The following is a 56,941-nucleotide window of genomic DNA, read 5'->3' on the forward strand; positions in this document are numbered from 1 at the left end:
TGGTACTGCGACCGGGAGGTCGTGGGAGAGTAGGACGCCGCCGGACATTCACACTGTTAAGGGCCACCCCGATTTGGGGTGGCCCTTAACATTTCTACCGCCAGCTCACCGCCAGTTGCTGGCCCGAGCAGTCGCACATGGTGTCGGAGCTGGCCGGCGGACGGGCCCAGGGTGCTGCCGTACTCCGCGACCTGCCGCCGCCGTGGCCGTACTCCGCGACCTGCCGCCGCCGTGGCCGTACTCCGCGACCTGCCGCCGCCGTGTCTGTCACGGCCGGTGCGTCATGAACCGCCCCTCACGCAGCAGCTCGCTCAGGCGCGCCATCCCCGAGCGGCTCACTCGGCAACTGTCTGATGCCGAAGCCGGTGCTTGCCGAGTGGGCGGTATACCGGCTGAGCGCCAGTACATGCGCCGCCGGACCGACGGCGGCCACCCGGTTTTTGGCGGGGTGGTTCTTGGGGGTTAGGTGGGTTGGTGGGGTTGGAAGGCGTGGCGGTAGGTGGTGGGGGATAGGTGTAGGCGGCGGGTGAAGTGTTGGCGGAGGTTGATTGCTGTGCCGAAGCCGCAGTGGGTGGCGATTTCTTCGATCGAGAGGGTCGTGGTTTCCAGGAGTTCTTGGGCGTGGCGGACTCGGTGGTTGAGGAGCCATTGCAGCGGTGTTGTTCCGGTTTGCTCGCGGAAGCGACGGTTGAGGGTGCGCGGGCTCATGGCGGCTTGTCGGGCTATGTCGGAGAGCGTCAACGGTTCACCAAGGTGGTCGCGCAGCCAGCGCATGGTGGGCTCGAGGGAGCCGCTGTCGGCGGTGGGTTCGTGGTGCATGATGAACTGGGCCTGGTCGCCGGCGCGCTGGGGTGGGATCACGATGTGGCGGGCGGTCTCGGCTGCGACCGCTGCTCCGAAGTCGTTGCGCACCATGTGGACGCAGAGGTCGAGTCCGGTCGCCGCGCCTGCGGAGGTGAGCACATCGCCTTCGTCGACGAACAGTACGTTCGGGTCGACCTCGACACGGGGGAACCGCTTCGCGAAGTCCCTGGCGGAGGTCCAGTGCGTTGTCGCCCGTCGTCCGTCAAGCAGTCCGGCGGCGGCCAGAATGTAGGCGCCACAACAGATCGAAGCGACTCGCGCGCCACGACTGTGCGCCTCTCGAAGGACCTCGGTCACCTCGGCCGCCGGTGAGCGGTCCGTGCGGATACCCGGCACGATCACTGTGTCGGCAGTCAGGGCCTCGGCCAGGTCGTGGGGGGCAGTCATCCGGAACAGTTCCGCTCCGCTGCGGCCGCACACCACCATGTCGGGTCGCTGCCCGCACAAGACCACGTCGTACAGCGGAGTGCCGAACACTGCGCCCTCGGCCTTGTCGAGTGAGTGGGCCGTCCCGAATACCTGGCCCGGAATCGCGAGCTCGAGGCTCTTCACGTGATCGGCGACGACGACGGCAACACGATGCATGGCCAGAATCTATCGCAGGAGGGCATTCTTGCCGCTGTCGAGCAAGGTCGAGCCTCGCGACGATGATCTGCGTGCTCATTCTTGTCCAGCTCGTCGTCTACCCGATCGCGGTCCTGCTGTTGGCTCTGCTCGGCTGGCTTGCCGATCAGCTCTCAGGCCCGGCGATCCCGCGCCGTCGAGGTGGTGGCGGGTTGTAGGAGTTGTTTGCGATGGGGTGTGCAGGTCCACCAGGGGCGGGATGGTTCGCCGTTGGCCTGGTCTATTGCGGACATGATCGTGTCTAGGAGGCAGGGGTCGTGTCGGCGGGCGTCGATTCGGCAGATGGTGTCGTAGAGGTCGAGCGGGTCTTGGCCGGCCAACTGGTCGATGCGGGTGATTCCGGCGCGTTCGAAGTACGCGGCGACCGAGGTGCCGACGTTCATCAGGTCGGTGAGGTTCGAGGCCATGGGTCGATCCTGACCGGGGCGCGCGGACCTGTCTTGAAGGTTTCGGACGTCGTGGTTCGTAGGGTTCGGGTATGCAGCGTGCGGTGATGGTGTTGATCGTCGGATTGCCCGGAGCAGGGAAGACGACGCTGGCTCGGCAGTTGGAGGAGGAACGCGGGGCACTGAGGTTCACGCCGGACGAGTGGATGGATCCGCTGTTCGGGGTCAGCGAGGACGGCGGGCGGCGGTGGGTACTCGAGTCGCAGCTGTTCTGGAGTGTCGCTGCTCGCGCGCTGTCGTTGGGCGTCAACGTGATCCTGGACTACGGCTGCTGGTCCGAGACCGAGCGGGACATGTTCCGCAACCGCGCGCACGCACTCGGTGCGCTGGCGGAGATCGTCGTACTGAACCCGCCGTTCGAGGTCTTGTGGGAGCGGCTGGCAGCTCGGAACGCGGCGCTGCCGGAGGGGACGTTCCACATCACCCGCGAGGAGCTGGAGGACTACAACTCCAAGTTCCAGGCACCAGACGCCGCCGAGTTGGCGCGATGGGATCAGCAGGCTGTCGTGACCGGCGTACTGGCCGACTAGCTCTCAGGGGCGATGCCGACCAGCGCGGCGGCGGCGCAGATGTGGACCGGCGTGAGGTCGGCGGGAGCGACCGGAGCCTGCAGGAGAGTGCCACGTTCGAACGGGGTCAGCTCGATGTCGATGCCGTGGGCACCGGCTACCAGACCGCGGACGTACGTCAGCCAGCCCATCATCGGGATCCCGCGCCGGAACACCCCAGCCGCCGCGGCGAGCTCGGTGTCCGCGATGCTTGCCCACTCGGGTTCCCAGATCGACACGACCGCGCGCAGGACCTGGGCGAAGCGTTCGGACTGGACCAAGGCGTCCTCGTCGCTCCAGTGCAGGGTGAGCTGGTCGGAGACCGTGGTGAGCGTGCCGCCCATCGACAGGTCGAACAGCCAGGGCAGGTCACCGGTGCTCTGCAGGTGCAGGCGGGTGGTGCTCGAGCCGTTGGCGAGGACCTTGGTGGTGGCCTCGACCATCTCCTGGAGCGGGGTCGAGCCGTCGGCCTCGAGGACGTGGTAGCCCCAGCGCTCGTCCTGAGTCCAGTTGTGTACGTCGGGGAACGCGACAGCGACCGCGGTCAGCGTACGGCCGACCCGGAGAGCGCGGTGCTCGACGGACTCGTCACGGTGGGTCCACTGGGCGCGGAGGAGCCACGATGCCATTCACGCCCTCCGATCACGAGCCGACCGGACCTGCGCAGCAGACGGTACGCCGGTGGTCGGACGGTTGGCCAGAGTTCCGCCTACCCGCCGTAAGCAGTCGGTGCGGTTCTCTGGGGCTTCCACCGGTCCAGTCTGAAGCACCATCGGGTCCGGGGTAAGCACCGGGGTCCGGTTTTGGCAAATACATGACTGAAGTCATGGGTGCGTCGCCTGGGAGCGCTACCGCGGGGAGGCGCCTGTGCGATGTGGTCGCAGGTCTGCCGAGGGCTCGAGATGACGGGGAATACTGACGGACCTACCGCGGCAGGGGACCGCGGTAGGTCTGTCAATTGGTCAGGCGGCGGGGCGGTCGGCGAGGTGCCGACGGCGTAGGTGGGGGTGGTGGATCGCGGGCGGGTTGTAGGCCATGTCGAGGGTGCCGATGTCGGTGCCGGGTGGGGCGATCTTGTCGATCTGGTCGAGGACGTCGTCGGTGAGGGTGACGTCGACGCCGGCCAGGAGGTCGTCCAGTTGGTCCATGGTGCGCGGGCCGATGATGGCGGACGTGACGCCGGGGTGGGTGATCGCGAACGCCATCGCGAGGTGGGTGAGCGGCATCCCGGCGTCGTCGGCCAGTGAGATCAGTTCCTCGACGGCGTCCAGGCGGCGCTCGTCGGTCAGGTGCCGGAAGCCGAACTGCGACCGGTGGGTGCTGTTCTGATGATCCTTGCGGTAGCGGCCGGTGAGCAGACCACCCGCGAGCGGACTCCACACCAGCGTTCCCATGCCGAACTCCTCGACCACCGGCAGGACCTCGCGCTCGATGCCGCGATTCAGGATCGAGTACGGCGGCTGCTCGGTACGGAACCGGGTCAGGCCACGCCGCTCGGCGATCCAGTGCGACCGGACGAGGTCCGAGGCCGGCATCGAGGACGTACCGATCGCCCGAACCTTGCCCGCGCGTACCAGGTCGGTCAGCGCCGACAGCGTCTCCTCGAGATCGGTGTCGGGGTCCGGCTGGTGGATCTGGAACAGGTCGACGTAATCGGTGTCGAGCCGCCGTAACGAGTCGTCGAGCGCACGCATCAGCCACCGGCGGGACGCGCCCGAGCGGTTGGGGACGGCCGGCGTCGCCCCGCTGGGGTCGAAGTCGACCGGGAAGCGCGCCTTGGTCGCGAGTACGACGTCGTCGCGCCGGCCCTTGAGCGCCTTGCCGACGATCTCCTCCGACTCGCCGCGGGAGTACATGTCGGCGGTGTCGATGAAGTTGATCCCGGCCTCCAGGGCGCGGTGGATGATCCGGATCGAGTCGTCGTGGTCCGGGTTGCCGACGGCGCCGAACATCATCGCGCCGAGTGCGTACGGGCTGACCTTGATGCCGGTCCGTCCAAGAGTGCGGTATCGCATGAAGATTCTCCTCAGTTCGACTTGATCAGTTGCTCGCTCAGCTCCCACAGCCGGTGCGCCGAGTCAGGGTCGGGGGCGTGCGGTACGACGGTGGACTCGACGACCGGCTCGGCGCCGAAGGCAATGGATTTCGCGTACTCGTCCAGCGGTGAGATGTCGTTGTTCATCAGGTAGACGCCGCCGAGGCCGGCCAGCAGCGGGCTGGTCGCCGCGAACACGCTGGCGCTAGCGCCCTGCTGCGCGGTCTTCTTCTCCTGGGCCGGGTCGATGATCGGGCGACCGGAGTCGTCGATCAGTTCCATGGCGAGATTCATCGCTCGCTTCTGGTCCGCAGGCATCGAGCGACCCAAGTTCGTGGTCACGACGACGCTCGGGTGTACGGCGTACCCGCGGATCGACTCGTCGGCCCACCGGCGATCCAACTCGACGGCGAACAGCACGTTGGCCGTCTTGGACTGGCCGTACGCGAGCAGCGGGTCGTATCCGGTGTTGAACTGCGGGTCGTCCCAGCGGATGTCCGAGAGCCGGTGACCGCCGGACGTCACGTTGACCACGCGCGCGCCGACGGTGACTGCCGCGCCGGCGTTGCTGAGTGCGCGCGTGGTCTCCAGTCCGATTCCGGCGTGGCCGCCGGTGACGACGACGTTCGTGCCGGACAGGTCCATGCCGCGGAGGACTTCGTCAGCCGTGGAGGCGGCGGTGAACCCCGATCCGAGGGGATGGTGTTTCTGGGTCATGCCGCCAGTCTGCTGGGCTGAGCCCGGACTCTGAATAGTTGTCAGTTCGTATTTTTTGCGCGAGAGTACGGAGATGGCCACCGATCAGCTGTCCGAGGTGTTCGACCTCGTCGAGGTGCGCGGCCTCATGTCGGGCGGCTTCGCGATGCGCGGTCCCTGGGTGACCCGCGGCCTGTTCAGCGAGCCGTTCAAGTTCATCGCGGTGGTGTCGGGCCAGGCCCGGCTGAGCTCCGACGGCATCGAGCCGATCGAGCTCGAGCCGGGTGACGTCGCCCTGCTGAACAGCCGGTCCTGGCTGGAGCTCGAAGGCGGCACCGGCGACGGACCGCGCCGCGAGATCGAGCCCGAGCCGGGCTTTCCCTCGCCGGACCTGATCGGCGCCGACAGCGAGACCGACGACATCGTCATCGGCGGTCGCATCGAGCTCAACCCGGCCGGTCAGGCGTTGCTCTCGCAGGCGCTTCCACCGGTGGGACACGTGCGCGGATCAGCGTCGTCGGCGGCGAACCTGCGGGGGAGTCTGTACCGCCTGTACGACGAGGTGACGTCGAACCGACTGGGATCCGCGTTCGCGATCCGGCAACACAGCCAGTTGGTGCTGCTCGAGGTACTGCGCGCCTACATCGAGCAGGGCGACCTGCGGCCGGGAGGGCTCCGGGTGCTGACCGACGTACGGCTTCGGCCGGCGCTCAGCCTGATGCATGACGAGCCTGGGAAGTCCTGGGGGCTGGAGGAACTGGCACGTGCCGCCGCGATGTCGCGGACGTCGTTCGCCGAACGGTTCCGGACCGTGGCCGGCGTACCGCCGCTCACCTATCTCAACCGCTGGCGGATGCTGCTGGCTCAGCGTGCTTTGAAGGACGACGACGTTCGCGTCGGTTCGCTCGCGTCCGACTTGGGCTACGCGTCGGAGAGTGCGTTCAGCACGGCGTTCAAGCGTGAGGTCGGCGAGTCCCCGCTGCGTTACCGGCACCGCGTCCGCAACGAGGTGCCGGAAGACTCGCCCATCGAGTCAGCGCTCTAAGGGGTCAGCGTCGGCGCCGCCAACTCCAGGGTGGGCGTCGTCCCGCGGTAGGACTCCAGCCAACTTCGGAGCAGCTCGACGCGGGCGGCGTACTCCTCGTTGCCCTTGACGACCGGCGCCTGGTTGTACGGCATGGTGTCGGAGCTGCGCCGGAGCTTGACGTAAAGGCGGGACGACGAGAGTGCGTAGCGTTCCATGTCGTCCTGGAGCGCGCCGATCACCGTGATGTTGCGGTCGCGGCCGATCTGCTCGAACAGGGCGACGGCCTCGCGGCGGTGCTGGGAACCCAGGTTCCGGCCGAGCTCGTCGAGGATGAGCAGCAGCGGACGGTCCGAGCCGCCAGCGAGCGCCGCGGCGCACACCAGCTTGACCGCCTTCTCGTCCATCTGGGCGGTGTTGCCCTTCACGTTGAACGCGGAGAACGGGCCGCCTTCCGAACGCCGCCACTTCGGCGTGACCGTCCAGCGCCACGGCTTGTCCGGCTCGGCCGGCGGGTCGGGTTCGGGGAACTCGAGTTTCGCGCCGTACCCGCCGTACTGCTGGTCGAGCCGGTCGAACTCCTGTGACACCAGGCGAAGTCGCGCTTTGATGCCGTCGGCAAGGGAGGCGCGGTGCGCGCGGGCGGTGCTCTCGGCCTCGCCGAGTCCTTCGCGGGCGCGTTCGAGGGCTGCGTTGCGTTCGGCTCGCTGGCTGGCGATCTGCTGTTGCTGCAGGCTGTCGAATGTCTCGTGCTGCGCGAGGTGGCTGCTCAGCGTCCGGTGCAGCGCCGGGACCAGGCCGACGCGGACGCCGAGGGTGCCGTTCGTCCAGCCGTCCGGGCCGTTCAGGATCTCCCACAGCTCGGTCGGGATCTCCTCGCGCGATCGGGCGTTCGGGAAGCAGCGGCGGATGACGTCGTCGATCTGCGTGCAGGCCTGGTGGTTCCAGTCGGCCGTCGTACGGCGTTGTGCGTCGTCAGGCAGTCCGAGGATGAACTCCTCCGCCTCCGCCGGCGTGAAACCCCACGCGGTGGTGCGAGTCGCGAGGTCGAGTGACGTCTGCTCTTCGAGGAGCGTCAATCGGCGGGCGGTCAGGTCGTCGAGAAGGCGCTCGTGGTCGCGGCGGGTGGCCTCGAGGTTCTTGAGCCGTTCGTCGCGGACGAGTTGCTGGCCGGCTGCTGCCTCGGCGGACTCCTTCGCGGCCTGGAGTTGCGGCGCGAGCGAGTCGCGATCGGTCTCGTGCCGGTCGATCGACTCCCGCAGGGCGAGGATTTGCTCTTGCACCGACTCGGCCTCGGCGAGTGCGCGGGCGGCCGCCGTACGGCGCTCTGCCTGCTCGACTCGGGCACGCGCCTGTTCGAGGGCTGCGGATGCGACGGCACGGGCCTCGACCGCGGCTTCGAGGCGGCGGCGAGCAGCCTCGATCCGGACAGTGCGGCCGGTCAGCGGCTCGTCGAACTGGCCAACGGCCACCACGCCGGCGACGTCGTCGATGTTCTCCTTGGTCGCGCGCTCACCGATCGCCGCGAAGAACCCGTCCAGGTTGAACCGCTTGTCGGCCGACTTCGGTCCACGCTTGCCCTTGCCGGCGGCGCCGGGCCGATTTGCGAGCACCAGCAGGAATCCGGCGTACCCGGCGTCCGCCAGCGCCGCCGACGCGACTGCGGCGTCGCCGAAGTCGATGACGACGGCTTCCCGGTACGGCGCGAGCCGCGGCTCCCACTCGGCACGCTCGGCCGTCGACAGCTCGGTGATGTCGGTGAGCGCACCGCACTCGAGCCCTGCGTTCTCCAGCACCTGTTGCTGCGGCGCCGACACGGTCTGACCGCTCTCCGCCTCGCGCAGCTCGGCGGTCGCGAAGTCGACGGCGGACCGGGCCGCGTGGTCGCGCCCGATGTGCTCCTCGAGTACGGCGCGGGCCTCGTCCTGCTCCTCGCCGGCGGCAGCCAGATCGCGGCCGTCCGCCGAACGCCCCGCGTCCAGCAGCCGACGGTGCTCCTGACCGAGGCGCTCGAGCTGCTCACGCACCGAACGCTGGGCGAGGTCGAGCTCACGGTCCCGCGCGTCCAGCTTGTCCCGCTGCTGCCGGGTCAGCTGGACGTCCCGCAGCAGGACCTCCTCGTTGCCAAAGGCATCGATCTCGGCGTCGACCGCCTCCCGGCGGGCTTCCTGCTCGGCGACCCGTTCGTCGAGTACGGCGAGCTCCTGCAGGATCTCGCTGTTCCGGGCGTCGCCGTCGATCAGGTGCCGGGCGCATCTAGCCTGCCAGGACTCCTTCGCCGCGGCCAGCGCGTCCCGGGCCGCGGCCCGCTGCAGGATGCCGGCCTCGACCGCGGCCATCTCCTGCTCCCACCGTTGCAGGTCGGCGGTCGCCTGCTTGGTGGCTTCACGCTGGGTGTGTTCCGCGGAGCGGTGTGCCTGCTCCTGCTCGAGCTCGTGGTCGAGGCCGGTCAGGGTTGCGATCGCGTTGAAGATGCGCGCCGGGCCGAGCTCGTTCAGCGGCTCGGCCAGCAGGTTCGCGGTCGGGCTCGACCGGACCGACGTCGACAGGAACGAGACGCAGCGCACCTGACCGCCGTACAGGACGGTGGACAGCTTGTTCGCGTGGAAGTCGGTGCGGCCGTTCGAGTGCGGCAGGGCTGCCCAGAGCGCGTCGGCGCCGGCGGCCCGCTCGGCCTCGGTGGCGCCGTACGGGACGTGCAGGCCGTTCTTCCAGCGCAGGTCGATGTACGACGCCTTGCGGTTGATCCGGATCCACACGGTGATCGCGGCCGCCTCGATGTCGGCGAGGTCGGTGAGCTCGGGATCGGAGAAGACGCCGACGATGTAGCCGCGGTCGACGTTCGACCAGTTGCCCTCCTGACCGGCGGCCTCGGCGGTGAACAGCAGCTCGGCCGCGCCGGGCGCACCACTGGTCAGGCGCCACTGGTCGTCAGCGTGCAGCAAGCTGAGCGCCGCGATCCAGGACGACTTGCCGGCGCCGTTCGAGTCGGTCGGGCCTTGGCCGGCCACCGTCACGAGCCCTTGGCCGACCATCGGAATCGGGTGCGTCGACAGGCGCGACAGGTCGACGACCTGGACGCCGAGCAGCACCTTCGACCCGAGAATGTCGAACGGGCCGTCCTCCACCGGAGTGCTCATGCCATCCCTTCCCCGGTACGGCCGTCAGCCGCCTGCTCAGTCGATGTCGTGCTGCTCGTTGTGGTTACGTCGTCGGCCGGCTTTGTCCAGGTGCCGTTGCGGGCTCGGATGGCTTCGGCGATGGGGCTGGCTGGGGCCGCGGCCAGGATGAGTTGGTCCTGGAGGCGGCGGCGGGCTGCCGGTGTCAGGCGCTGGAGTTGCGGGCCGGGGATGTAGCTGGGGCCGCCGGAGTGGTCGCCTGACAGTTGGATCAGACCGGCTGCGCGGAGGCGTTGAAGGGCGAGGCGGCGTTCCTCGCTGCTGATCTTGGTGGTGCGCAGCTCGTCGACGGTGGTCGGGCGAGCCGACTTCCAGCTGTCGCCGGTCAGGATTCCTTCGCTGCGGGGGATCGCGACGGAGTGGATCAGCACGAGGACGAGCACCGCGCGGTCGACGACCGACAGCGGCTGCCAGCCTTGCGCGGTCAGCGTTGCCGCGATGTCGTCGGCGTAGCCGGACGTCCAGTGGGTGCCGTCGACGTGCACGAGTGTCCGGCCGATCAGCTTGAGCATTCGTGCGACATGTCGACGTAGCGTCACGTCGCGCAGACCGGCCAACTGCACCTCGGCCACCGGGTGTGCCGCGTACTGGACCGCACTGAAGGCTGCGAGCACCTCGTCACGCGCCCGATCGCTCAAGTCCTGCAGCAAGGGATCGAACAGCACATGCTGCTCACTCATCAGCCGCCTCCGGCTCAGCGGCGGGGAGTGGGTCGTGATCCGGCTCGGGGGTGGGTGCGCTGGTGAGGACTGCGGGCGGCGGGTCGGGGAGGTGGCGGCAGAGGTCTCGGAGTGTGGAGAGGTCGGTGGCAGTCCAGGTGACGGTGCGGGGACCCAGGCGGACCTCGGCGGACTTCTCGTTCCACAGGAGCCAGTGGGTGGCGTGGAGGCGGCGGAGGCTGCCGATGATGAGGGTGAGGTCGCTGGACTGTTCCGGGCGGCCGCGCATGCCGGCGTACACGGACCTGACTTGGGCGAGCGTGCCCACGGAGCCCGGCCAGGCGGGACCGCTGCGGTCAGTCCAGCAGCAGGCGACGCAGATGGACAGGACGCGAGCCGTCTCGTTCGGTTGCTCGACGGCGACCGGGGGAGTGCCCATCTCCTCCAGCACTGTGTGACCAGCACCCGAAGGCAGCGTCGGCACCAGCCACACCGTCGACCCGTCCTGCGACGTCGCGCGGGTCAGTCCCGCCACGGCAGGGGTGTCCGGCTCGACCTCCAGCGGACCCGCCGACTGCACCTTCGCCCACCACAACGCGTTGAGGAGCCGGCGCTCCACGGCCTCCGAAGACGGCGAACTCATCGCGTCACCCGCCGGAACACGCCTTCGGTCGCCCACGGCGTCCCCGCACTCGGGTCAATCCGCATGCCGTCCGACCACACCAGCTCGTAGTCGAGCTCGTCGTGCAGATGCGCTGCCGTCAGCTCAGCCAGCACACGCCGGGCCGTGATCCAGTCGCCGGCCGCGTCGACCACCTCGACGATGTCGACCGACGGGCGTCCGGCCAGCACGCGCTCGGCCTCGGCCCGCAGCTCCTCGCGATCCGTGGCCGCCGCCGACTCCGGCGCGACCGTGTCCTCGGTCGGCCGCGGCGGCGCCATCCGGGCGGAGCCCGTACGGCGTCCGGTCTCGACTGCCTCCACCATGGTCTGCGGCGAGAAGTCCGGCGCGGCCGCATCGAACAACAGGCCGTCGAGGACACTCGCCAGTACGTCGGGCTCGCTGGTGCGCGTGAACGTGAGCCACGTCTCGATAGGCAGCAGTCCGAGCGCACGCGTCGTACCGGCTCGCTCCACCAGGCGGCCTGCGGCGAGTTGTACGGCGTCGGCGTAGGCGGCCAGCGCCATCCGCAGCGACGTACAGGCGCGATGCAGGGCAGGCCATCGCTCCAGGACGATCCGGTGGACCTTCTCGGCCTGCTCGATCAGTCGCTCGTTGCCCCAGGCGAGCTGCGCGTTCTCCCGGAGCTGGGCGGTGGTGCTGGTCGACACCAGGATCGCGAGCTCGTTGCCGAGCAGGCGGAACACCTTCGTCAGCCGCTCGATCGAGGCCTGCCCGTCGTCCTCGGTCGCGCTGGGGTCGCTGACGCTGTGCGCCTCCAGGGTGAGTAGTTGGTGCAGCTCCGCCTGGCCGCCCTGCACCGACATCCGGCGCAGGAACATCAGCATCACGTACGGCGCGAACGCGGCGCGGTGCCGCAGCTCGTTCGGACGGTCGACGAGTTTGGTGATCGCGCCGTACTGCCTGAGGACGTCGAAGCGCCGCACGATCACGTCGTGCGGATAGGACCGGCAGGCGAGGGTGGCCTGTTCGACCGTGAGGCCGTCGCTGCCGGCTTCGGCGAACGCGTCGAGGATGGCCTGGTCGACGTCGAGGAGGTCGGGGTCGACGATCATCGCGCCGGCTTCGCGGGCGAGCACGGCGAAGACCTGACGGTAGACGCGCAGCACGGCCGCCTCGGCCTCGGCGTCCAGCAAGGTCGCGTCCATCGCTACTCCTCCCGTGTGTGCAGCCGCCTGCGCGAGCGAATCGGCAACAGGAGAAGGACTCTAACCACCCGCACCGACAGACCAAAACCGGGTTCTCCGGCACCTGTGGACAAAGACAAAGGAGAGGAGGTTGGGGTGCGCGCCGACAGACCAAAACCGGGTTCACCGGCACCTGTGGACAAAGACAGGGCAGAGGAGGTTGGGGTGCGCGCCGACAGACCAAAGCCGGGTTGGCCGGCGGCTGTGGACAACTTGGGCTGTGGAAAACCGGGTGACTGGCTGTGAGGGAGGTGCCTACCATCCGAGCGTGAAGAGAATTCTTGGCTGAGCGGTCCAGGTAGACCGCGCTCAGACCACGGCGCCTTCGGGCGTTCGCCACGCCGGTGCGGGCCCGCGACAGGGTCCCCGGCGCGCTTGCTGATTCTCTCCTCACGGAGCTGGCACATGACTGTGCACCGCATTGTCCCCAACCCGCGCTCCATCGGCGCGCAACACCCCAAAGTCCGCGACCTGCTCGCCGTACGCAAGGACGGCGTACCCGGCCGGATCATGATCGAGGGCGCCTGGGAACACGACCGACTACTCACCACCAACACCCCGATCGACGCCTTCTTCTGGTGCCCCGAGGCCGGTACGACGTACGCCGCCGAGCGGATCGCCGAACGCGCGGCCGAGGTCTACCGCATCTCGGAGAAGCTACTCACCCGGCTGGCACGCAAGACCCGGTCCGACGGCCTGATCTCGGTCGTCCGGCTGCCCACCTGGCGCCCGGACACGTTCCGGTTCACCGGCTCCTCGCTCGTCCTGGTCGCGGACGGAGTCGAGTACGCCGGCAACCTCGGCACCCTGATCCGTACCGTCGACGCGGCCAACGCCGACTGCCTCGTCCTCACCAGCCGCCGAGCGCGTCCGAGCCACCCCGCGGTGTACTCGGCCAGCCGCGGGACCATCCTGTCGACTCCGGTCCTCGAGTTCGACGAGATCGGCCAAGCGGCCGACTGGCTGCACGGCCACGGCTTCCGCATCCACCTGGCCGACCCGGCGGCGACCGGCAGCTACCGCGGTGGCGCGTACGACGGTCCGACCGCGTTCGTGGTCGGCTCGGAAGGCAGCGGTCTGTCGAAGGCGTGGCACGAGCAGGGCTGCGAGGCGGTCTCGATCCCGATGCTCGGCCAGGCGGACTCGCTGAACGTCGCGCTGTCGGCGGGCATCCTGCTGTTCGAAGCGCGGGCTCGGAAGGCCGGGTGGTGACCGGCCAGGCAGAATTGCACCCGCCCCGCTATCCGGAGACTGAGGAGTGAGACGTGCCGTTCGAGCCAGGTGAGGTCGTCGCGCCGGGAGATCCCCGCATCGTCCTGGAAGGCCAGTGGGGACACGAACCGGGGCTGGCGGTCACGGTCAACTCCGGCTCGCGGATCTCGTTCTCCTTCGCCGGCGAGCGGCTGCAGTTGCTCTTCGACACCGCCGGCCTCACCGTCGCGCCGCACCTGTGGATCACGGTCGACGACGGTGAGCCGGCGCTGCACGTGGTCGACGACCCGGTGATCGAGCTGTCCGCGCCGGACGGTCGGCACCAGGTCGAGATCGTGGTCAAGGACGTCAACGAGCACGTCAACCGGTGGAACCCGCCGTTCGAGTGCGCGGTCGTGTTCGCCGGGCTGGTGCTCGACGTTAACGCCCGGCTCCGGCTGAGCGGTCGCCCGGGCGGTCCGCGGCTGGAGTTCTACGGCGACTCGATCACGCAGGGCGTACTCGCGCTCAGCACCCATCCGGAGTCCGAGGGCGCCGACGGTACGGCGTCGTACGCCTATCTGACCGCGCGCGCGTTCGGTGCCACGTCGTACCAGGTCGGCTTCGGGCGGCAGGGCATCCTGCGGCCGGGTAACGGCGACGTGCCGCCGGGGATGGAGTCGTTCGGCTGGAACTTCGCGGGCTCGCCGTCCGAACGCGTGGAGCCGTCCGACGTGGTCGTGGTGAACCTCGGCGTCAACGACGAGACGTTGGAGCCGGAGCAGTACGCCGACTTCGTACGGCGGGTCCGTACGGCGTACCCGGAGACGACGATCGTGTCCGTGACCCCGTTCAACGGCAAGCACGCTGACGTGATCCAGGCCGCGGTCAAGTCGCTCGACGACCCCAACCTCGTCCTGGTGGACTCGACCGGCTGGATCACCGACGTCGACACGACCGACGGCATCCATCCCTCCGTCGCCGGCCACGCCAAGCTCGCCGACCACCTCATCACCGCGCTCGAGACGCACACTTCCCTGCGCCGCAGCTCCTGACGGGCCTTGCACGGAGGAACCGGCCCTCCGCACGATGGCGGGTATGGCGGAGAACAAGTTCGCGACCGTGGACGAGTACATCGCGTCGTTCCCCGGCGACGTCCAAGAGGTGCTCGAGGAGGTACGACGTACCATCCGCGGGGTCGTCCCGGACGCGGGGGAGAAGATCAGCTACCAGATGCCCACGGTCACGGTGGACGGCAAGGCGCTGATGTACTTCAGCGGCTGGAAGGAGCACATCGCCGTCTACCCGATCCCGCCGGTCGATGACGAGCTCGCCGCGCGGATCGAGCCGTACCGCTCGGGCAAAGGCACCCTGAAGTTCCCGCTGAAGCAGCCCATCCCGTACGACCTCATCGCTCGTCTGGCGCAGGCCTTTCTCACGGCGCGGGCATAGTCAGCTCCTGGGGGTCGGGGGAGGGTGGCCTGGTCAGCGTCCAGTCGCTGAACTGCTGGTCGAAGCGGTACCAAAGTCCGTCGGAGCCCAGGCGTAGTTGGATGCGCCCGGCGGTGATGCGGTTGCCTTCGACGGTGCCGCCCAACGCGTCGAGTCCCTCGGCGAGCGCCTCGGGGGCGACGTCGGTTGGTTCGTCGACGGTGGCGGCGAGGCCGCCGGGACCGCCCTCGCGCCAGGCGACCGCCCAGCTGGTGAGTTGCCGGGCGGATACGCCGGCTCGATGGGCAAGGTCGGCCAACTCGGGTGCACCGAGGAGGCCGGCCGCGCGGCGGGCGAGGTCCTGGTCGGAGGTCAGCTGAAGCCCGCCGTCACCGTCGCCCGAGGCGAACTCCCACGCGCGCCGGGCGGCGTCGGTCGCCAGGACCACCAGATCGCGCACCTCGACGCCGGACGAGCGCGGCGGATCCAACGCCTGCACAGCCGCCGGCACCCCGGCCGCCCCCATAGGCCGCGGGGCCACTGGAACCGCAGGCCGAAGCGTGTCGCCGAAGGCTGTCTTGGCGAGCAGGCCAGGTGGAGGGGCTTCGCGTACGAGGGTCGTCGAGGTAGTCGTGGAGCGGCGGGCGCGCAGGGACGACAGCAGGTCGGTTTTGGGGCGGCCACGCAGCAGAAGAAGGGCGAAGGGGTCGTCGTCGAGGGCGTCGGCAACCAGGTAGCAGACGGCGGCGGAGTGTTTGCACGGTACGGCGAAGTCGGGGCAGCTGCAGTTCGTATGGACCTCGCCCGCGCCGGGCAGGAGATCGAGACCGGCGGCGTGAACGTCGTCCACGACCTCGGGCGGCAGCTCGCCGTCCAGGAGCGCCGCGACCCGGCCGATCTGGGACGAGACCACGTCGAGCACGGCGTCCCACTCGGCAGTCGTGAAGGCGCGGATCCGCACGGTCACCTGGTACGGCGTGACCCGGCTGCCCTGCACCACGGCCTCGACCTCACCGGGCGAGACCGTCAGCTCGAGCACACTCCCGCGACGCGCGTACGACCGGCCACGGGACAGCCGGTTCGGATCCAGTCGAGCCCGGTGCTCCAGCGCCTCCAACCACGCCCGGCCCCACCACGTTGCCCCGAACGGCCGCCGGCTCCCCGGACCCTTGGCCGCGGGCAGCCCGGCATCTTCACCTTTCCGCCGCCACCCCTGCCACGGCACCCGCTCATTCATCGTCATCACCCACCACAGCAGGAGATTTCCCGACCGCAGAAGGGTTGTAGGCACTGGCGGACCCAGACTTCACCGGCCCGGTCGACAGCTCCACCAGCTCGGTCAGCTCGGCATCCGACAGCTCGCTCAACCACGCCTCACCCGATCCGACGACCGCGTCAGCGAGGTTGCGCTTGCTCGCGATCACGGTCGAGATGCGATCCTCCAGCGTGTTCTCGGTGACCAGGCGGTGGACCTGAACCGGACGATCTTGACCGATGCGGTAGGCACGGTCCGTGGCCTGATCCTCGACCGCCGGGTTCCACCATCGGTCGTAGTGGACTACGTGGGTGGCCTGGGTGAGCGTCAGGCCAACCCCACCGGCCTTCAGCGACAACAGGAAGACCTGAGCCTCGCCTGACTGGAACTCCGCCACTAGCTGCTCGCGCTTCCGGACCCCGATGCCGCCGTGCAGGAACAGCGACTTGATCTGCCGGGCCGCCAAATGTGCCTCGATCAGCCGGCACATCTCGACGTACTGGCTGAAGATCAGGACCGACTCGCCTTCGGCCAGGATCACGTCGAGCAGCTCGTCCAACGCGGCCAGCTTGCCCGAGCGGCGCTCCAGCGGACCCGGCTCGTGCAGGAACTGCGCGGGGTGGTTGCACACCTGCTTCAGCTGCGTGAGCAGGCTGAGCACCAGCCCGCGGCGCGCGATGCCCTCCGCGGACTCGATCTTCGCCAGCGTCTCCTTCGCAACAGCCTGGTACAGCGTGGCCTGCTCCACCGTCAGCGGTACGACGACGTCGTGCTCGGTCTTCTGCGGAAGCTCCGGTGCGATCCCGGGATCACTCTTCCGGCGTCGCAGCAGGAACGGCCGCGTCACCCGCGCGAGCCGAGCCGTCGCCTCCTCGTCGTGGTACCGCTCCACCGGTACGGCGACGTCCTGCCGGAACCGGTCGAGTGTCCCGAGCAACCCCGGCGCCGCCCAGTCCAGGATCGACCACAGCTCGGACAACCGGTTCTCCACCGGCGTCCCGGTCAGGGCGATCCTAGTTGCCGATGGCAACGTCCTCAACGCGCGTGCCGTCCGGGACAGCGGGTTCTTCGCGTGCTGGGCCTCGTCGGCGACCGCGAGCCCCCAGAACACTTCGCCGATCACGCGATGGTCCTGGCGCACCACGCCGTACGTGGTCAGCACGACCTCGTCCGGTGCGAGGTCGCTCAGGGTCCGGCCGGCGCCGTGATAGCGCCGGGTCGGGACGTCCGGGGCGAACCGGGCGAACTCCCGCTCCCACGTCCCGAGCAGCGTCGACGGGCAGACGACCAACGTGGGACCGCGGCCGAGCAGGGCCAGGTGCAACGCGATCACCTGGATCGTCTTGCCCAGGCCCATGTCGTCGGCGAGGCAGCCGCCGAGACCCAGGCCCGCGAGCTGAGCCATCCACGCGACGCCTCGCCGCTGGTAGTCACGCAAGGTCGCGTTCAGCCCGGACGGCTCCGCGAACGGCGCAGGCTCTTCCGCCGCCCGCAGCCGCGCGAGCATAGACGCGAGCGACCCGTTCGGATCGAAGGCGACGAGCTCGCCATCGACCTCGATCGTCCCGGTCAGCGCCGCGCCGAGCGCCTCCGCGCCCGTCAGCTTTCGCGTGCCGTCGCGCCGTAGCTTGCGGACCAGGTCGTGATCGACCCGCACCCACCGCCCGCGCATCCGGATCATCGGACGCTTCGCCTCGGCCAGCGCCGCGACCTCCTGCTCGGTCAGCTCCTGCCCGTCCAGCGTCGGCCGCCAGCGGAAGGCCACCAACTCGTTGAGGTTGAAGTCCGGCCCGGTCACCGCGCCCGGCGTCGGCGTCGCGACCGTGCCGCGCACAGCCAGCTCACCCGCGAACAACTCGGTCGGCCACAGCACCTCGATCCCGGCGCCCTCCAACGCCGTGCTGCCCTCGGCAAGCTCCTCGAGCGCTTCGTCGTCGACCTCGACCTCCGACGGAGCCGCGTCACGTAACGCGGCACCCAGCGGCGGCCAGACCCGAGCGCCACGTCGCAACGCGAGCAGCAGGTCGGTCTCCGCTCGCTCGCCGAGCGCGGACAGCACGGCGGCAGGCGCGTTCCACACGTCCTCGACATCCACCAGCAGGCTCGGATCCACTCCGCTCCGGAGCTGCAACACAGCCCGGAAGTCGCTGTCCTCCTCCGGCGGCTCGATCCGCAGCACCAACCGCGAACCGGCCTCCTCGGTCTGCGCAGTCTCCTCGAGCCAACCAGTCGGCCCAGTCGTCTCAATCGGATCCACCGAGGCGAAGGCAGCCGCACCGGGCCGCACAGCGACCGCAGCCGCCGGCGTCCGCACGAGCGTGTCCGCGATCGCATCCCAGAACGCCCGCACCAACTGCTCCGGATCGACCAACCGCACCGGCCGCGTCCCGTCGATCGGCAGCGCGTGCGCGTACGGCGGCATGGCAGCGCCGAGGTTCTTCAACCAGCCGCGGTCCAGCGGATCCAGGGGAGCCACGCGCCAAGCGCCGTACCCACTCGGGCTGCGATCCGGCACCAGCCGTCCGCGCGCGATCAGCCCCAGCCCAGCCAACGCGGCCGTCCGCCAGGCCTCCCAACTCGCCGAACCGTCGGAGCCGTCGCGCACCCGATCGAGCACCTGCGCGATGGTCAGCAACCGCGCCGGCACCGTCGTCCGCCGCACCTGCGATCCCTTCGGCAGCACGAGCGAGACCGTCCCGTCCGCGACCTCGCTGACCGCCGCGAGGTCGCCGTACAGCGCCAGCCGGCCCGCGCGTGGCGGGTCGGCTGGGACGAAGACGGCATCGAACATGCCCTGCACAGTACGCCGGCCCGCCGACAGATTCCCGCCCGTCACCGAGCGCCTGTGGACAACCCCGGATTTGACCTCAACTCAAGTTCAGGTTGCAGCCTCGGAGATCAACAGCAGAGGAGAAAACATGCGAGCCGCAATAGTCACCGAGTTCGGCAGCGCGGACGTCATCAAGACCCAGGACTGGCCGGACCCCGTACCGGGCGCGGGCGAAGCACTGATCGAGGTCGCGGTCGCCGACGTCATCTTCGTCGAGACCGCCATCCGCCAGGGTCACCACAGCCAGTACTTCGACGTGAAAACGCCTTACGTGCCGGGCAGTTCGCTCGCCGGCACCGTCCGTGCAGTCGGGCCGGACGTGCCGACAGACTGGATCGGAAAGACCGTCCTCGGCCGTGCCTCGGGCTTCGGTGCGCACGCCGAGCTCGCAGTAGCCACCGGCCTGCTCGAGGTGCCGGCGGAGCTCAACCTGGAGACGGCGATCGCGGTCTACGGCGACGGCCTCACCGCACTCATGCTGGAGGACCTCGCGCCGCCGATGCAGGGCAAGGAGGTGCTCGTCACCGCATCCGCCGGCGGCATGGGCCTGCTACTGGTCCAGCTCGCGCACCGAGCCGGCGCACACGTCATCGCCGCCGCGCGCGGCCAGGCCAAGCTCGATCTCAGCAAGGCGCAAGGCGCCGATGTCGTGATCGACTACTCCAAGCCCGCCTGGGAGAAGTTGGTGCTTGAGGCAACGAACAACCAGGGCGCGGACATCGTCTTCGAGGGTGCCGGCGGCCAGCTCGGCGCGACCGCGTTCACGGTCGTCAAGGACGGCGGCTGGTTCTCCGCCCACGGTGCCCCGAGCGGAGGCTTCGCGGCCTACGACCCGGACGAGGCCGCCCGGCGCAACATCACCGTGAAGGGCATCGATGACCTCAGAGCCGACACGACCACCACCACGATCACAGGCGCCGACGTGATCGCCAGAGCCGTCGCGGGCGACCTCAAGCCTGTGGTGGACAAGGTGTACGACCTCGACCACGTGGCCGACGCCCACAGGGCCTTGGAGCAGCGCACTCTGCTCGGCAAGGCCCTGATCAGGGTCGTCAGGAGCTAGTCGCCGACCGGCTGGTCGGAGTGGTCGGTGACGGCAGGCGGGTTCGGGCGGGCTGCGACGATGCGGTTGCGCCCGTCCCGCTTCGCACTGAGCAGTGCGTTGTCTGCTGCCAGCACCAGCTGGTCCATGGTGTCCGCGACATCCGGGTAGACCGCGGCGCCGAACGACGCCGGTACGCCGGTGATCACCGCAGTGGACGCCGTCACCGTGTCCACCGACACGCTCAGCGTGCTCAACCGGTCACGGATCCGTTCCGCCACCTCGAGCACCTCGGTCTCGGAGGCGCCGGGCAGCAGCACCGCCAGCTCGTCTCCACCGACTCGGGCGACCAGGTCGCCCTGCCGGACCTCCGCGCGTACGCTCTCGCCGACCGCACGCAGCGCCTGGTCCCCAGCCGGGTGACCGTAGGTGTCGTTGATCTCCTTGAACTTGTCCAAGTCGAGCATCAGCAGGCCGACCGAGCTGCGCAGCGTCTCCGCACGAGCCAGCTCAGCCGGTACGGCGCTGGCCCAGTACGCCGGGGTCGCCAGACCGGTCTTCACGTCCGTGCCGGCCGCCCGCTGGAATTGCGGCAGCAGCAGATCGCGGTGCAGCGCCAGCACGGTCACCATCAGGATCGGCACCACCCACGGGTACGACGCCTGCAGCGCGGCAACCGCCACACCGAGCCCGAGGCCCGCCACGACGACGAGCTGGTCGGCGAGGTCGCCCAGAGCGCCACGGGCGGTGGCGTCGGGGGAGGACAGCAGGATCGCGCCGATCACCAGTGCGAAGTTGACCAGCCACCAGGTCGCGGCCGCGCCGATCACGACCAGCAGCGTCCACGGCCCGGTTGGCACCCGCGGCTCGTTCAGCAGGCCGCCACCGCGCAGCACACCGGCAGCGGCAGCGCTGGCCAGGATGAACGTGCTCGCCGAGAACACCTTGCGGTGCGCAATGGTCCGCCCGTAGACCCGGATCCAGGAGTACCCGTACGACACGACGATCAGCGCGACCACCAGGCTGAGCGGGAGCAGCAGCAGGCCTGCGAAGACCCAGAGGCTCTTCAGGTTGGTGTACGGCGAAGTGTTCGCCGCCATCTCGCGTCGGCGCTCGATTCCGCGGGCAGACTCCAGGTGTAGCACCGAGGCGGCCGCCAGCAGCGCGAAGGCGACCCACTCGGTCGGCCTGACGCCGGTTCGGGCGCCGGAGATCGTCGAGGCCAGAGCCAAGGCGGTGATCGTGACTGCAATCGCGTCGACGCCGAGCACATAGCTCAGCGCAGGACGGGGCAACGACCAGAGCTTCCAGTGGCGGGGTGGCACCCAATTGCTCCGACCGATCAGAATCATGGTGGCCTCACACGGATCGACCTGAACGGTTATTCCGTAATAGTAACTGCCTGTTCACGCGAGGTCATCCCCAGACCCGCAGAAATCCATCTGACGATGGCGACGGAAGGATCCAGCACCATGTCGAAGATCAGCACCGGCAACGAGTGGCTGCACGGCGGCAACGAGTGGTTCCACGGTGGGAACGAGTGGTTCCACGGCGGGAACGAGTGGTTCCACGGCGGGAACGAGTGGTTCACGCAGCGTGGCAACGAGTGGCTGCGGCGGCCGGGTGGATCCGGTAACGAGTGGTTCACCAGCGGTAACGAGTGGTGACCTGACGCTCATTGCCGAAATTTCTTAACCGACATTTTACGAAGCCCGTCCGGGGATATTCCCTGAATCTCCGGACAGCTCGTCCGGCGCCAATTCGAGGGCGCCGGTCCCGGGCCGGCGGGCCCGTGTCCAGGCTGCGCCCGCCGCCAGGGCCGCCACTGCGCCGGCGGCGCCCATGACACCCAGTGCGAACGACGGCGAGTACTGGTCCGCGACCAGTCCGGCGAGCAGGATGCCGATGCCCTGACTGCCCTTCAGCGCCGTACTGGCGACCCCGAAAGCCTGACCGCGTTGTCCGTCCGGCACGGCCTGCACGAAGGCTGCGCTGGTCGGGAGGTGGTAGGCCGACGCCAGGCCGGACAGAGCCCACAGCGCCACAGTCGGCAGCAGCCCTGGCGCGAAGAAGCAGGCGATCAGCGGCGCACAAGCCAGCACTGCGAGCGGGCTGAGGAGTCCCATCCGTCGCTCTGGCGGCCACAGCGTGATCAGCCACATACCCGCGACGGCCCCGGCTGGGCTCGCGGCCAGCAGCAGACCGGCGGCTTGCGGCCCGCCACCGATCTCGTGGGCGTACGGGACCGCCAGACCTTCCACCGTCACGTAGAACCCGGCGATCGTCGCCAACAGGACCAGCGCGCGCAGCTTCGGCGTACGGGTGACCAGCGAGAAGCCGGACGCCAGGTCCTTGAAGTAGCTGGTCTGTGGCTCATTAGTGCCACGGCTGGGCACCGGTCGGTGTCGTACGCCGAAGGCAATGAGCGCTGCGGACACCAAGAAGGTCGCGGAGTCCAGCAGGAGGCCGCCGGACGTGCCCACAGCGACCACGATCACGCCACCGGTCCCGAAGCCGAGCACCTGGCTGAACTGCACGACCATGTCGTTCGCAGCCTTGCCCAGCACGTAGTGGTCGCCAGGCAGTACGGCGGGGAGCGTCGCGGCCCGCGCGGCGTTGAAGGGTGACCCGAACGCCTGCAGTCCGAGCAGGAGCACGATGACGACCAGCAGCGGCAGTGCCTGAATCGCCATAGCTGCAACGAGAACTGCGCGCGCCAGGTCGGTGACGATCATCACAGTACGGCGCGGGTAGCGGTCGGCGAACCCGGCCAGCAGCGGCCCGAACAGCAGGTCGGGAACGTACGTCAGCGCATACGTCAGTGCGGTGAGGCCGGCGGAGTTGGTGCGGTCGAAGACCAGCACAGACAGCGCGACCCGGGCCAACTGGTCGCCCGCGACGGACAACACACCGGCCAGGAACAGCGCGCGGAACTCCGCATGCCCGAAGACGTCCCGCCAGCGAGCACGCTCGATCACCCCACCCTCCATACCAAGACCTTAACCACAATCCGTGGCCTGACACCTCCCGGCTGTGACTGAAAGGGTTTCCCTCCGCGGGAATCAGGCTGGTTCAAAGGTTTGTTCGCGGCGCATCAGTGCCAGATCGTGAACCCGGTGGCGCCGGGTTTGGATGAACGTTCTACTCTGGAGATCTCCGGTACCGGGGTCTGGGCGGGGCGGCCCCGACCCTGGTACCGGAGCTCTTCTTTGTGCGGGCCCGGTCAGGGTCCCCAAAACTGTCGGTGGCGCCCGGTAGCGTTCTTCTTGCCAGGGGCGGCTCTTGGACGTGCTTCCTTCTCCTTCACCAGGCCAAGTAGCGCGTTCGCTCTCCGCCCCTGGCGCGCTCATCCACGAGCCCAAGCTGGGGGGAGCTGTCATGCCCGAGGAGCACGCGCACGCCGCCGTACTGCTGCGTCGCCGCCGCATGGTCGACTCGGCCGGCCTGACTCCGCCGGTGCGGCGTTCCGCATGGCAGTGGCTGCGACGGCCGCTGACCATCCAGTCTGGGATGTCCGCGCTGCAGGCTGAGCTGGTCCAGCGTGGCTTCCTGCTGTCGGTCGGGCTCTACCGGCACTGCTCCGGCCTGTCTGCGCCCGCGCTCGCCGGCTTCGGCCGCGCGTTGCTCGACCTGCTCGACGCGGAGTCCGGGCACGACCAGCATCACGTGCCGTTGTTCCGCGGCTTCCCGGAGAGCGTGCTGGGCAACACCGAGACCTTCTACATCAACAGGATCTTTGCGCGGTTGCTGCAGGAGCCCGAGCAGCCCTGCGTCCTGTGCGGCGACGCCAAGTCGGTGCACGCGGTCTCGCCGTGCGCCCACCTGGTGTGCCGGACGTGCTGGGACGGGGCCGACTTCAGCGCGTGCCCGCTGTGCCTGCGCCGGATCAACCCCAACGACCCGTTCCTGCAGCCGTCGTTCGACGAGGTGCAGCCGGCACACGTGCGCTCGGACCGCCTACGGCTGCTGACGCTCGCGCCGACCGACGCAGCGCAGTCGACAGTCGCTGCCTTGCTCACACGGCGCTCACCGCTGTCCGCAGCTGATCGCGCCGACCTGCTGGTGTTGCTGGCTGATGCCGACCCGTCCTGGCTGCCGGACGAGATCCCGGTCCGGGAGACGCGGGCGCTGGTGCTGGCTCATTTCCTGGCCGACCACCCCGAGCTGATCGACCGCACCGGGACTGCGACGGACGTGCTGCGACTGCTGTACGCGCTGATGGACGCTGACCCGGGTCTGCGGACGCCACCGGTCCGGCGGAAGTCATTGCCGCGGGCAACACGGCGGCTGGTGCTGGAGCGGCTCGACCGGTTGCCGGCGGAGACGCTGATCGAGGACCTGCGCCGGCACGAGCGGGCCTGGAAGCGAATCGCGGAGAACCTGCACCCGTTCGAGTTCGCTACTCGTCATCCGCTCGCAGCGCTGGCGTTTGCGGTGCTACGCCGTACCGAGGTGGACCTGAGTACCGCGGCAGGGCGGGCCGTCGCGGGGGAGGCCGCGCGGCATCCCTTTGTGCGCTTGGAAAACGGGCGGCTGACGACCAGCACGTTCGCGTCCCGGGTCGAGGCCGCCTTGGAGACCAGACCGACCCATGCGCTCGACCTCCTGCGGCAGCGGCCGGGAGAGCTGGTGCGGCGACTGGTCCACTTGGCGCGCCTGCTGCCGGCCGATCAGCACGGTGCGCTGGTGGACGCGCTGGCGACCGCTGTCTCGGACGTGTCGCCGGTGGTGCTGACCGCCGCGCTCGGTCAGGTCCGTACGCCACCAGGCGACTTGCGTCTGTTCTTCCCGCGGGGTGGGACCGCGCGGATCTGGACGAGGGTGGACGACCGGGAGCCGTTGCCGACCGAGCTCGCCACGGCGCTGGCCGGCGTACTCGTGGGCGAAATGTTGCGGCGGGCAACGGATCTGCCCCGGCTGCGCCGGGTGTTCCTCGACGAGGAGCTGGCCCGGCTGGCGGCACCCAGTTCGGAGCGGAGCGCGTCGTCGACGTTGTTGCGGATGACGCGGGGGAGTGCGGTGCCGATTCCGCAGGACGAGTTGCTGCGGTTGTTCCTGCACTGGGTCGAGCCGAGCGCGCGACGGGTGGATCTCGACCTGTCGGTCGCGGTGTTCGACGAGGAGTGGGGTTTCGTCGGGCTGTGCGACTACACCCGGCTGCGGTTCGACCAGGACGCCTTGGTGCACTCGGGTGACCTGACCTCGGCGCCGGGACCGCACGGGTCGACGGAGTTCGTCGACTTGGACCTGCGGGCGGTGCGACGGGTTGGCGGTCGGTACGTGCTACCGGTGGTGTTCAGCTACAACAACGTCCCGTTCGACCAGCTCGAGCGCGGGTTCGTCGGCGTGATGCGGCAGCCGACCGGGCTGTTCGACCCCGCCGCGGTCGAGGAGCGGTTCGACCTGACCGGTCCGGCGAAGATCCTGCTCCCGTTCGGCGTCGACCTGCAGACGAAGGATCTCCGCTGGTACGACGTCAACCTCAGCGCGGCCGGCTACGGTCACAACATCGCGAAGTACGGCGGTCACCTGGCGCTGATGGCGGCGACGATGGAGGAGGTGCACGGCGCGGGCGACCGGGTCAGCCTGTGGGAGATCTGCTGCTGGCACGCCGCCGCGCGCACCGGCGAGGTCGTCGTCCGATGTGCGGACGGGTCGGTGGTCGGCTACGTGCGGGGCGAGGCTGAGGATGTCTCGGGTTTCGCCCGCCGGCTCACCGCGCGCCTGGAGCCGGACCGGGTCTGGGACCAGGACGCGGCCGATCGCGCCGACTTCGCCGCCGTACTGACCGCGGACATCACCCCGCGTGCCGGTGCGCAGGTCTTCGCGTTGCATCCGCAGTTGCTGGATCCGGCGACCCACACGTTGATCGACGCTCCGCAGCTGCTCAGCGCACTGGCTCCGGACACCCGGGCCCACGCTCCTGCTGCCCTGCCGAGCTGAGGGTCGGCTGAGCGGAGTTTGACAATTCTGTGACGCTGCGGGGCCGGATGCTTTGGCTGGCCGCGCTGCGGGGGTACAACGGAATTGACTGCGAAGGGAGCCACGAATGACGTATGACGTGGTGGTGCTCATCGAGCGGGAGATGAGCGAGGGCGACGCGCGCCGCGTTGCCGCCCTGCACGCAAGGTACGAAGAACCCGTGGAATACCACCTGCTCGTCTCCAGCCATCCGGAAAGCGGATTCGGTGGTCCGATGGCGTTGCTGGGGTCGACGTTCGCGGACGTGGCCGGACTGACCGGCTCCACGACCGTCGTCGGCAACGCGACCGTCGCCTCCGCCCGCGTCAGTCCGCCGGCGCCCCGCCGGACGCCGACGGCCATGCTCGCCGACCCGGACGTCGACCTGGCCTCGGTGATCGAGCACAGTTCGCGCCAGCTCCGCGCAGCCAGCGGGTATCCGGTGCACGTCTCCATCACCCACGGCGAGGTGCTGCTGGCCCTGAAGACCCTGGTCAAGAGCACCGACTGCCACGAAGTCGTGGTGGTCGCCTGGCCGGAGACCGCGGCCAGCTTCCTCTGCTCCGACTGGACCACCAAGGCCCGCAAGGCCCTCAGGGTCCCTCGAGTCCGCATCCTCGAACACGACACCTGACCCGCCCGCCGGGTTCCTCGACCGCTGACGCACTGCAACCCGCCAGCGGTCGAACAACCCTCTGCCGCGGCGCTATCCACAGGAACAAACTGACGTGCGCCCGACGACCGCAAGTGCGGCATGTTCTTGGGTGTGAACGGGAAACTCGCGGTGATTGCCGCCGCGCGCGGCGGATGGTTCGACCGGGACGACGTACTGGCGTCCGGGTACTCCGATGCCGAGATTCGGAACCGGGTGGCTTCCGGGCAGGGGGTTCGCCTGACTCGGGGTGCGTATGCCGAGCCGGGTCCCGAGGTGAAGTCGGTGGCGGCGTGGGACCAGGAGGTCTGGCGGCACGCTCGTACGGCCAAGGCTGTCTACCATCGGCTGGGCGGTCGTGCGGTCGTGAGCCATCAGTCGGCATTGCTGTTGCACGGCATCGCGGTCTCGGAACTCGATTTGGCGCGGGTGCAGGTGACCAGGCTGACGGGATTCGGTCGGTCCGGTACGGCGGTTTGCCAGCATGCGGCTCGCCCGCCGGTCCACGAGTGGGCCGAGGTTGGCGACGTACGGACGACAACGCCGGCGCGGGCGGTTGTGGAGGCGATTCGGGCGGCCGCGTATCCGGTCGGAGTGTCTGTGGTGGATCTGGCGCTGCGGTTGCGAGTGTCGACGACGGAGCAGTTGACCGAAGCTCTCGACCTATTCGCCGGGTGGCCGGGTGGCCGGGTGACGCGGTCGGGCGGGGGTCGGGCGGGGCGGTCGGGTGAGGTGGGCGGCGGGGGCGGGTTAGGTGGGTGGGGGTTGGGGTGGGAGGCGGACTGTGAGGGTGGTTTGGCCGGGGTGGGAGGTGATGGTGATGGTGCCGCCGTGGTGTTCGGCGATGATGCGTTGGGCGATGTCGAGGCCCAGGCCGGTGCCTTTGCCGACGTCCTTGGTCGTGTAGAAGGGTTCGAAGGCGCGGGCGATCACCTGCGGCGGCATGCCGGGGCCGGTGTCGGTGAACTCGACGACGATCCGGTCGCCGTCGGTGCGCGTGGTGATCCGGAGTGTGCCGGCGCCGGCCATCGCGTCGACCGCGTTGTCGATCAGGTTCGTCCACACCTGGTTGAGCTCACCGGGGTACGCCTCGATCCGGGGTACGTCGGCGCCGTACGAGCGGATCACCTCGATCCCGTCGCGCAGCTTGTGGCCGAGCATGACGAGCGTGCTCTCGATGCCTTCGGTCACGTCGATCGTCTGCAGCGAACCGCGGTCGACCTGCGAGTACGACCGGACTGCCGCGACCAGCTCGGTGATCCGCCGGGTCGACTCCTTCACCTCACCGAGCAGCGTCGACACGGCGAGCGTGCTCGACACCCACTCGAGCCCGGGCTCCAAGGCCTCGCCCAGCACCTCGGCCGCGCGCTCGCACCAGGAGACCGAGGCGCCGGCGGCGGCCAACGGCGGCGCGATCAGCCAGTCCCTCTCGACGTCGTGACGATCCAGCCATTCCGAGATCGTATTCTCGGCGTCGGCCAGGTCGACCGGATCCGGCACCGCCGTACCCGAGGAGGTCAGCTCCAGCCGCAGGTCGTCCAGGGCGCTGAACTGGACCGCCGTGATCTCGCCCTCCGCGAGCCGCTGGAGCGCGGACAGCAACGACGCGGCCGCGGTGTCGAGCGCGCTCACCGAGCGGGCGGCTGCCGCGGCGGGGTTGTTGATCTCGTGTGCCAACCCGGCCGCCAGCGTTCCTAGCGTGATCAGCGCGTCCCGCTGCCGAGCGGTCGACTCGATCGCGCGAGCGGTCCCGTACACGCCCTTGATCAGGTGCCCGCCGAGCGGGAACCAGTCGTCGACCCGCTCCCGCAGTACGGCGGCCGGCACCCGGAGCACCCGTCCTTCGGCGATTCCACGGCCGGACGCCAGGTAGACGCCATGCTCGTCCCAGGCCCGGAACCCACCGGCCCACCGGCCTGGTACGTCGATCTTGCCCATCACGGTGTCCTCGCGCCCGATCTGGCGGTGCAGCGCGATCGCACCCTCGACGAGCACCCACCAGAAGTCGGCCGGCTCGCCCTCGTGGAACAAGGTGACGCCCGGCTCGACCGCGACCTCGGTGCTGCCCGCGATCAGCTCGTCCAGCTGCTCGTCGGTGAGACCGGCGAAGAGCGGGATCCCGCGCAGGTCCTCGGTCTTCATCAGATCGTCGCAAGGTAGCGGTGGACGAGGTAGACCGACATCGCGCCCTCGCCGACGGCGGACGCGACGCGTTTCATCGAGTCGAGCCGGACGTCGCCGGCCGCGAAGACCCCTGGCCGACTCGTCTCCAGCGCGTACGGCGGTCGCGGCAGTGGCCAGCGATCCATCGCGACAAGCTCCGGGCCGGTGACGACGAAACCCTTGCCGTCGCGGACCAGCGAGTCACCCAGCCAGTCAGTCCGGGGTGACGCGCCGGCGAATACGAACAACCAGCTCGCCTGGACCTCCTCGACCCGGCCAGCGGATCGTTCGATGAGGCTGAGTGACTCCAGATGGCCGTCGCCGCCGCAGCCGATCACCTCGGTGCGGCAGCGGATCTCGATGTTCGGGGCGGCGGAGATCTTGTCGACCAGGTAGCGCGACATCGACGTCAACAGCGTTTCGCCGCGGACCAGGAGCACGACCCGCTTGGCGTACCGGGCGAGGTTCAGGGCCGCCTGACCGGCTGAGTTCGCGGCGCCGACGATATACACCTCGTCGCCCTGGCACTGACTCGCCTCGCTGGCGGTGGCTCCGTAGTACACGCCGCGTCCGGTGAAGTCGCCGAGACCGTCGACGTCCAGGCTGCGGTACGAGACGCCGGTCGCGACGATCACCGCACGGGCCTCGATCTCGCCGGATTCCTCGAGCAGTACGGCGTGCACCGGGCCGCGCGACTCAAGTCCGACGACGCTGCGCGCGAGCACCATCTCGGCGCCGAAGCGGGACGCCTGCGCGACTGCCCGAGCGGCGAGGTCGGAGCCGGTCAGGCCGCGGGGGAAGCCGAGGTAATTCTCGATCGCGGCGCTCAGTCCGGCCTGTCCGCCGGGCGCCTCGCGCTCGACGATGACCGTGCTCAAGCCTTCGGAGGCCGCGTAGACGGCGGCGGCCAGCCCGGCCGGTCCGCCGCCGACGATGCAGACGTCGTACAGCGGCTGCTCGGCGCGGGTCCGCAGGCCGAGCGCGGAGGCGAGGTCGATCGTGGACGGTGCGCGCAGGGTGTCGCCCTCGGGGACCAGGACCAGCGGGAGGTCGTTGTCCGAGGCATCGGCCAGGTCGCGGAGCCGTTGTCCCTCGGCGTCGCGCTCCACGTCGTACCAGCGGTACGGCACGTGGTTGCGGGCCAGGAAGGTCTTGATCTCGTGGGCGCGGTCGGACCAGCGGTTGCCGACCACCCGGACGTCGGAGGTGTGTTCGGGGTTGGCCGCCTGCCAGTCGCCGAGCAGGTCGTCGACGACCGGGAACAGCTGGTCCTCGGGCGGATCCCAGGGCTTGAGCAGGTAGTAGTCCAGACCGATGTCGTTGATCGCCTTGATCGCCACGTCGGTGTCGGCGTAGGCCGTGAGCAGTAAGTACTTCGCGGTCGGTGCCTGTTCGCGGGCGCGTTCGAGCAGCTCGATACCGGTCATGCCCGGCATCCGCTGGTCGGTGGCGATCAGTGCGATCGGCTGGTTACGCAACGCGAGTTTCGTCAACGCTGCCAGGGCTTGCGCGCCGGAGGTCGCCTTCACGACCAGGTAGTCGTCGCCGTACCGCCGGCGTAGGTCACGGGAGATGGCCGCCGAGACCATCGGGTCGTCGTCGACGGTGAGAATCGCTGGCTTGGTCACGCGGTGCCCCCCACAGCAGTGAACCGGTCACGTCAGCATGACACGCAACCGCCTAGTCGTCGATCAGTGCGCGAAGGGTCTCGCGGTCCTCCTCGAGGACATAGCTGGCGTAGTAGTCGTACATGTTCTGCCGCGCGATCCGGGCCGCGGCGTGGCCGTTGCCGGCGCGGATTGCGTCCACCACCTCGGCGTGGTGCTGCAGCGATTCGAGCATCAGGGCGCGGCTGTTGCCGGCGTGCGCGATCTTGTCCGAGATCAGGCTGAGTACGACGCCGCGGACGACCTCGTTGCAGGTCTGGATCAGCGAGTTGCGGCTGATCCGGGCGATCACGTCGTGGAAGGCCAGGTCCGCCTGGCTGAACGCGTCGAAGTCGACGTCGATCGCAGCCCGCATGGCCACCAGCGTCTCGTCCATCTCGGCGAGCTGCTCGGTGGTGCGGAGCCGGGACGCGACCTGGATCGCGGCGCCGTCCATGATCATCCGGAAGCCGATCAGCTCGCTCAGGGTCAGCTCGTCGACCCGCGCCAGCCGGACCATCTGCTTGCGCAGCGCCGCCTGGGAGAACGGCAGGATCTCCGGTCCGTTCGGGTCGCCCGGGCGGGACCGGACGACGCCGTTGCTCTCCAGCACCCGCAGCGCCTCGCGGACCGTCGACCGGCTCACCTCGAACTGCGCGACCAGCTCGCGCTCGCTCGGCAGCCGCTGGCCGGGAGCGAGGTCGCCGCGGACGAGCGCCTCCTCGACCTGCTCGACGATCCGCTGGTACGCGCGAACAGGCTGCACCGGCTCGAATCGCGGACTTTTGGTCATTCCGGAGCACCCCAATCGCTTGACAGACCCCTGCGTAGCGACAAACCTAGTGGACCACTGACACCTAGTCCACTGGTCGGACCAGTCACAAGCTGTACGGCGAACTCGCCGGAGCGGCGTGGCCCCGTTCAGCGGACTCCGCACAGATCGCCAGAATGCGGCGAGCACACAGCCGGCAGCACTGGAGGAGTTCGCGTGAAGTCGTCGTATCGGAAACGGGCGGTGGCGCTGGTCGCCTCCGCAGTACTCCTGGTCCTGACCGCCTGTTCGGCCGGTTCGACTACGACCCCCGGCGGCAGCTCGCCGGGCGGTGACCAGTCGCTGTCGATCGGCCTGGTCGCGGAGCCGGCCAGCCTCGACTTCACCACCACGGACGGCGCCGCGATCCCGCAGGCGCTGCTCGGGAACGTGTACGAGCGCCTGGTCAAGCAGGACGACTCAGGCAAGATCGTGCCGGAGCTGGCGAAGTCGTGGACGCTCTCGCCGGACCGCAAGACCTACACCTTCGACCTGGTCGACAACGCCACGTTCACCAACGGCAAGCCGTTCACCGCGGCGGACGCGGTGTTCAGCATCAACCGGGTGAAGACGGCTTGGACGACCTCGCTGGCGGCTGCGATGGACGTCGTACAGGAAGCCAAGGCGCTGTCGCCGACGCAGTTGCAGGTGACGCTGTCGAAGCCGAGCAACGGCTGGCTGTTCCGGATGACGACCCGGATCGGCGCGATGTTCTCCGAGACCGGAGTGAGCGCGCTGGCGACCGCGCCGGTCGGCACCGGGGCGTTCAAGTTCTCCAAGTGGAACCGTGGCGACTCGATCGTGCTGCTGCGCAACGACGACTACTGGGGCACGAAGCCGTTCTTCAACCAGATCACGCTGAAGTACTTCAAGGACGCGACCGCGCTGAACAACGCGTTGCTGACCGGGACCATCAACGTGATCGGCACCGTGCAGGCGCCGGAGGCACTGAGTCAGTTCACCAGCAACGACAAGTACCAGGTGATCGAGGGTACGACGAACGGCGAGGTGCTGTTGTCGTTCAACAACTCCGAGCCGATTTTCAAGGACATCCGGACCCGGCAGGCGATCCGGATGGCGATCGACCACAAGGCCTTGCTGGACACGTGCTGGGCCGGTCGCGGGAAGCTGATCGGCAGCATGGTCCCGCCGACCGACCCCTGGTACGAGGACCTGACGAGCGTCGCGCCGTACGACCAGGCCAAGGCGAAGTCGCTGCTGCAGGCATCCGGCGCCGCGGGCAAGACGCTGCGGCTGCGGCTGCCCACCCTGCCGTACGCGATCTCCTGCGGCCAGGTGGTGAAGAGCCAGCTGGAGCAGGCCGGGCTGAAGGTCGCGATCGACCAACTGGAGTTCCCGGCGGCGTGGCTGACCTCGGTCCTGAAGAACGCCGACTACGACATGTCGATCATCGCGCACGTCGAGCCCCGCGACCTGGGTTCGGTCTTCAACGCGAAGTACTACACGCGCTATGACGACCCGACGCTGCAGCAGTACTTGGCCGCGGCGGACGCGGGTGACGAGGCGGCGCAGGTCGACAACATGAAGAAGGCGGCGCGGCGGATCTCCGAGCAGGCCGCGGCCGACTGGCTCTTCCTGCTGCCGAACCTGATGGTCGCGGACAAGGACGTCAAGGGCCTGCCGCAGAACGCGATCACCGAGAACTTCGACCTGACCAAGCTCGCCCGCTGAGGACCGGCCGATGATCCTGCGCCTGATCGAACGGACCGCGGTGCTCGTGGTCAGTCTCGCGGTCAGTTCGGTTCTGGTGTTCGCGTTCATGGCCGTGCTGCCCGGCGACCCGGCGCGGGTCGCGCTCGGCGTGAACGCGACCGACGAGGCGGTCGCGGAGCTCCGCCGTCAGTTCGGCCTGGACCGGCCGCTGCCGACGCAGTACTTCGACTGGATCGGTGGGCTGTTCCGGGGTGACTTCGGGACGTCGTACGTGTCGAAGGCCGAGATCGGGCCGCAGATCATCGACCGGTTCCAGGTGACGCTGTGGCTGGTCCTGGCCGGCATGCTCGTCGCGCTGCTCGTCGCGGTGCCTGCCGGGACGATCATGGCCGCGCGGCACCGCAAGGTCTCCGGTCTGGCGCTGTCCGCGGTATCGCAGTTGGGCGTCGCCGTACCTGCGTTCCTGGCCGGCATCTTGCTGATCATGGTGTTCGCCGTGAAGCTCGGCTGGCTGCCTGCGAACGGCTGGACGCCACCGGCCCAGGATCCGAGCATGTTCATGCGGCAACTGATCCTGCCGGCGTTGGCGCTCGGCTTGGTACAAGGCGCCGTACTGACTCGGTACGTGCGCAGTTCGGTGCTCGACGTACTGCGTGAGGACTACCTGCGGACTGCCCGTGCCAAAGGGCTGCGACCGTTCCCGGCGTTGTGGCGGCATGGGCTCCGGAACGCCGCCGTCCCGGTCGTCACGGTGCTCGGTCTTCAGCTCGCGACCCTGCTGATCGGCGCGGTCGTGGTGGAGCGGGTGTTCGTCATCCCCGGGCTCGGCAGCCTGCTGCTGGACGGGGTGTCGAACCGCGACCTGCTCGTGGTGCAGGACGTCGTGATGGTGCTGGTGATCGCCGTACTCGTGGTGAACTTCCTGGTCGATCTGCTGTACGTCGCCCTGGACCCGAGACTGAGGGTGGGGTCGCGATGAGGCGGTTGAACCCGAGCCTGATCGCCGGCGGCGTGATCGTCGGGCTGATCGTGGTGATGGCGCTGGTGTCGTTCGTCTGGACGCCGTACGACGCCATCCTCGTCGATCCCGCGGTCCGGCTGGCCAAGCCGTCGTGGGAGCACTGGTTCGGGACCGACAAGTTCGGCCGGGACGTGTTCAGCCAGATCATGGTCGGGTCGCGGACCACGCTGTTCGTCGGGGTGGTCGCGGTCGGGGTGGCCGCGGTGATCGGCGTGCCGCTGGGGATCCTGGCCGCGATGTCCAAGCGCTGGCCGAGCGAGTTCATCATGCGGACCAACGACCTGCTGCTCGCGTTCCCGGCGTTGCTGCTGGCGATCATGTTCGGCGCGGTGTTCGGGTCCAGCACGCTGACGGCGATGATCGCGATCGGGATCGCGACGGTGCCGAGCTTCGCCCGGGTGATCCGGAGCGGGGCGTTGCAGGTGATGCGGACCGAGTACGTGCTGGCGGCGCGCGCGGCGGGGCGGCAGCCGTTCCCGATCGCGGTCCGGCATGTGCTGCCGAACGTGAGCAGCCTGATCACCGTGCAGGCGTCGGTGTCGTTCGCGATCGCCGTGCTGGCCGAGGCGGCGCTGTCGTTCCTCGGCTACGGGACACCGCCGCCGACGCCGTCGTGGGGCCGGATGCTGCAGGAGAGCCAGGAGTTCCTGTTCACCGCGCCGCGGCTGGCGATCTTCCCGGGGGTGGCAATCGCGATCGCCGTCCTGGGGTTCAACCTGCTCGGCGACGGGCTGCGGGACCGGTTCGACCCGAAGCTGGAGGACCGGCGATGAACGAGCGGAGCGAGTTCATAATCAAGCACAGCACGCCTCGAGCCTCATCCGCGCCCGGAGCGAAGCGAGGACGCGGATGAGCAACGTACTGAGTGTTCGCGGGCTGACCGTGACCGTGCGGGACAAGACGTTGGTCTCGGACGTCGACCTGACCGTCGGACCGGGGGAGCGGGTCGGGCTGATCGGCGAGTCCGGATCGGGGAAGTCGCTGACCGCGTTGAGTCTGCTCGGTCTGCTGCCTGAGGACGTGATCGCGGCCGGGTCGGTGCGGGTGACCGGAGTCGACCACGAGCTGATCGGCGCGGACGAGCGCCGGATGTCGCGGGTCCGCGGCCGGCAGTTGGCGATGGTGTTCCAGGAGCCGATGACCGCGCTCAACCCGACGATGCGGATCGGCGACCAGATCGCCGAAGGCATGCTCATCCACCGGACGCGGTCGGGCCGGGGCTCGGCCCGGGAAGCCGCGGCCGAGTTGCTCGAGCGGGTCCAGTTGCCGACCGACACGATGCGTGCGTACCCGCACCAGCTGTCCGGCGGCCAACGGCAACGGGTCGTGCTGGCCCTCGCCCTCGCCAACGATCCCGCCCTGCTGATCTGCGACGAGCCGACCACCGCACTCGATGTCACGGTGCAGGCACTCGTCCTCGACCTGATCGTCAAGGGTGTGGTCGCCCGCGAGGCGGCCTTGCTGTTCATCACCCACGACCTCGCCGTCGTCGCGACCGTCTGCGAACGCGTCCTGGTCATGTACGGCGGCCGCGTCGTCGAGTCCGGCCCGGTCGGTGAGGTGTTCACGCGGCCGCGACACCGGTACACCGAAGGACTGCTCGCGGCCTCGGACCTGGAGACGACGGATCGGCGGCTGACCACGATCCCGGGCAACGTGCCGTCGGCCGGCCAGTTCCCGTCCGGCTGCGTGTTCCGGACCCGCTGCCGGCACGCGACCGAGGTCTGCGCGACCACACCGGCCTGGAGCGGCTCCGAGTCGACCGGCTTCGCCTGCCACCACCCCGCGGAGGTCGCGCATCATGTCTGAGCCCGCCATTCAGCTGATCGATGTCGTGCGCAACTACACCCGTCCGCGGACGTCGCTGGTGCACGCGGCGCCGGTCGTCCACGCCCTGCGCGGAGTGAATCTCGAGGTCAAGCAGGGCGAACGCTTCGGCATCGTCGGCGAGTCGGGCTGCGGCAAGTCGACGCTGCTCCGGATCATCGCGGCCCTCGACCAGGCCACGTCCGGCCATGTCATCGTCGAGGGCACCGACATCACGCGGCTGCCGGAGCGCCGGCTGCGGTTCCTCCGCGAGAACCTGCAGCTCGTCTTCCAGGACCCGATGAGCTCGCTCGACCCGCGGATGCGCGTCCGCGACATCATCGCCGAACCGCTTGTCGTCCAAGGGCATCCGGCCTCCGGGCAGCGCGTCCGCGAGTTGCTCGAAGCGGTCGGGCTGTCGGCAGACGCGGGCGACCGGTATCCGCACCAGTTCTCCGGCGGCCAGCGGCAACGCATCTCGATCGCCCGCGCCCTCGCCCCGCGACCGCGGATCCTGATCGCGGACGAGCCGGTCAGCGCGCTCGACGTGTCGGTCCGGGCGCAGGTGCTGAACCTGATCTCCGATCTCGTCGACGAGCTGAACCTGACTCTGGTGTTCGTCTCCCATGACCTGTCGGTGGTCAAGCACGTCTGCGACCGGGTCGCCGTGATGAACGCCGGCCAGATCGTCGAGACCGGCTTCACCGGCGACGTGTACGCGGCACCGCAGCACCCCTACACCCAGCGTCTCGTCTCGGCGATCCCGACGCTGCACCGGGCGCTGGCCGGAGCCACCACCACCGACCTCCTCGCAGCGAAGGGAGCATCCGGATGAAGTACCCAGCCGGCCTGCCGATCGGACAGACCTGGGTCGAGGCCCCCGCCACCGAGCCGGTGATCTTCCCGTACGACGGTTCGACGGTGACGGATGCCCCCGTCGGAGACGTGGACCTGGCGAGGCAGGCGCTCGACCACGCGCTCGCCGTACGGGATGAGGTTGGCCGGCTTCCGTCGTACGTGCGGCGGAATGCCTTGCAGAGCGTGCATGCGGCCATCTCGTCCGAGCGTGATGCGTTCGTCGACCTGCTCGTGCTGGAGACCGGGAAGCCGCTGGTCGACTGCCGGGTCGAGGTCGACCGAACTCTGCTGACGCTCGAGACCTCGGCCGAGGAGGTCGCGCGGTTGCACGGCGAGACCGTGCCATTGGACCTGTTGCCGAGTGGGGACGGGCTGGTCGGGTTCTGGGTCCGGAAGCCGATCGGCGTGGTCGTCGGCATCACCGGGTTCAACTATCCGCTGCTGCTGGCGTCGCACAAGATCGCGCCCGCGCTGGCGGCCGGGTGCCCGGTGATCGTGAAACCGGCGCCGCAGACTCCGCTCGCGACGCTGTGGTTGGTGCATCTCATGCGGTCGGCCCTGCTGGAAGCGGGTGGGCCGGAGGCCGCCGTACAGCTGGTCACCGGGGGAGCCGAGGTCGGTGCTGCGCTGACGACGGATCGCCGGATCGGGGCGGTGTCGTTCACGGGATCCGCGGCGGTTGGGCACCGGATCGCCCGGGACGCGGCGCCGACTAAGGTGCTGCTCGAGCTCGGGTCGAACTCGGCGCTGATCGTGGCCGAGGACGCCGATCTCGACGCGGCTGCGGACGCGATCATCCGTGGTGGGTACTACGCGTCCGGGCAGGCCTGCATCTCGGTACAGCGGGTCGTCGCCGTCGAGAGCGTTCGCTCCGCGCTGCTGGAGAAGTTGGACGAGCGGCTGCCGTCGGTGGTGGTCGGCGATCCGCGCGACCCGGCTACGCGGGTGTCGGCGCTGATCGATCCGAAGTCGACGGCGCGGGTGCGCACGTGGGTGGACGAGTCGGTCGCGGCGGGCGCCAAGGTCGCGTTTGCCGCGTCGGCGGACCTGGGTCCGACGGTGCTGACCGACGTACCGGATGGTCAGTTGGCCTGGGACGAGGAGATCTTCGGGCCGGTGATCGCCGTACGGTCGGTGCCCGATCTGGAGACCGCGTTCGCCACGGTCAACGCGTCTCGTTATGGACTGCACGCGAGTGTGTTCACGTCCTCGCTGGACACTGCGTTCACCGCGATCGACCGGCTCGACGTGGGCGGGGTCGTGGTCAACGAGGTGCCTGGCTTCCGGTCCGACGTGATGCCGTACGGCGGTGTGAAGGACTCCGGGATCGGCCGGGAAGGACCGCGGTTCGCGATCGAGGAACTGACCACGACCCGGATGGCGATCATCCGCCCGAGGCCCTGACATGGATTACACGAACCTCTTCCGTCTGGACGGCAAGCATGCGCTGGTGATCGGCGCGGGCAGCGGCATCGGCCGGGAGAGCGCGCTCGCGTTGGCCGCGCACGGTGCTCGCGTGACCTGCGCCGACCGCGATCTCGCCGCCGCGAAGGAGACGGCGGCGCAGGGTGACCACCTGATGTCCTACGAGCTCGACGTACTGGACGACTCGGCTCTGCTGCGTGCCGCGGATGAGCTCGAGCCGGTCGACGTACTGGTGTTCACCGCGGCGACCAACGTGCGGAAGCGGATCCTCGACTACACCGGGGAGGAGTTCGACCGGGTGGTGTCGCTCAACCTGCGGGCGTCTTTCCTGCTGATCCGTGCCTTCGGCAAGCAGATGGCCGAACGGGGGAGCGGCAGCATCATCGGGTTCAGCTCCATCCGCGGTACGACGGTGGAGCCCGGCCAGTCGGTGTACGCGGCCACGAAGGCCGGGCTGGTCCAGATGCTGCGGACCGCGGCCGCCGAGCTCGGCCCGAACGGCGTCCGTGTGAACGCGATCGCCCCCGGCGTCGTCGAGACCCCGCTCACCGCGCAGATCAAGGCGAACCCGGCCTGGTACGACGCCTACGCGCAAAAGGGCGCGCTTGGTCGCTGGGCCCGCCCGGACGAGCTCGCCGGCGCGGTCGTCTACCTCGCCTCCGACGCCGCCAGCTTCGTCACCGGCAGCGTGATCGCGGTCGACGGCGGCTGGACCGCGGTCGACGGCCGCTTCGACCCACCCAACTAGTCGTTTGGAGCTTGGATGAGCCTCGCCGATCTGACCGCGACCGAGCTGGTGTCGAGGTACCGCGACGGGTCGCTGTCACCCGTCGAGGTGATCGAGGACGTGCTCGCGCGGGTCGAGGAGCTCGAGCCACAGGTCTGTGCTCTCTACGCGCCTGATCCGATCGGCGCCCGCGAGGCCGCGCTGGCTTCGCAGCGTCGCTGGTCCGACGGGTCGGCCGGCGTGCTGGACGGTGTGCCGGTGACGGTCAAGGAGAACATCGCCACCCGCGGTACGCCGGTCCCGCAAGGCACCGCGGCCACCGACCTCGTCCCGGCTGCCGAAGACGCGCCGGCCGCGGCCCGGTTGCGCGAGGCCGGTGCGGTGATCTTCAGCAAGACCACGATGCCGGAGTACGGGATGCTGTCGTCCGGTGTCTCGACGTTCCATCACCTGACGCGCAATCCGTGGGATCTGTCGAAGACGGCCGGCGGTTCGAGTGCGGGGGCTGCTGCGGCTGCGGCAGCCGGGTACGGTCCGCTGCACATCGGCACCGACATCGGCGGCTCGATCCGGTTGCCGGCTGGCTGGTGTGGTGTCGTCGGCATCAAGCCGACGCATGGGCGTGTGGCGGTCGGCAACCCTTACCCGGGGCGTGCGATCGGCCCACTCGCGCGTACGGCGGCGGACGCTTCGCTCGCGTTGACGGTGATGTCGGGGTACGACCCGCGGGACTACACGTCGTTTCCGTCGGTGGTCGGCTCGGACGAGCCGGCGGTCGAGGGGCTCCGCGTGGGCCTGCTGCTGGACGCCGGCGTCGGGCTGCCGGTCGATCCTGAAGTGCGGACAGCTGTCTCGTCGGCGGCCGCCATACTGGAGAAGGGCGGGGCTGTCGTCGAGCTGATCGACCCGATCATCACCCGCGAGATGCTCGACGGGCTGGACAGGTTCTGGCGGGTGCGGTCGGCGGTGGACATCGCCGCGCTGCCCGAGGAGCGGCGGGCCAAGGTGCTGCCCGAGATTCGGTCCTGGGTGTCGACGGCGGGTGACCTGTCCGGGTTCGACGTGTTCCACGGGTACAGCCAGATGGGTGCGATGGCGGCAGCGGTGACCGCGGTGTTCCGGTCGTACGACGTGATCCTGTCGCCGGTCGCCCCGATCACGGCGTTCCCGGCGGAGTTGGCATACCCGACCGACGATCCGTCGAAGCCATTCGAGCACATCGGGTTCACGGTGCCGTACAACATGTCCGCGCACCCGGCGACCACGGTGAACGTCGGGTGGTCGGCGTCGGGGCTTCCGATCGGGGCGCAGCTCGCCGTACCGCATCATCAGGATCTGACCGCGCTGGCGTTGGCGGCGTACCTGGACAGTCAGCAGGGCGAGCGGCGAGACTGGCCGACGGGGTCTGATGGACAGCTACGACGAGGTGACGACACCCCACGCTGACCAGTTACAGCGCGGGTTGATCTCGCACTGCTACCGGATGCTGGGCTCCATCACCGAAGCCCAAGCCGTTGCCGCGCGGTCGTCTGACCTGGCGGGCGCGACGGTTGCGTGTCTGTCCCAGGCCGGCGAGCGCCCGTTGCCGACCGACCTGGTCGCCGCAAGCGACGACCCCGAGGGGGAGCTGCACCAACTCCCGGAAGTGCTGTGGCTCGAGCCCATCCCCGATGGTTTGACCGACGGCCGTCCGATCGGTCTGGACCTCGTCGCCGCCCTCCAACGCCTCCCCGTGCGGGAGCGCGCCGCCCTGATCCTGACCGACATCGAGGGCTGGTCACCTTCGGAGATCTCGGCCGCGGTCGGGTTGTTGCCCGCCGACCTCGCCCGGGCTCGCTCCGCCTTCAACCCCGCGCCCGCGCACTCGTTGACCGACGCCGGCTTGCTGGCCGCCTATCAGGCTGCCTTCGAGGAGTACGACGTACCGGCCATCACCGGCTTCTTCACCGACGACACGATCTGGGAGATGCCGCCGTTCACCTCCTGGTTCCGCGGCGCCCGCAACATCGGGCGGCTCATCTCCACCCACTGCCCCGCCAAGGGCCCCGGCGACCAGCTCCTCGTCCCCCTGAAAGCCAACGGCCAACCCGGCTTCGCCGTCTACATGCGCGACCCCACCGACAACCTCCACCGCGCCTTCCAGCTCCAGGTCCTCACCCTCACCGCCACCGGCATCATCCACGCCATAGCCTTCTTCGACCTGACCCTCTTCGAAACCTTCAACCTCCCCGACCTCCTCACCACCCTCCCCAAAACCCACCAGGAAGCCACCCCAACCCTGCACATAGGAAGAGCCGGCAAACACCACGAATGAGGGTGGTTGCCGGCTCGGGTAGCGCGTCGAGGTCAGTAGTCGCCGTAGACCTGGACCTTGGTGCTCGCTCCTACAACCCCTGCTCTGTTGGGTTAGTAGTCGCCGTAGACCTGGACCTTGGTGCCGATGGGGGTTTCTTTGAAGATCTGGGTGATTTCGGGGCGGGTTACGCGGACGCAACTGTGGCTGGCGGGGTAGGTCTTGACGAGGGAGTTGGCGCGGGAGCCGTGCAGGGCGATGCCGGGGCGGTCGCGGAGGAAGTAGAGGGAGTCGTACATGTAGGCCTCCGGGTAGAGGCTGCTCTCGTGGGCGCCGGCCCACTTGCGCCAGACCTTGCCGGTGCGGTTGGGGGTTTCGTAGCCGGGGGCGCCGGTCGAGACCCAGACGATCCGCTTGTAGGCCTTCCCAACGATCTGGTACGCGACCTGGCAGGTCTTGTTCACGTAGATCCCGGGCTCGCGCGTCGGCGCCGGCTTGCTCGTTGCGTTGAGCACCGAATACGCGTCGGCCAGCGTCAGCCCCTTGCGGCTCACCGGCATCCCATTCGTCTCGCGCCACGCACACAGTGCCTGCTTGGCCCGCGCGGTGATGTCACCGTCCACATCACCCACCGGGTATCCGAGCTTGTCCAGTTGCCGCTCGACCCGCAGCGCGTAGTACTGCGGCTTCTGCTTCACCTGGGGCTTCGGCGTCGCGGTCGTCGGCTTGGCGGTTGGTGTGGCGGACGGCGTGGCGCTCGGCGTGGACGGCGTACTGGATGGTGCGTTGCTGGAAGGGGTGTCCGACGGACTCGACTCGCTCGCGGCCACGTCGGAACAGCCGACGAGAACGAACGACAGTACGACGGCACCGGCAACGAGACCACGTCGACGAGACACGATTTCCCCTCTCCCTCAGCATTGTCAGAGTCGCAGAACCGCGCTGCTCGAGCCTGCAACGAAACGCCGAGACTAGTGCTCCGAGGGTTCCCCAGACGTGCCGTCGCCCGCGCCCGTCACCGAACCGTTGCCGACGACGGGGCGCGGGTCGTCCCGCAACCTGGTGTACCAGTACCCGTTCCGGCATTTTCCAGCCCGGAACAGTCGTTGCCTTCCGCTCCTAATGGCGGAGGTACGGCGGACTACAGACCCAGGTCGCGGAGGAACGAGGGCTTGTAGGCCTGCATGACGACGTACCGGGGATCCGGGACCTCCATGCCGGCGTTCTTGGCCGCGTCGTCGTCGGCGTCGTGCTCGCCGACCGGGACGTTCGGGTCGGTCCAGTCCTGCTCGGCCGCGTTCCACCGGGTGATCGTGTACTCGGCGGAGAGCTTGTCGTCGGCGACGAGGTCCTTGACCGTCCGCTCGGCCTCCTGGGCGTCCTCGAGGGTGTGCGTGTACAGCAGCATCCGGTTCCCGTCCCGGGTGACGGTCACCTGCCTGCCGAGCCGCTTGCGCGCGTCGTCGTCCAGATCCAGCGCCCGCAACCGCTCCCAGAACGACAGTCCGTGCTCATCGCTCCCGAGCTCGACCTCAACCCGAAACTCCTCATCCGCCATACCTCTCACCCTACCGACCACACCGCCCCACCGTCCCGCCCGGTCGCCACCCACCCGCCCATCTCGTACTGGGGAGTTCTGCTGGCTGTTCTGGGTGCATCGTGCTCCCCGAGTCTCCCGGGTCGAGAGGAGCGAGGGGAGAATGGAGGTTTTTCGATCGACTACAGTTCTTAGTCATGGAGCTGAGGCATCTGGAGCACTTCGTCGCGGTGGCCGAGCAGAAGCACTTCACCCGGGCCGCCGAGGCGATGTCGATCTCGCAGTCCGGCCTGTCCGCCTCGATCCGCGCCCTCGAGCGTGAACTCCGCGCCTCGCTCTTCGTCCGCAACACCCGCAGCGTCGAGCTCACCGAGGCCGGTCGCGCGCTGCTGTGCGAGGGACGCCGTGCCCTCGCCGCCGCCGAGGCCGCCAAGGACGCGGTCGCCGCGGTCCAGGGGCTGCTGCGCGGTCACCTCACCGTCGGGCTCGAGCAGTGCCTCGGCGTGGTCGACGTACCGGCGCTGCTCGCCAAGTTCCGCTCCGCCTACCCGGGCGTGGAGATCGAGGTTCGCCAAGGCGGCTCCACCCCGATGCTCGACGAACTCGCCTCCGGCCGTCTCGACCTCGCCTTCGTCGCGACCGCCGGTGACCCGGTCGACGGACTCGATCTGCGGCCGCTGTCCAAGGAGTCGATGGTCCTCGTCTGCGCTCCTGACCACCGGCTCGCCAAGGCGACCGCGGTCTCCCTGGCGGACCTCGCGGGCGAGTCCTTCGTCGACTTCGACCCGACCTGGGGCGCCCGCGCCATCTCTGACCGTGCCTTCGCCACCGCCGGTGTCGCTCACCCCGTGACCATCGAGGTGAACGACGTACACACCCTGCTCGCCCTGGTCGCCCACAACCTCGGCGTGGCCCTCGTCCCCGAACGCATCTCCGCCAAGCGCGGCGACCACGCCACCGTCCCCCTGGTCCCCGGCAGCGCCTCCGACTGGCAAGTCTCAGTAGCCGTCCCCACCAGCCCCTCCGCCTCCCTAGCCGCCGACGCCCTCATCGGCATGCTCCCCACTACGGCCGTCCACGCCTGACTCGTGACTGCGGTGGCCCGCGGTGCCACGTGACGCCCTGGGCGAGATCGCTTCGGCATCACGCGACCTGGCCGCAGCAGGTGCTCACGCGTACTGCAGGTTGGCGACCCTGATCCTGCCGTCGCTCACCGTGAAGTCGTAGTGGGCGCGCCAGCCGTCTGACCCGGCCGGCGCCCAGTGCACCAGCAGCTTCTGGCCGTCGGGCCGCTGCTCGACTACCTCCAGTACCCGCAACGTCCCGCCGATGACCTCGTTACGGGCCCAGGTGCGGATCGCGTCGTGCCCGGCGATCGTCCGCGACACGTCGACAATCCGTCCATCGGGGTGGAACGCATTCACCAGCCCATCGAGATCGCGCCGCCCGACCGCGTCGACGTACGCCTGCGCCCCCGCCATCACCCCCACCGCCGACGACCCCGCACCAGGCGTCCCCGCACCAGGCGTCCCCGCGCCAGGCGTCCCCGCGCCAGGCGTCCCCGAGGTAGCCGGGCCTGAGGTTGTCGACTGGGGGATTGTCGGCTGGCCGGTTGTTGGATTGTTGGCAATCTGATCGTCGGCAGGCGACGAGCCGCTTCCACACGCAGTCAGCAAAAGGATTGCCGACAATCCGACGATTGCCTTCATCGGGCGTCCTGCAGCAGGGTCGCGCCGACGGGCTCGAGCCGCGCGAGTACGGCGTCGATGCGGGCGAGCGTGTCCGGGTGCAAGGTGATCTCGGCCGCGGCCAGGTTCTCGACGATGTGCGCCGGCGTCCGGCTGCCCGGGATCGGCACGACCGCCGGATCCTGATGCAGCAACCACGCCAACGCCAGCTGACTCCGCGTGATCCCAAGGTCCGCGGCCAGCGCCTGCAGGGCGGCGTACGACTGGTTGTTCGCCTGCAGGCTGTCGGCGTCGAACCGCGGCGCATTGTTCCGGAAGTCGTCGGCAGCCAACGTCTGCACAGTGCCGGTCAGGAACCCGGCCCCCAGCGGACTCCAAGGTACGACGCCAACGCCAAGCTCCCGCGCCACCTCGAGCAGCTCCGGATCCACCGGCCGCCACATCGACCACTCGGTCTGCACGGCAGCGATCGGATGTACGGCAGACGCCCGCCGCAGCTCCTCCGGCGTCACATTCGACACCCCGAGCTGCCGAACCTTGCCGTCAGCAACAAGCTCGGCCATCGCGCCGACCGAGTCCTCGATCGGCACCTGCGGGTCGGGGAAATGCAGGTAGTACAGGTCGATCACGTCGGTCCCGAGGTTCCGCAGGCTGTCCTCGGCGTACGTCCGGATGTACTTCGGCTCCGCGTTCACCAGCAACTCCTCGAACGCGAACCCGACCTTGAGCGGATGACCCTGCTCGCCATCGGCCAACTTGAGCCCGAACTTCGTCGCCAGCGTGATCTCCGAACGCCGGCCGCGGATCGCCCGCCCGACCAGCCGTTCGTTGTGGCTGTGGTCGCCGTACGCGTCACTGGTGTCGATGAACGTCCCGCCGTTGTCGATCGCTGCCTGCAGGGCGGCGACCCCGCGGTCGTCGTCGATCTCGCCGTACATGCCGGGGGAGAGCACCATCGCGCCGAACCCGATCGCCGGCACCTGAAGTTCGCCAAGAGTGCGAAGTGTTGTCATGCTCCCAGCTTTGGTCCGGGGCGGCGGCGTCGTCCAAGACCTGTTGATATAACCATTGGTTATGGACGCCCACCTGCGGGAACTGCGGTACTTCGTCGCCACCGCCGAGGAGCTGACCGTGACAGCCGCGGCTGCCCGGCTGTTCGTCTCGCAGCCCGCGCTGTCCAAGCAATTACGTGCGCTCGAGCGCCGCCTCGGGTTCGACCTGTTCGTCAGGCAGCCCCGTGGCCTCGCCCTGACGAACCAGGGGAGCGCGCTGCTTCCCGTCGTACGCACGATGCTGGAGACCTGGGACCGCGGCTACACCGAGGCTCGCGCACTCAGTCATCCTCAGCAGTTAGTTGTCGGCATGCAGACCGCCGTCGGCCGCGACCTCCAACGGCCCGCCGTCGCCCGCTTCCGCGAACGCGCACCCGGCTGGACGGTGTCCCTCAGACTGGTCGGCTGGGACGACCCCACCGCCGGCCTGGCCGACGGCACCAGCGACGTCGCGTTCCTCTGGCTCCCGCTCGGACTCGACGACATCGCCACCCGAGTCCTCGTCAGCGAACCCCGCTGGGTCGCCCTCCCCGCAGGGCACCCCTTGGCCGACCGCGACGAGATCCCCTTCGCCGACTTGGTGGACGAACCCTTCGTCGCCCTCCCCGCAGCAGCCGGTCCTTTGCGCGACTTCTGGCTCGGCATGGACGCCCGCACCACCCCGCCAACAATCGCCGCCGAAGCCACCGCTGCCGACGAAGTCCTCGAACTGGTCAACGCCGGAGTAGGCGTCGCCCTCATAGCCGAAGGCAACGCCCACCTCTACAAACGCCCAGGCCTGACCTTCCGCCCAATCCCAGACCTCGCCCCCGCCGAGTTGGCCATAGCCTGGCGGCGCAACGACCGCCGCGCCGTCATCCAACTCTTCACCGACTCCATCGAATGACCCGGCTGCGGATCGTGCAGCTGGACGCCGGCTCGGTAGCGTTTCCTCATGGCACGGAAACCCGATCCCCAGGTGCCGGCTGAGATCCTCGAGCAGTTCAAAGAGCTCATCGGCGGCCTGGACTCCAATGATCTGCGCGGACTACTTCCGAAGGTACTGGCCGCCGCTGAGGTGAACACCCGGACACCACCACCGTCTCGGCGGCGCGCACGCCGTGATGACGTGGTCACGTACCGGGTGCGCGTCGATCTCACCGGAACCAAGCCACCGCTGTGGCGGCGCCTGGAGCTCGCCTCCGACATGTTCTTGAACGAGCTCCACGACGTCATTCAGGCCGCGTTCGGCTGGACTGACAGCCACTTGCACGAGTTCGCATCGGGCAAGGACTACTACCACGTCATGGCCGAGCACTACCTTTGCCCCTTCCAGGCCGACGAGGGCGAGACCGGCGTACCCGAGGAGGACGTACGACTCGACGAGGTGCTCGCGAAGCCTGGCAACAAGCTGTTCTACCTGTACGACTTCGGCGACGGCTGGATGCACGTCATCAAGCTCGAATCCGTGCAGCCGCGGGACGATTCCGCTCCTCAGGCTGTCTGCACCGACGGCCGGCGTCCTGGCCCGAGCGAAGACTGCGGCGGGGTGTACGGCTACGAGCTGATCACGGCTGCTCTCGATCCCACCCATCCGGAGCATGCCGAGGCGGTCGTCGAGTACGCGCGGATGTACGGCGACGACGTCGACCCCGGCGAGTACGCGCCCACCCCGTTCGAGCGCGAGGAGATCAACGAGGCACTTGCCCTGCCTGGCGGCAGTGAATCAGAGCCACCCGGGCCGCTCGGCGAACTAGCCGTCGCGTTCCGCTCCATCGCCGCGAGGCGCCGCTTCGAGCAGATGATCGAGGACGCAGAGCTGACCGCCGCTGTTGTGATCGACGCGGAGACGGCGGCGCGGATGGTCTCGCCGTACCGTTGGCTGCTTGATCGCGTCGGGCATGACGGCATCAAGCTGACCAGCGCGGGCTATCTGCCGCCCCACCACGTGGAAGCGGCCATGACCGAACTCGGACTGCACGAAGAATGGATCGGCAAGGGCAATCGCGAGATCCAAACCCTGCCCGTCCTGCACCTGCGGGAAACTGCGCAGGCCATGGGCCTGCTGCGCAAGTACCGCGGAATGCTCGTACTCACACGTCGCGGACGTGCCGTCCGCGACGATCCGGGCGCCCTGTGGTGGCACCTCGCCGAACAGATGCCGCCGACCTCCAAGGACGCCTGCGAAATCCACGCCGGGCTTATTTACCTGGCCAGTGTTGCCTCCCGGGCCGCTGAGGACGACGCGGACGCGACGGTCGCGGAGCTGCTCACCGCGATCGGTTGGGCGAGCATCGATGGAACACCGATGACGCGATGGCTGGCCAATGATGCGGCCTGGGACACCAAAGCCGTCCTACGTCGCCTCGGCGCCCTCGTCGGCGACCCCAGCCACCGCTGGTCCGACAACGCGACACCGGAGGGCGTGATGTTCGCCAGAGCGGCCCTGAGCACCTGGCCTGGCTGACCTGGTCGCTCCGCCCGGCCGCCGTACAGCGCCATCCGTACGGCGGCCAAGTGCGATCTACTACCAGGCGTAGTCCTCAGGGGCGGTTTTGTAGCCCGGGAAGATCTCGTCGAGGCGGGCGAGTGCCTTCTCGTCGAGCTTGATGTCGACCGCGCGTACGGCGGACTCCAGCTGCTCCATCGTCCGCGGCCCGACGATCGGCCCGGTCACGCCCGGCTGGTGCAGCAGCCAAGCCAACGCGACCTCGCCCGGCTCGTGTCCGAGCTCGTCGGCGAACGCCTCGTACTGCTCGATCTGCGGACGCAGCTTCTCCAGCGTCTCCTTGGCCCGGCCCTCCAGCCGCCGTACGCCCTCGTTCTCCTTCCGGATCACGCCACCGAGCAGACCACCGTGCAGCGGCGACCACGGGATCACGCCGAGTCCGCAATGCTCAGCGGCCGGCAGGACCTCGCGCTCCAGGTCGCGCACGATCAGGTTGTACAGCGACTGCTCACTCACCAGACCGGTGAAGTTCCGCTTCTCCGCCGCGGCCTGCGCCTGCGCGATGTGCCATCCGGCGAAGTTGCTGGACCCGGCGTACAGGATCTTCCCCTGCTGTACGGCGACCTCGATCGCCTGCCAGATCTCCTCCCACGGAGTCGCCCGGTCGATGTGGTGGAACTGGTACAGATCCACGTAGTCCGTCTGCAGCCGCTTCAAGCTCGCGTCGAGCGCCCGGCGGATGTTGAGCGCGGACAACTTGCTCGTGTTCGGCCAGTCCGCACCCATGTCGCCGTACACCTTGGTGGCGAGCACCGTCTTCTCACGGTTCCCGGGATCCTTCGCGAACCACTCCCCGATGATCTCCTCCGTCCGCCCCGGGTAGATAGCCCGCCCATACCCATTGGCCGTATCAAAGAAGTTGATCCCCCGCTCATGCGCCGCATCCATGATCGCGTGCGCATCCCCCACCTCGGTATGAGGCCCAAAGTTCATAGTCCCCAACACGATCCGACTGACACTCAGCCCCGTCCGCCCAAGATAAGTAAAGTCCATGCTCTCCACCCTCGCGCGCGCCAGCCGCCAGTTCCAACAGGAAGATCAGGTCAGTCTGATCACCTCAGCTTCTGACCGACCTGCAGCGCTGCCGGCGTGACGGGCGCGGTGTCCGGTAGTGCTTGAGGCGGGTGTCGCGCTAGTGCGTGGATCTCCGTACTTGGACATGCTCAGAAAGTAGTTGAGCTGCTGGCCGGCGGGCGTCCGCGATCGGAGGCTTGGCAAGCGCTAGGCTCTGCGTGATCGATCCCCGGGCAGAGTGGAAGCCGTCGGCATGAGTCGCGCCAAGAGCAGGCAGGGCACAGTCCGACTGGTGTGCACCGAGGAGCCCGCCGCCTCCTCGTTTGAACGCTTGCCCGATTTGACTCTGGGATCGCGCGATTTCTACACTCGAACAAATGTTCGACTCCCTGGGGAGGTCTGGTGAACCAGCTTCGAGTAGTGGAGATCTGCGCAGGTGCTGGCGGCCAGGCTCTCGGTCTTGAGCGGGCAGGCTTCGAGCATGCGCTGGCTGTCGAGCTTGATGCCATGGCTGCCGCGACTCTCAGGCTCAATCGCCCGGAGTGGGATGTACGCGAGGGCGACGTCGCGGACCCAGCAGTCTGGGATCCCGCTGAATTCGCAGGCGTTGATTTGCTGGCCGGCGGCGTGCCCTGCCCTCCGTTCTCGATCGCAGGCAAGCAGCTTGGCGCCAACGACGAACGAGACCTCTTCGCGTGGGCGGTTGAGCTCTGCGAGGTCATGCGTCCCAGAGCCCTCATGCTTGAGAACGTACGTGGCCTATCCGCCCCACGGTTCTCGGCGTACAGGCAGCACGTTCTCGATCGGCTCAGTGAGCTGGGTTACGTCGCTGACTGGCGCCTTCTGCAGGCCTCTGATTTCAACGTCCCGCAACTGCGTCCTCGTTTCGTACTCGTCGCATTAAGCACCGAGGATGCGCCGTTCTTCAGTTGGCCGGAGACGACCCCAGTTCAACGGTCTGTGGGCGAGGAACTCGTTGATCTCATGGCCTCAAATGGCTGGGAGCACGCCGAGCACTGGTCGACTCGGGCAGACAAGATCGCCCCTACCATCGTCGGAGGCTCGAAGAAGCACGGGGGAGCGGACCTCGGACCCACTCGTGCGAAGCGCGCATGGGCGGAGTTGGGCGTCGATGCGCTCGGTGTCGCCGACGCTCCTCCACCGGCAGGTACGCCGGAGGGCTTCAACCCGAAGCTCACAGTCGAGATGGTTGCCAGGTTGCAAGGCTGGCGCGAAGAGTGGGATTGGCGCTTCGCGGGGCGAAAGACCTCCAGATATCGCCAGGTAGGCAACGCGTTCCCGCCCCCGGTTGCGGAAGCCATCGGCCGGCGGATCATCGCGGCGCTGCAGCACATTGGTGAACCGCGCCTTCAGAGTGAGGCCGTTACTCACGACGAGGTCTATCGCGTTTTGAGGTCAGCCGACAAGCCGCTCAGCATCGATCAGATCCATCGCAAGATCGATGGTGTGCTCACTCGCGACGAGATCGACCTTCGCATCAAGCACCTCATGCGCGACTTCGACATGAACGTCAAGCCGTCCCGATCGAACGAGCTAACCTTCAAGCTAGGCGGGTTCCGCGCGTTCATCGGCCAGGACGATCACATCCGGCACGAGTACCTCGCCCAAATGCGCTCGAAGGTCAGCTAGGCGGCCCGAGACTGAAGCGCCTGTTTCACAAGGTTCATCGCAGTCTCGAGCGACTCATGCTCCCAGATGCGAACGACACTCCAGCCATCGTCCCCGAGAGCAGCATCCGCCAGTCGATCGCGCTCGACGTTCCTTGCAAGCTTCGGCGACCAGTATCCGGAGTTCACAGACGGCTGCCTGCCATGCTCCGGGCAGCAGTGCCAGAAGCATCCGTCAACGAAGACGGCAATCTTGCGCGCCGTGAAGACGATGTCGGGCCGAACGCGCCGTGACGACGTCTGCACGGCCATGTCCTTCCGGAAACGGTAGCCCTCCCGGTGCAGCGCTGAACGAAGCTGCACCTCGGGCTTCGTATCCGTCCGCCGGATAGCCTGCATGTTTCGCGACCGGCCCGCGGTAGTTGGCGTTTCCATCCCAGCGGTGACCGGGCGCCGCCGGGCGGCGTCTTCGCTGCTGTCGCGAGATGTCTGACGCTTCGCCATCGTGCTGCTATGCCTCGGATTCGGTCTGAGCGTCCGCCTCGGTCAAGACTGAGCCGGCGGGAGCCGGAGCCTTCGGCTTCCGGACATCCGGAAGCTTGGGTGCTGGCATCACGATCTCATCATCCTCTCGTGCGAGGCGCCAATGACGGCCGTCGAGTTCAACGCTAAAAGGTGCATCCGGCGCGGACGGCACGACCTTGAAGCTGACGACCTCGCCAGGTTCGGGCACCACGACTCCAAGGCGCCGCGCAACGGATCGATGCGCCTCGTAGTCTCCGCCAGGAATCAGGTAACCCTCCTTCCTGAGCGTTGTGCGGGCACCGTTGCCGTTGTCCCGCAGCCTCGCCATGTAGTCGTCCTGTTGGGCGAGCGTGGCGATCGTGTTCCTGCCGATCCGCTTCTCCGTGACCTTCCTGAGGAGCTCCGTCACACGACGTTGGCCAGACCGCGGCGCTAGCACCTTCGCCAGCGTGGCTGGGTGCAGACCAAGAAGAACATTCGGAGGTAGGTCCGCCTCGTAGTGCAGCCACTCGATCTGCTCGCGGCCCTTGGCGCTGAGCTGGGTCTTCCCATCGCGGTTGGCGCTGACCCTGCGGTTGGCTTCAGACGCTCTGACAACGCCGAGGCTCCAGGTCCCACGCTGATCGTCAGCCCAAGCCACCAGCAGCAGATGCCCGAAGCTCTCAGGCGGCAACATCCACCCACCAAAGCTCTGCGAGAACTTACAGTCGACATCGTGCCCGCTGATCAGGTAGTCGAGAGGCCGACCCTCGGCAGTGTCGTCAATGACATCATCGAACTCGCGCCTCAGGTTGATCTCAAGCAGAGTTCCATAGTGCGTCTTCTCCGTCTTAAACAACTGATCCCACCGAAACCGCCCAGTGTGCTGCCCGTCATACAACTGGTCATACGTCGCCCTGAAGACAGCAGCCGCACGCTTGCCCTCCGGGTCCGCACGTCTGAACGACTCCACCACCTGGTCCCGCTCAGGGTCGGGATCCGGTTCACTCAGTGGCATTCCAGGTAGCTGCACATCAGTCACGCTAGTGAACCATAGATGGTCGATCTGATTTGGTGTGCAGCAATGTCGCGTTGATGGTTTCCGGAGCGTCGGCCGGTCGGCCCGATGTCGCTGTCGCAATCGACCTGTCTCAGCCCCCCAATCGCCTCGATAGTTCATCGATCAGGCGCAACTGTTCCCTGGCCATTGGGGGCCAAAGCGTCGAGGGTCGAGCCTCGACCGGGTGGATGGGGCGAGGTTGGAGAATGACTGTTCACCAGGCAATGGCCACGAACGGCGCTGCGCGGCGTCCGGTCCAGACACCGCGGGGATCGCGGTCGCGACCTCCTCCTTCGACTCGAGGTCCGTATCTGATCTCACTGGCTCATTGCATCGCGAGCCGACCTGTGCGACTCAGGTCAGGTGCGGGAAGGGTGATCGCCAGCCAGCGCCGACGCTGGGTGGCTCACTCGCGCCCGCCGATATCCTCGCAGAGCTGGAAGACCCTGCCGGGATCACGGTCGAGGGTGATGCTGTCGACGAAGACCACGCCGCCGATGCCCTCTTCCTCTGCCTCGACCTGCGCGAGCGCATCGGCCAGGCGGTCAGCCATGAATTTGCCTTCGGATGCCTCCAAGGCGTGCCGCACGATCACGATATGGTCGCCGATGCGCGGATGCCGGAACCGGGCTGCACCAGGGACGCTGGTCAGCACTGTCGCGCCGTAGCCGTGCGACCACGTTGCGAGCGCCGCCCGCAGACGCTCCAGCTCAACGGCGAGGCTTCCATGCCGAAGCACGTGGAGCAGATCGCGTGCCAGACGCCAGTCGAGGAGCGCGTGGTAGGACATGTTCCCGTAGTCGCGCAGGCACTTGTAGCAGGACGCCGAACAGACGCTGGCGTGGTCTTCCTCCGCCAACCGGCCGAGGTAGTGCTCGACGGCATCTAGGAGGGTCGGCAGCACGTCGTCCCGCCCTAGATGGGTAGAGAACCCCGCCCCGTTCTCTAGGGTGTCGGCGATGAAGGCATAGGGCGCGGGCTCGTTGTTGGCGGCCAATCCCGCGAAGATACCGGCGACAAGCTCGAGCGGCTCGATGTCGAGCTCGGACGCCGCGACCTTACGGAGCAGGAACGCCAGCGAGTACCAAGCGGCGCGCCGACCGTCGGTGAGCTCGCTGACCCCATAGGGCTGAAGACCAGCCGAGAAGTTCAACCGCAACCCCTCACTTGGGACCGTGCCCGTCTGAGGACCCAGGAAGAGGAAGTCGGTCGGCTGCACGGCACCAAGCGCGACCTCGAACGGATCCCCTGTGGCGACCGCCGGCAGAAGGATTCCCTTCTCGACTGCCTCGACCGCGACGTAACCGCCCCAGTCAACGTTGTCGGTCGCTGCCGCCTTGAAGCGGAAGAGTTTGCCGCCGTTGTCGTTGATCACGAACCGGCGCCCCGGGCCGCTATAAGCGGACGCGGGCCCCAGGCTCGTCTGGTGGAGCTGGCTGAGGTCAGCGAGGGCGCGGGCTGCCATAGCCCGTGGCGACCAGGAGAAGTTGCCGTCGAAGTCACGCTGGCCTGCGGCGCGGAAACCGAGGGGCTCACGGAGCGGCATCCGGGTGAAGCCTTCAGGACCGTAGCCGCACTGCGGACAGGTCGCGATGTCACCCAGGTTCTCATCGGACAGGAACGAGCACGACCGGCAGAGATAGATAGTCCGGTCGATGCCGAGGGCGTCCGTCGTCGGGTGCTTCGGCCGACGGCCGATTGGCTCGAACGCCGCCACGCCCACGGCGGTGTGGACCCGGCCGTCCCGCACCACCTCGCTCATCGGGGCGAACTGGCTGACCGCCATCGCGAGGTCACGATCGATGACGTCGGCCGGCGGCCAAGGGTACGTCCGGAACGGGCGCTTCAGATACAGGTAGCGGACGCTGGTCGGGAAGCCGAACATCGGCAGAACGCCGTGTTCCGCGAGGCGCTGGCTGAGCTCGTCGTGGCCAACGGAACCCGGACCGGCTGCCCGGTCAATCACGGCCGGGAGCTCGGCGGCGCAGGTATCTGCCAGCGCTACTGAGTCGGCTGCGAGCGGCGTCCGGACGGCCAACGCGGCGGCAGTGCTGCGTACCAGGTCATGGTTGTCGAGCAGCCAGTGCTCTAGGTGCGGGCGGGCGTCTGTCCACTCAGTTACCAGGCCGAAGGCACCGTGGACGTTGACGGTCGGTGTGAACACGCCGCCTCCGTCGATGGTCGCCTTCTCAACGTCGGGCATGGCCAGGCGGAGCACCTCGGACCTGAGCGACCGGCCGAAGATCTCTCGGCGGTCCACCGCCAGATACGGCTCCGGCGTCGGGTCGTTCGTGATCCTGTCGGGCTGGTCGAAGTAGTACTCGTCATGGCTGCGGCCCCGGCAGACGGTCAGGGCGATGGCGATCGGGTTTCCGCGACGACCGGCACGTCCGACGCGCTGCTGGTAGTTGAACCGCGTCGGCGGCATGTTGCCCAGCACGACCGCCGAGAGGGCGCCGATGTCGACCCCGGCCTCCATCGTCGTCGTCACGCTGAGCAGGTCGATACCGTCGGCGGACGGCACCTCGGCGTGCTGTCCCGTGCTGAGGAAGACGCCCTGGAACCGCGCCTGGCGTGCCTGGGCATCGATACGGTCGGTCTGGCCGGTGAGTTCCTCGCAGTTGAAGCGGAACCGCCCGGCGTTCCGGACCGCCTTCCAGCCGTAGTAGTCGCTATCGGGCTGGATCGGGGCACCTGCCGTCGGCAGGGTGCGCCCGCAGTGGGTGCAGTAGCCGCATCCTCTCGTCAGGTGCAGTCGTCCGCAGGTGCCGCACGCCCAGCCCAGGTCGCCTGCCCGGCGGAGTACGACGCGGTCCGGGGCGATCACGTACTCGGGGACGGCGGTGCCGCAGCGGGTCAGGAAGATGCCGCGGAGTTCGGCCTCGCTCGGCCCACCGTCACGCTCAATGGCGCGCCAGAAGTTGCGGAGCTGCCGTGGCGGCTCCGGGCGCGGCGATCTGAGCCCGTCGAAACGGCGCAGATCGGCGAGCACACGGAGGCTGGCCCGCGTGTAGGCGAGGTCTGATACCGGCGAGATGTTGATCGGGTCGCTGTCGTCGCTGAGAGCAAGCCAGCCGAGCCCCAGCGACTCGAAGTCACGGCCGGCGCCTGAGAACAGCCCCTCGAGTACTTCCTCAAGCAGCGCGTGATTGATGTCGGCCCGGAGCGCCTCCTGCTGTGCCGAGAGGTTGGCGCGCGGGACGGGAGGATTGGCGTCCCAGTCGTACAGGCTGGTCCACTTCCGCTCGTTGGAGGTGAACTCCAGGCTGGCATGCGGCCCGCCGGGGTTCAGGCCCATGCTGAGTAGGTGCCCGGCGATGGCTCCCGACGACGCGGCGATGCTGGGGCCTCTGTCCAACCGTGCGATGAGGTCCGGCTCATCGTCCGGGTTGGTGCCGGGGCGCTCGTCCCAGATGTCACGCAACTGGCCGAAGACGCCGGCGTCCCGCTGCTCCAGCCGGTCTACCGCTGCCCAGGATTCGGCCGACCGTTCCCGGTTGACGAAATGCGCCTTCGCGCGGGCCACGTCGGCCGACGCGTCGCCGAGGGCCGCCATCTGGCTGTGGAGCAGCAGGCGGAGAAGGTCCTGATAGTGGCGCAGGCCGAGCCCAGACGACAACTTGGCGGCGTCCTGGCGACTGTCGGTGAACATGATGAGCTTGCGGTCGTCGGCAGCCAGGTCGGTGGCGAGCTCAGTTGTCAGGACCTGGTTGATCTTCTCGAAACCGGTCCGCATGCCACGGATCGGTGAGCGCTGGGTCAGCGGGTCGGTGTGCGGAAGACGCTGCCCTCCCCGTGCATACTGGATCTCCCAATCGTCACCGCAGGAGGGGCACTGGGTCGGGAACGGGCTGATCGTCGCCGGGTCACGGTGTGCCCGGGCTGCAGGCGGGACGAATGCGTGGAAGGTCCAGCCGGTGTGGCCGCCCTGAGTGCCGACGTTACGGATACCGCCCGTCGCCGGCGTCAGCTCGCTGCGTCGGAACTGGTAGCGGACGCGGTTGTTGTCGCGGCTCCAGTCGCTGCGGTCGAGCGCGTCGAGACCCGCAGCCGGGTTGGGCCAGTACACCAGATAGTTGTTGGCGGTGCGTTCCAACCGGACTTGATCCGGCAGCTTGGCGAGCTCCGGCACGTCTGCCAGGAGCAGCGTGTCGACCCGCGTCGACTGCGCCTGGCCCTCCGGTGTGAAGCCGCCAAGGAGCACGTCCCCGCAGTTCTGGCAATAGAGCAGCTCCAGGACGCGGGAACCGCAAACGCACCGGGTCGTCGGCTCGGAATACAGTCGGCCGACGGGACGCGGCTCCTCGCTCTCAGGCGCTGCCGCGCAGTTGGGATCGCTGCATGCCCAGACTCCCGGCACGTTGCGGAAGAAGTAGTGGGCGCGCAGCTTGGGGTCGCCGTCCTTCGGGCTGGCCGCCAGCGCGGCGAGCACCTTGGTGAGAGCACTCTCGGCATCAACCGGTGCTGTGCCTGGAAACACCCGCTCCGCCAGGTCTCTCAAGGTGCGGGCCGCCGCCTTTTCGCTGCCTTCCTCCACTTCGTCGAGGAAGGCGCGGCGGAGAGTGTCGGTCAATCCTTCCTGCCGGGCGACATCGCCTGCCGTGTCGCCCTCAGCGGCGAGAACGGCCGCGACGTGCGCTGCCGTGCCCGATGGCGCTGACGCGGGCATGGCGAGGCTGCCGGGTACGAACTCGAAGCTCGCGGCATCCACGCCGAAGAACTCCTCGAGGTAGTGCTGGTCCCGCTCGGCGTCGATAGAGGCCGAAGCCGCGAGGACGCGCAGCTGGTCGGGCCGCTCGGTGAGCCCGAGCCGCTGCTTGAGGTTCCGCAGCAGGTAGGCGACCTCGGTGCCGCCCGTGCCCCGATACATGTGCAGCTCATCGACGACCAAGGTGAAGCGGTGATCCGGGCTGGCGTCAAGCCAGGCCCGGGTCGAGTCGAAGAAGTGGCTGTCCCGGTCGCGGAGCAGCATCACGTTGAGCATCGAGTAGTTGGTGACCAGCACGTCGGGCGGGGCGTCGGCCATGTCCCACCTGGAGCGCATCTCGGCGCCGTCTAGGCGAGGCACGAAGTAGCGGACGTCGTCGTTGCCGGTCTCGGCGGCAACCTGGGAGGCTCGCACGCCGCGCTGCTCTGTTGCGACGAGCACTTCCCGCAGACGCTGCAGTGCAATCTCGGTCGTCCGATATCCGGTGACCGGCGTCGCGCCGGTGTAGCGGCCGAAGTAGAAACGGTGGCCA

Annotated in this window: 47 protein-coding genes and 1 pseudogene (1 of these 48 cut by a window edge); 24 read left to right on the forward strand and 24 right to left on the reverse strand. The window is 68.6% G+C overall.

Going from position 1 to position 56,941, the window contains the following annotated elements:
• The first annotated feature begins 137 nt into the window (after positions 1–137).
• Entirely contained in the window at positions 138–287 is a 150-nt protein-coding gene (locus ACIBL3_RS43030) for a hypothetical protein (RefSeq protein ID WP_396359793.1), read from the forward strand.
• A gap of 175 nt (positions 288–462) precedes the next feature.
• Here the strand turns inward: ACIBL3_RS43030 and ACIBL3_RS43035 are convergent, their stop codons facing one another.
• Both ACIBL3_RS43035 and ACIBL3_RS43040 read right to left on the reverse strand, forming a co-directional pair.
• On the reverse strand, positions 463–1,449 hold the full coding sequence (locus tag ACIBL3_RS43035) for a GlxA family transcriptional regulator (RefSeq protein WP_396359794.1): 987 nt from the start codon (positions 1,447–1,449) through the stop codon (positions 463–465).
• Between the two features lie 152 nt (positions 1,450–1,601).
• Positions 1,602–1,895 carry a helix-hairpin-helix domain-containing protein gene (locus ACIBL3_RS43040; RefSeq protein ID WP_396359795.1) on the reverse strand — a complete coding sequence of 98 codons (294 nt, stop codon included), beginning with the start codon at positions 1,893–1,895 and terminating at the stop codon, positions 1,602–1,604.
• Between the two features lie 71 nt (positions 1,896–1,966).
• Here ACIBL3_RS43040 and ACIBL3_RS43045 point away from each other — a divergent pair, with 71 nt between their 5' ends.
• Positions 1,967–2,464 (forward strand): AAA family ATPase, encoded by a 498-nt coding sequence (locus tag ACIBL3_RS43045; RefSeq protein ID WP_396359796.1) that lies wholly within the window; start codon positions 1,967–1,969, stop codon positions 2,462–2,464.
• Here the strand turns inward: ACIBL3_RS43045 and ACIBL3_RS43050 are convergent.
• From ACIBL3_RS43050 to ACIBL3_RS43060, 3 genes are all read right to left on the reverse strand, one after another.
• Positions 2,461–3,111 (reverse strand): hypothetical protein, encoded by a 651-nt coding sequence (locus ACIBL3_RS43050; RefSeq protein ID WP_396359797.1) that lies wholly within the window; start codon positions 3,109–3,111, stop codon positions 2,461–2,463. The genes ACIBL3_RS43045 and ACIBL3_RS43050 overlap by 4 nt on opposite strands.
• Before the next feature lie 333 nt (positions 3,112–3,444).
• Positions 3,445–4,497, reverse strand: a complete 1,053-nt coding sequence (locus ACIBL3_RS43055; RefSeq protein ID WP_396359798.1) for an aldo/keto reductase — start codon at positions 4,495–4,497, stop codon at positions 3,445–3,447.
• An 11-nt stretch (positions 4,498–4,508) separates the two neighbouring features.
• Positions 4,509–5,234: a hypothetical protein gene (locus ACIBL3_RS43060; RefSeq protein WP_396359799.1), complete on the reverse strand. Its 726-nt coding sequence runs from the start codon at positions 5,232–5,234 to the stop codon at positions 4,509–4,511.
• A 73-nt stretch (positions 5,235–5,307) separates the two neighbouring features.
• Between ACIBL3_RS43060 and ACIBL3_RS43065 the strand changes: the two genes are divergently transcribed.
• A complete protein-coding gene (locus ACIBL3_RS43065; protein ID WP_396359800.1) occupies positions 5,308–6,258 on the forward strand; it encodes an AraC family transcriptional regulator in 951 nt (316 codons plus the stop codon).
• Here ACIBL3_RS43065 and ACIBL3_RS43070 read toward each other — a convergent pair.
• From ACIBL3_RS43070 to ACIBL3_RS43085, 4 genes are read right to left on the reverse strand one after another with little or no spacing between them, the layout of a single operon-like run.
• Positions 6,255–9,377, reverse strand: a complete 3,123-nt coding sequence (locus ACIBL3_RS43070; RefSeq protein ID WP_396359801.1) for a chromosome segregation ATPase — start codon at positions 9,375–9,377, stop codon at positions 6,255–6,257. The two genes, ACIBL3_RS43065 and ACIBL3_RS43070, sit on opposite strands and share 4 nt — an antisense overlap.
• The gene (locus ACIBL3_RS43075) at positions 9,374–10,096 is read right to left on the reverse strand and encodes a hypothetical protein (RefSeq protein WP_396359802.1); all 723 of its coding nucleotides are present in this window, start codon (positions 10,094–10,096) and stop codon (positions 9,374–9,376) included. Before ACIBL3_RS43075 ends, ACIBL3_RS43070 begins: the two co-directional genes overlap by 4 nt.
• Complete coding sequence (locus ACIBL3_RS43080; RefSeq protein ID WP_396359803.1) at positions 10,089–10,718, reverse strand: hypothetical protein; 630 nt, start codon at positions 10,716–10,718, stop codon at positions 10,089–10,091. Before ACIBL3_RS43080 ends, ACIBL3_RS43075 begins: the two co-directional genes overlap by 8 nt.
• Positions 10,715–11,905, reverse strand: a complete 1,191-nt coding sequence (locus tag ACIBL3_RS43085) for a hypothetical protein (protein WP_396359804.1) — start codon at positions 11,903–11,905, stop codon at positions 10,715–10,717. The genes ACIBL3_RS43080 and ACIBL3_RS43085 overlap by 4 nt, the downstream gene beginning before the upstream one ends.
• Positions 11,906–12,349: 444 nt before the next feature.
• Between ACIBL3_RS43085 and ACIBL3_RS43090 the strand changes: the two genes are divergently transcribed.
• Genes ACIBL3_RS43090 through ACIBL3_RS43100 form a run of 3 tightly spaced genes read left to right on the forward strand, consistent with a single transcriptional unit; the run spans position 12,350 to position 14,587 of the window.
• Positions 12,350–13,156, forward strand: a complete 807-nt coding sequence (locus ACIBL3_RS43090; RefSeq protein WP_396359805.1) for a TrmH family RNA methyltransferase — start codon at positions 12,350–12,352, stop codon at positions 13,154–13,156.
• 53 nt (positions 13,157–13,209) lie between these two features.
• Positions 13,210–14,190, forward strand: a complete 981-nt coding sequence (locus ACIBL3_RS43095) for a GDSL-type esterase/lipase family protein (RefSeq protein ID WP_396359806.1) — start codon at positions 13,210–13,212, stop codon at positions 14,188–14,190.
• A gap of 43 nt (positions 14,191–14,233) precedes the next feature.
• A complete protein-coding gene (locus ACIBL3_RS43100) occupies positions 14,234–14,587 on the forward strand; it encodes an iron chaperone (protein WP_396359807.1) in 354 nt (117 codons plus the stop codon).
• Here ACIBL3_RS43100 and ACIBL3_RS43105 read toward each other — a convergent pair.
• On the reverse strand, positions 14,571–15,803 hold the full coding sequence (locus ACIBL3_RS43105; protein WP_396359808.1) for an SWIM zinc finger family protein: 1,233 nt from the start codon (positions 15,801–15,803) through the stop codon (positions 14,571–14,573). The two genes, ACIBL3_RS43100 and ACIBL3_RS43105, sit on opposite strands and share 17 nt — an antisense overlap.
• A complete protein-coding gene (locus tag ACIBL3_RS43110; RefSeq protein ID WP_396359809.1) occupies positions 15,796–18,612 on the reverse strand; it encodes a DEAD/DEAH box helicase in 2,817 nt (938 codons plus the stop codon). The genes ACIBL3_RS43105 and ACIBL3_RS43110 overlap by 8 nt, the downstream gene beginning before the upstream one ends.
• Positions 18,613–18,739: 127 nt before the next feature.
• Between ACIBL3_RS43110 and ACIBL3_RS43115 the strand changes: the two genes are divergently transcribed.
• Positions 18,740–19,714: a zinc-binding dehydrogenase gene (locus ACIBL3_RS43115; RefSeq protein WP_396359810.1), complete on the forward strand. Its 975-nt coding sequence runs from the start codon at positions 18,740–18,742 to the stop codon at positions 19,712–19,714.
• Here the strand turns inward: ACIBL3_RS43115 and ACIBL3_RS43120 are convergent.
• A complete protein-coding gene (locus ACIBL3_RS43120; protein WP_396359811.1) occupies positions 19,711–21,045 on the reverse strand; it encodes a diguanylate cyclase in 1,335 nt (444 codons plus the stop codon). The two genes, ACIBL3_RS43115 and ACIBL3_RS43120, sit on opposite strands and share 4 nt — an antisense overlap.
• Positions 21,046–21,165: 120 nt before the next feature.
• On the opposite strand from ACIBL3_RS43120, the gene ACIBL3_RS43125 reads away from it, so the two are divergent.
• Positions 21,166–21,360: a DEAD/DEAH box helicase gene (locus ACIBL3_RS43125; protein WP_396359812.1), complete on the forward strand. Its 195-nt coding sequence runs from the start codon at positions 21,166–21,168 to the stop codon at positions 21,358–21,360.
• Positions 21,361–21,396: 36 nt separating this feature from the next.
• Here ACIBL3_RS43125 and ACIBL3_RS43130 read toward each other — a convergent pair whose 3' ends face one another.
• Positions 21,397–22,683 carry an MFS transporter gene (locus tag ACIBL3_RS43130; RefSeq protein ID WP_396359813.1) on the reverse strand — a complete coding sequence of 429 codons (1,287 nt, stop codon included), beginning with the start codon at positions 22,681–22,683 and terminating at the stop codon, positions 21,397–21,399.
• A gap of 388 nt (positions 22,684–23,071) precedes the next feature.
• Between ACIBL3_RS43130 and ACIBL3_RS43135 the strand changes: the two genes are divergently transcribed.
• From ACIBL3_RS43135 to ACIBL3_RS43145, 3 genes and pseudogenes are all read left to right on the forward strand, one after another.
• Positions 23,072–25,636: an MXAN_6230/SCO0854 family RING domain-containing protein gene (locus tag ACIBL3_RS43135; RefSeq protein WP_396359814.1), complete on the forward strand. Its 2,565-nt coding sequence runs from the start codon at positions 23,072–23,074 to the stop codon at positions 25,634–25,636.
• A 106-nt stretch (positions 25,637–25,742) separates the two neighbouring features.
• Positions 25,743–26,288 (forward strand): hypothetical protein, encoded by a 546-nt coding sequence (locus ACIBL3_RS43140; RefSeq protein WP_396359815.1) that lies wholly within the window; start codon positions 25,743–25,745, stop codon positions 26,286–26,288.
• Between the two features lie 120 nt (positions 26,289–26,408).
• Positions 26,409–26,561 (forward strand): annotated as a pseudogene (locus ACIBL3_RS43145) (type IV toxin-antitoxin system AbiEi family antitoxin domain-containing protein); the annotation flags it as partial.
• Between the two features lie 495 nt (positions 26,562–27,056).
• On the opposite strand, the gene ACIBL3_RS43150 reads toward ACIBL3_RS43145, so the two are convergent.
• Genes ACIBL3_RS43150 through ACIBL3_RS43160 form a run of 3 tightly spaced genes read right to left on the reverse strand, consistent with a single transcriptional unit; the run spans position 27,057 to position 30,908 of the window.
• On the reverse strand, positions 27,057–28,448 hold the full coding sequence (locus ACIBL3_RS43150) for a sensor histidine kinase (protein WP_396359816.1): 1,392 nt from the start codon (positions 28,446–28,448) through the stop codon (positions 27,057–27,059).
• Positions 28,448–30,097 carry an FAD-dependent oxidoreductase gene (locus ACIBL3_RS43155; RefSeq protein WP_396359817.1) on the reverse strand — a complete coding sequence of 550 codons (1,650 nt, stop codon included), beginning with the start codon at positions 30,095–30,097 and terminating at the stop codon, positions 28,448–28,450. The genes ACIBL3_RS43150 and ACIBL3_RS43155 overlap by 1 nt, the downstream gene beginning before the upstream one ends.
• Before the next feature lie 52 nt (positions 30,098–30,149).
• Positions 30,150–30,908 (reverse strand): FadR/GntR family transcriptional regulator, encoded by a 759-nt coding sequence (locus tag ACIBL3_RS43160; protein WP_396359818.1) that lies wholly within the window; start codon positions 30,906–30,908, stop codon positions 30,150–30,152.
• A gap of 195 nt (positions 30,909–31,103) precedes the next feature.
• Here ACIBL3_RS43160 and ACIBL3_RS43165 point away from each other — a divergent pair, with 195 nt between their 5' ends.
• From ACIBL3_RS43165 to ACIBL3_RS43205, 9 genes are all read left to right on the forward strand, one after another.
• Positions 31,104–32,618, forward strand: coding sequence for an ABC transporter substrate-binding protein (locus ACIBL3_RS43165; RefSeq protein WP_396359819.1), 1,515 nt, complete (start codon positions 31,104–31,106; stop codon positions 32,616–32,618).
• A 10-nt stretch (positions 32,619–32,628) separates the two neighbouring features.
• Entirely contained in the window at positions 32,629–33,579 is a 951-nt protein-coding gene (locus ACIBL3_RS43170) for an ABC transporter permease (protein ID WP_396359820.1), read from the forward strand.
• Positions 33,576–34,394 (forward strand): ABC transporter permease, encoded by an 819-nt coding sequence (locus tag ACIBL3_RS43175; protein WP_396359821.1) that lies wholly within the window; start codon positions 33,576–33,578, stop codon positions 34,392–34,394. The genes ACIBL3_RS43170 and ACIBL3_RS43175 overlap by 4 nt, the downstream gene beginning before the upstream one ends.
• 76 nt (positions 34,395–34,470) lie before the next feature.
• Positions 34,471–35,430, forward strand: coding sequence for an ABC transporter ATP-binding protein (locus ACIBL3_RS43180; protein ID WP_396359822.1), 960 nt, complete (start codon positions 34,471–34,473; stop codon positions 35,428–35,430).
• Positions 35,423–36,262, forward strand: a complete 840-nt coding sequence (locus ACIBL3_RS43185) for an ATP-binding cassette domain-containing protein (protein ID WP_396359823.1) — start codon at positions 35,423–35,425, stop codon at positions 36,260–36,262. The genes ACIBL3_RS43180 and ACIBL3_RS43185 overlap by 8 nt, the downstream gene beginning before the upstream one ends.
• Complete coding sequence (locus tag ACIBL3_RS43190) at positions 36,259–37,689, forward strand: aldehyde dehydrogenase family protein (protein ID WP_396359824.1); 1,431 nt, start codon at positions 36,259–36,261, stop codon at positions 37,687–37,689. The genes ACIBL3_RS43185 and ACIBL3_RS43190 overlap by 4 nt, the downstream gene beginning before the upstream one ends.
• 1 nt (position 37,690) lies before the next feature.
• On the forward strand, positions 37,691–38,458 hold the full coding sequence (locus tag ACIBL3_RS43195; protein WP_396359825.1) for an SDR family NAD(P)-dependent oxidoreductase: 768 nt from the start codon (positions 37,691–37,693) through the stop codon (positions 38,456–38,458).
• Positions 38,459–38,473: 15 nt separating this feature from the next.
• Positions 38,474–39,883: an amidase gene (locus ACIBL3_RS43200; protein ID WP_396359826.1), complete on the forward strand. Its 1,410-nt coding sequence runs from the start codon at positions 38,474–38,476 to the stop codon at positions 39,881–39,883.
• Positions 39,846–40,751 carry a sigma factor-like helix-turn-helix DNA-binding protein gene (locus ACIBL3_RS43205; protein ID WP_396359827.1) on the forward strand — a complete coding sequence of 302 codons (906 nt, stop codon included), beginning with the start codon at positions 39,846–39,848 and terminating at the stop codon, positions 40,749–40,751. Before ACIBL3_RS43200 ends, ACIBL3_RS43205 begins: the two co-directional genes overlap by 38 nt.
• A gap of 92 nt (positions 40,752–40,843) precedes the next feature.
• Here ACIBL3_RS43205 and ACIBL3_RS43210 read toward each other — a convergent pair whose 3' ends face one another.
• Together ACIBL3_RS43210 and ACIBL3_RS43215 are read right to left on the reverse strand one after the other, a co-directional pair.
• Positions 40,844–41,629, reverse strand: coding sequence for a L,D-transpeptidase family protein (locus tag ACIBL3_RS43210; protein WP_396359828.1), 786 nt, complete (start codon positions 41,627–41,629; stop codon positions 40,844–40,846).
• Positions 41,630–41,871: 242 nt separating this feature from the next.
• A complete protein-coding gene (locus ACIBL3_RS43215; protein WP_396359829.1) occupies positions 41,872–42,288 on the reverse strand; it encodes a hypothetical protein in 417 nt (138 codons plus the stop codon).
• A gap of 176 nt (positions 42,289–42,464) precedes the next feature.
• Here ACIBL3_RS43215 and ACIBL3_RS43220 point away from each other — a divergent pair, with 176 nt between their 5' ends.
• Complete coding sequence (locus tag ACIBL3_RS43220; RefSeq protein WP_396359830.1) at positions 42,465–43,352, forward strand: LysR family transcriptional regulator; 888 nt, start codon at positions 42,465–42,467, stop codon at positions 43,350–43,352.
• Between the two features lie 84 nt (positions 43,353–43,436).
• Here ACIBL3_RS43220 and ACIBL3_RS43225 read toward each other — a convergent pair whose 3' ends face one another.
• Together ACIBL3_RS43225 and ACIBL3_RS43230 are read right to left on the reverse strand one after the other, a co-directional pair.
• Positions 43,437–43,748 (reverse strand): nuclear transport factor 2 family protein, encoded by a 312-nt coding sequence (locus tag ACIBL3_RS43225; protein ID WP_396359831.1) that lies wholly within the window; start codon positions 43,746–43,748, stop codon positions 43,437–43,439.
• A 224-nt stretch (positions 43,749–43,972) separates the two neighbouring features.
• Positions 43,973–44,968, reverse strand: a complete 996-nt coding sequence (locus ACIBL3_RS43230; protein WP_396359832.1) for an aldo/keto reductase — start codon at positions 44,966–44,968, stop codon at positions 43,973–43,975.
• Positions 44,969–45,029: 61 nt separating this feature from the next.
• Between ACIBL3_RS43230 and ACIBL3_RS43235 the strand changes: the two genes are divergently transcribed.
• Entirely contained in the window at positions 45,030–45,893 is an 864-nt protein-coding gene (locus ACIBL3_RS43235) for a LysR family transcriptional regulator (RefSeq protein ID WP_396359833.1), read from the forward strand.
• Positions 45,894–45,941: 48 nt separating this feature from the next.
• Positions 45,942–47,453: a plasmid pRiA4b ORF-3 family protein gene (locus ACIBL3_RS43240; protein ID WP_396359834.1), complete on the forward strand. Its 1,512-nt coding sequence runs from the start codon at positions 45,942–45,944 to the stop codon at positions 47,451–47,453.
• A gap of 60 nt (positions 47,454–47,513) precedes the next feature.
• On the opposite strand, the gene ACIBL3_RS43245 is transcribed toward ACIBL3_RS43240, so the two are convergent.
• Positions 47,514–48,488: an aldo/keto reductase gene (locus ACIBL3_RS43245; RefSeq protein WP_396359835.1), complete on the reverse strand. Its 975-nt coding sequence runs from the start codon at positions 48,486–48,488 to the stop codon at positions 47,514–47,516.
• 423 nt (positions 48,489–48,911) lie between these two features.
• Here ACIBL3_RS43245 and ACIBL3_RS43250 point away from each other — a divergent pair, with 423 nt between their 5' ends.
• On the forward strand, positions 48,912–50,159 hold the full coding sequence (locus ACIBL3_RS43250; protein ID WP_396359836.1) for a DNA cytosine methyltransferase: 1,248 nt from the start codon (positions 48,912–48,914) through the stop codon (positions 50,157–50,159).
• Here ACIBL3_RS43250 and ACIBL3_RS43255 read toward each other — a convergent pair.
• The 3 genes from ACIBL3_RS43255 to ACIBL3_RS43265 all read right to left on the reverse strand — a co-directional run.
• On the reverse strand, positions 50,156–50,641 hold the full coding sequence (locus ACIBL3_RS43255; RefSeq protein ID WP_396359837.1) for a very short patch repair endonuclease: 486 nt from the start codon (positions 50,639–50,641) through the stop codon (positions 50,156–50,158). The genes ACIBL3_RS43250 and ACIBL3_RS43255 overlap by 4 nt on opposite strands.
• A 7-nt stretch (positions 50,642–50,648) precedes the next feature.
• On the reverse strand, positions 50,649–51,683 hold the full coding sequence (locus tag ACIBL3_RS43260) for a NaeI family type II restriction endonuclease (RefSeq protein WP_396359838.1): 1,035 nt from the start codon (positions 51,681–51,683) through the stop codon (positions 50,649–50,651).
• A 424-nt stretch (positions 51,684–52,107) separates the two neighbouring features.
• A protein-coding gene (locus ACIBL3_RS43265; protein ID WP_396359839.1) for a DEAD/DEAH box helicase crosses the window boundary here: on the reverse strand, positions 52,108–56,941 show its 3' portion. Its footprint extends 767 nt past the window's final position; 4,834 of the gene's 5,601 nt are visible here — the last part of the coding sequence; its start codon lies off the right edge, out of view; its stop codon occupies positions 52,108–52,110.

The organism is Kribbella sp. NPDC050124 (assembly GCF_044460355.1).
Lineage (GTDB): Bacteria > Actinomycetota > Actinomycetes > Propionibacteriales > Kribbellaceae > Kribbella.

Coding starts and splice junctions, on each gene's coding strand:
- ACIBL3_RS43030 (WP_396359793.1), top strand. CDS start 138: ATGGTGTCGGAGCTGGCCGGCGGACGGGCCCAGGGTGCTGCCGTACTC.
- ACIBL3_RS43035 (WP_396359794.1), bottom strand. CDS start 1,449: ATGCATCGTGTTGCCGTCGTCGTCGCCGATCACGTGAAGAGCCTCGAG.
- ACIBL3_RS43040 (WP_396359795.1), bottom strand. CDS start 1,895: ATGGCCTCGAACCTCACCGACCTGATGAACGTCGGCACCTCGGTCGCC.
- ACIBL3_RS43045 (WP_396359796.1), top strand. CDS start 1,967: ATGCAGCGTGCGGTGATGGTGTTGATCGTCGGATTGCCCGGAGCAGGG.
- ACIBL3_RS43050 (WP_396359797.1), bottom strand. CDS start 3,111: ATGGCATCGTGGCTCCTCCGCGCCCAGTGGACCCACCGTGACGAGTCC.
- ACIBL3_RS43055 (WP_396359798.1), bottom strand. CDS start 4,497: ATGCGATACCGCACTCTTGGACGGACCGGCATCAAGGTCAGCCCGTAC.
- ACIBL3_RS43060 (WP_396359799.1), bottom strand. CDS start 5,234: ATGACCCAGAAACACCATCCCCTCGGATCGGGGTTCACCGCCGCCTCC.
- ACIBL3_RS43065 (WP_396359800.1), top strand. CDS start 5,308: ATGGCCACCGATCAGCTGTCCGAGGTGTTCGACCTCGTCGAGGTGCGC.
- ACIBL3_RS43070 (WP_396359801.1), bottom strand. CDS start 9,377: ATGAGCACTCCGGTGGAGGACGGCCCGTTCGACATTCTCGGGTCGAAG.
- ACIBL3_RS43075 (WP_396359802.1), bottom strand. CDS start 10,096: ATGAGTGAGCAGCATGTGCTGTTCGATCCCTTGCTGCAGGACTTGAGC.
- ACIBL3_RS43080 (WP_396359803.1), bottom strand. CDS start 10,718: ATGAGTTCGCCGTCTTCGGAGGCCGTGGAGCGCCGGCTCCTCAACGCG.
- ACIBL3_RS43085 (WP_396359804.1), bottom strand. CDS start 11,905: ATGGACGCGACCTTGCTGGACGCCGAGGCCGAGGCGGCCGTGCTGCGC.
- ACIBL3_RS43090 (WP_396359805.1), top strand. CDS start 12,350: ATGACTGTGCACCGCATTGTCCCCAACCCGCGCTCCATCGGCGCGCAA.
- ACIBL3_RS43100 (WP_396359807.1), top strand. CDS start 14,234: ATGGCGGAGAACAAGTTCGCGACCGTGGACGAGTACATCGCGTCGTTC.
- ACIBL3_RS43105 (WP_396359808.1), bottom strand. CDS start 15,803: ATGAATGAGCGGGTGCCGTGGCAGGGGTGGCGGCGGAAAGGTGAAGAT.
- ACIBL3_RS43110 (WP_396359809.1), bottom strand. CDS start 18,612: ATGTTCGATGCCGTCTTCGTCCCAGCCGACCCGCCACGCGCGGGCCGG.
- ACIBL3_RS43115 (WP_396359810.1), top strand. CDS start 18,740: ATGCGAGCCGCAATAGTCACCGAGTTCGGCAGCGCGGACGTCATCAAG.
- ACIBL3_RS43120 (WP_396359811.1), bottom strand. CDS start 21,045: ATGATTCTGATCGGTCGGAGCAATTGGGTGCCACCCCGCCACTGGAAG.
- ACIBL3_RS43125 (WP_396359812.1), top strand. CDS start 21,166: ATGTCGAAGATCAGCACCGGCAACGAGTGGCTGCACGGCGGCAACGAG.
- ACIBL3_RS43130 (WP_396359813.1), bottom strand. CDS start 22,683: ATGGAGGGTGGGGTGATCGAGCGTGCTCGCTGGCGGGACGTCTTCGGG.
- ACIBL3_RS43135 (WP_396359814.1), top strand. CDS start 23,072: ATGCCCGAGGAGCACGCGCACGCCGCCGTACTGCTGCGTCGCCGCCGC.
- ACIBL3_RS43140 (WP_396359815.1), top strand. CDS start 25,743: ATGACGTATGACGTGGTGGTGCTCATCGAGCGGGAGATGAGCGAGGGC.
- ACIBL3_RS43150 (WP_396359816.1), bottom strand. CDS start 28,448: ATGAAGACCGAGGACCTGCGCGGGATCCCGCTCTTCGCCGGTCTCACC.
- ACIBL3_RS43160 (WP_396359818.1), bottom strand. CDS start 30,908: ATGACCAAAAGTCCGCGATTCGAGCCGGTGCAGCCTGTTCGCGCGTAC.
- ACIBL3_RS43170 (WP_396359820.1), top strand. CDS start 32,629: ATGATCCTGCGCCTGATCGAACGGACCGCGGTGCTCGTGGTCAGTCTC.
- ACIBL3_RS43175 (WP_396359821.1), top strand. CDS start 33,576: ATGAGGCGGTTGAACCCGAGCCTGATCGCCGGCGGCGTGATCGTCGGG.
- ACIBL3_RS43180 (WP_396359822.1), top strand. CDS start 34,471: ATGAGCAACGTACTGAGTGTTCGCGGGCTGACCGTGACCGTGCGGGAC.
- ACIBL3_RS43185 (WP_396359823.1), top strand. CDS start 35,423: ATGTCTGAGCCCGCCATTCAGCTGATCGATGTCGTGCGCAACTACACC.
- ACIBL3_RS43190 (WP_396359824.1), top strand. CDS start 36,259: ATGAAGTACCCAGCCGGCCTGCCGATCGGACAGACCTGGGTCGAGGCC.
- ACIBL3_RS43195 (WP_396359825.1), top strand. CDS start 37,691: ATGGATTACACGAACCTCTTCCGTCTGGACGGCAAGCATGCGCTGGTG.
- ACIBL3_RS43200 (WP_396359826.1), top strand. CDS start 38,474: ATGAGCCTCGCCGATCTGACCGCGACCGAGCTGGTGTCGAGGTACCGC.
- ACIBL3_RS43205 (WP_396359827.1), top strand. CDS start 39,846: ATGGACAGCTACGACGAGGTGACGACACCCCACGCTGACCAGTTACAG.
- ACIBL3_RS43215 (WP_396359829.1), bottom strand. CDS start 42,288: ATGGCGGATGAGGAGTTTCGGGTTGAGGTCGAGCTCGGGAGCGATGAG.
- ACIBL3_RS43220 (WP_396359830.1), top strand. CDS start 42,465: ATGGAGCTGAGGCATCTGGAGCACTTCGTCGCGGTGGCCGAGCAGAAG.
- ACIBL3_RS43225 (WP_396359831.1), bottom strand. CDS start 43,748: ATGGCGGGGGCGCAGGCGTACGTCGACGCGGTCGGGCGGCGCGATCTC.
- ACIBL3_RS43230 (WP_396359832.1), bottom strand. CDS start 44,968: ATGACAACACTTCGCACTCTTGGCGAACTTCAGGTGCCGGCGATCGGG.
- ACIBL3_RS43235 (WP_396359833.1), top strand. CDS start 45,030: ATGGACGCCCACCTGCGGGAACTGCGGTACTTCGTCGCCACCGCCGAG.
- ACIBL3_RS43240 (WP_396359834.1), top strand. CDS start 45,942: ATGGCACGGAAACCCGATCCCCAGGTGCCGGCTGAGATCCTCGAGCAG.
- ACIBL3_RS43245 (WP_396359835.1), bottom strand. CDS start 48,488: ATGGACTTTACTTATCTTGGGCGGACGGGGCTGAGTGTCAGTCGGATC.
- ACIBL3_RS43255 (WP_396359837.1), bottom strand. CDS start 50,641: ATGGCGAAGCGTCAGACATCTCGCGACAGCAGCGAAGACGCCGCCCGG.